41 protein-coding genes, 1 pseudogene and 1 other annotated feature are annotated in these 46,510 nt (G+C 63.5%); of the genes and pseudogenes, 23 read left to right on the top strand and 19 right to left on the bottom strand.

Annotated elements, in window-relative coordinates; genetic code table 11:
* Positions 1–131: 131 nt before the first annotated feature.
* Positions 132–749, top strand: coding sequence for a hypothetical protein (locus tag IM708_RS13930; protein ID WP_209427181.1), 618 nt, complete (start codon positions 132–134; stop codon positions 747–749).
* Positions 750–1,920: 1,171 nt separating this feature from the next.
* Here the strand turns inward: IM708_RS13930 and IM708_RS13925 are convergent.
* Positions 1,921–2,376 (bottom strand): hypothetical protein, encoded by a 456-nt coding sequence (locus tag IM708_RS13925; RefSeq protein WP_209427180.1) that lies wholly within the window; start codon positions 2,374–2,376, stop codon positions 1,921–1,923.
* Positions 2,373–3,761 (bottom strand): transposase, encoded by a 1,389-nt coding sequence (locus tag IM708_RS13920; protein WP_209427183.1) that lies wholly within the window; start codon positions 3,759–3,761, stop codon positions 2,373–2,375. Before IM708_RS13920 ends, IM708_RS13925 begins: the two co-directional genes overlap by 4 nt.
* A 298-nt stretch (positions 3,762–4,059) precedes the next feature.
* Here IM708_RS13920 and IM708_RS13915 point away from each other — a divergent pair, with 298 nt between their 5' ends.
* Positions 4,060–5,001, top strand: coding sequence for a CAP domain-containing protein (locus IM708_RS13915; protein ID WP_209427179.1), 942 nt, complete (start codon positions 4,060–4,062; stop codon positions 4,999–5,001).
* A gap of 585 nt (positions 5,002–5,586) precedes the next feature.
* Here IM708_RS13915 and IM708_RS13910 read toward each other — a convergent pair.
* From IM708_RS13910 to IM708_RS13890, 5 genes are all read right to left on the bottom strand, one after another.
* Entirely contained in the window at positions 5,587–5,904 is a 318-nt protein-coding gene (locus IM708_RS13910; protein ID WP_209427178.1) for a hypothetical protein, read from the bottom strand.
* Positions 5,905–5,913: 9 nt separating this feature from the next.
* Positions 5,914–6,618 (bottom strand): LrgB family protein, encoded by a 705-nt coding sequence (locus tag IM708_RS13905; protein ID WP_209427177.1) that lies wholly within the window; start codon positions 6,616–6,618, stop codon positions 5,914–5,916.
* A 130-nt stretch (positions 6,619–6,748) separates the two neighbouring features.
* Entirely contained in the window at positions 6,749–7,270 is a 522-nt protein-coding gene (locus tag IM708_RS13900) for a hypothetical protein (RefSeq protein ID WP_209427176.1), read from the bottom strand.
* Between the two features lie 607 nt (positions 7,271–7,877).
* Positions 7,878–8,939: an alpha/beta hydrolase gene (locus IM708_RS13895; protein WP_209427175.1), complete on the bottom strand. Its 1,062-nt coding sequence runs from the start codon at positions 8,937–8,939 to the stop codon at positions 7,878–7,880.
* A 958-nt stretch (positions 8,940–9,897) separates the two neighbouring features.
* Entirely contained in the window at positions 9,898–10,380 is a 483-nt protein-coding gene (locus IM708_RS13890; protein ID WP_245243194.1) for a phasin family protein, read from the bottom strand.
* Positions 10,381–10,775: 395 nt separating this feature from the next.
* On the opposite strand from IM708_RS13890, the gene IM708_RS13885 reads away from it, so the two are divergent.
* On the top strand, positions 10,776–11,978 hold the full coding sequence (locus IM708_RS13885) for a crosslink repair DNA glycosylase YcaQ family protein (RefSeq protein ID WP_209427174.1): 1,203 nt from the start codon (positions 10,776–10,778) through the stop codon (positions 11,976–11,978).
* Between the two features lie 247 nt (positions 11,979–12,225).
* Here IM708_RS13885 and IM708_RS21320 read toward each other — a convergent pair whose 3' ends face one another.
* The 7 genes and pseudogenes from IM708_RS21320 to IM708_RS13850 all read right to left on the bottom strand — a co-directional run bounded on the left by IM708_RS21320 (position 12,226) and on the right by IM708_RS13850 (position 19,385).
* Positions 12,226–12,567: an ArsC/Spx/MgsR family protein gene (locus IM708_RS21320; RefSeq protein WP_245243193.1), complete on the bottom strand. Its 342-nt coding sequence runs from the start codon at positions 12,565–12,567 to the stop codon at positions 12,226–12,228.
* A gap of 421 nt (positions 12,568–12,988) precedes the next feature.
* Positions 12,989–13,433 (bottom strand): annotated as a pseudogene (locus IM708_RS13875) (peptidoglycan-binding protein); the annotation flags it as partial.
* A gap of 26 nt (positions 13,434–13,459) precedes the next feature.
* Positions 13,460–14,788 (bottom strand): MmgE/PrpD family protein, encoded by a 1,329-nt coding sequence (locus tag IM708_RS13870; RefSeq protein ID WP_209427172.1) that lies wholly within the window; start codon positions 14,786–14,788, stop codon positions 13,460–13,462.
* A gap of 46 nt (positions 14,789–14,834) precedes the next feature.
* Positions 14,835–15,248, bottom strand: coding sequence for a carboxymuconolactone decarboxylase family protein (locus IM708_RS13865; RefSeq protein ID WP_209427171.1), 414 nt, complete (start codon positions 15,246–15,248; stop codon positions 14,835–14,837).
* 67 nt (positions 15,249–15,315) lie between these two features.
* The gene (locus tag IM708_RS13860; protein WP_280860594.1) at positions 15,316–16,248 is read right to left on the bottom strand and encodes an NAD(P)-dependent oxidoreductase; all 933 of its coding nucleotides are present in this window, start codon (positions 16,246–16,248) and stop codon (positions 15,316–15,318) included.
* A 46-nt stretch (positions 16,249–16,294) separates the two neighbouring features.
* On the bottom strand, positions 16,295–18,277 hold the full coding sequence (locus IM708_RS13855) for a TRAP transporter fused permease subunit (RefSeq protein WP_209427169.1): 1,983 nt from the start codon (positions 18,275–18,277) through the stop codon (positions 16,295–16,297).
* A gap of 70 nt (positions 18,278–18,347) precedes the next feature.
* Complete coding sequence (locus tag IM708_RS13850; RefSeq protein ID WP_209427168.1) at positions 18,348–19,385, bottom strand: TAXI family TRAP transporter solute-binding subunit; 1,038 nt, start codon at positions 19,383–19,385, stop codon at positions 18,348–18,350.
* A 171-nt stretch (positions 19,386–19,556) separates the two neighbouring features.
* On the opposite strand from IM708_RS13850, the gene IM708_RS13845 reads away from it, so the two are divergent.
* The 6 genes from IM708_RS13845 (at position 19,557) to IM708_RS13820 (ending at position 25,115) form a co-directional block, all read left to right on the top strand.
* A complete protein-coding gene (locus IM708_RS13845; RefSeq protein ID WP_209427167.1) occupies positions 19,557–20,462 on the top strand; it encodes an NAD(P)-dependent oxidoreductase in 906 nt (301 codons plus the stop codon).
* A 29-nt stretch (positions 20,463–20,491) separates the two neighbouring features.
* Positions 20,492–21,271 (top strand): SDR family oxidoreductase, encoded by a 780-nt coding sequence (locus IM708_RS13840; protein ID WP_209427166.1) that lies wholly within the window; start codon positions 20,492–20,494, stop codon positions 21,269–21,271.
* 18 nt (positions 21,272–21,289) lie between these two features.
* Entirely contained in the window at positions 21,290–22,093 is an 804-nt protein-coding gene (locus tag IM708_RS13835; protein WP_209427165.1) for an N-acyl homoserine lactonase family protein, read from the top strand.
* A gap of 27 nt (positions 22,094–22,120) precedes the next feature.
* Positions 22,121–23,494: an MmgE/PrpD family protein gene (locus IM708_RS13830; RefSeq protein WP_209427164.1), complete on the top strand. Its 1,374-nt coding sequence runs from the start codon at positions 22,121–22,123 to the stop codon at positions 23,492–23,494.
* Complete coding sequence (locus IM708_RS13825) at positions 23,491–24,267, top strand: SDR family oxidoreductase (protein ID WP_209427163.1); 777 nt, start codon at positions 23,491–23,493, stop codon at positions 24,265–24,267. Before IM708_RS13830 ends, IM708_RS13825 begins: the two co-directional genes overlap by 4 nt.
* A 143-nt stretch (positions 24,268–24,410) precedes the next feature.
* Positions 24,411–25,115: a GntR family transcriptional regulator gene (locus IM708_RS13820; RefSeq protein WP_209427162.1), complete on the top strand. Its 705-nt coding sequence runs from the start codon at positions 24,411–24,413 to the stop codon at positions 25,113–25,115.
* A 311-nt stretch (positions 25,116–25,426) separates the two neighbouring features.
* Here IM708_RS13820 and IM708_RS13815 read toward each other — a convergent pair whose 3' ends face one another.
* The 4 genes from IM708_RS13815 to IM708_RS13800 form a co-directional block, all read right to left on the bottom strand.
* A complete protein-coding gene (locus tag IM708_RS13815) occupies positions 25,427–26,422 on the bottom strand; it encodes a tripartite tricarboxylate transporter substrate binding protein (protein WP_209427161.1) in 996 nt (331 codons plus the stop codon).
* A 12-nt stretch (positions 26,423–26,434) separates the two neighbouring features.
* Complete coding sequence (locus IM708_RS13810; protein WP_209427160.1) at positions 26,435–27,967, bottom strand: tripartite tricarboxylate transporter permease; 1,533 nt, start codon at positions 27,965–27,967, stop codon at positions 26,435–26,437.
* A gap of 9 nt (positions 27,968–27,976) precedes the next feature.
* Entirely contained in the window at positions 27,977–28,423 is a 447-nt protein-coding gene (locus IM708_RS13805) for a tripartite tricarboxylate transporter TctB family protein (protein WP_209427159.1), read from the bottom strand.
* A gap of 489 nt (positions 28,424–28,912) precedes the next feature.
* A complete protein-coding gene (locus tag IM708_RS13800; protein ID WP_209427158.1) occupies positions 28,913–29,314 on the bottom strand; it encodes a YccF domain-containing protein in 402 nt (133 codons plus the stop codon).
* 327 nt (positions 29,315–29,641) lie between these two features.
* Here IM708_RS13800 and IM708_RS13795 point away from each other — a divergent pair, with 327 nt between their 5' ends.
* From IM708_RS13795 to IM708_RS13775, 6 genes are all read left to right on the top strand, one after another.
* A complete protein-coding gene (locus tag IM708_RS13795) occupies positions 29,642–30,160 on the top strand; it encodes a hypothetical protein (RefSeq protein WP_209427157.1) in 519 nt (172 codons plus the stop codon).
* Between the two features lie 16 nt (positions 30,161–30,176).
* Positions 30,177–31,190: a ribosome small subunit-dependent GTPase A gene (rsgA, locus tag IM708_RS13790; RefSeq protein WP_209427156.1), complete on the top strand. Its 1,014-nt coding sequence runs from the start codon at positions 30,177–30,179 to the stop codon at positions 31,188–31,190.
* Positions 31,191–31,432: 242 nt separating this feature from the next.
* Positions 31,433–32,140 (top strand): DMT family transporter, encoded by a 708-nt coding sequence (locus IM708_RS13785; protein WP_348524978.1) that lies wholly within the window; start codon positions 31,433–31,435, stop codon positions 32,138–32,140.
* A gap of 9 nt (positions 32,141–32,149) precedes the next feature.
* The gene (locus tag IM708_RS21315; RefSeq protein WP_348524977.1) at positions 32,150–32,443 is read left to right on the top strand and encodes a DMT family transporter; all 294 of its coding nucleotides are present in this window, start codon (positions 32,150–32,152) and stop codon (positions 32,441–32,443) included.
* Positions 32,444–32,749: 306 nt separating this feature from the next.
* Positions 32,750–33,964 carry an aminoacetone oxidase family FAD-binding enzyme gene (locus tag IM708_RS13780; RefSeq protein ID WP_348524976.1) on the top strand — a complete coding sequence of 405 codons (1,215 nt, stop codon included), beginning with the start codon at positions 32,750–32,752 and terminating at the stop codon, positions 33,962–33,964.
* Positions 33,794–33,851 (bottom strand) — a sequence feature (sul1 is cis-regulatory element that is thought to sense ions involved in sulfur or methionine metabolism; They are found in Alphaproteobacteria). It overlaps the preceding gene by 58 nt.
* A 1,265-nt stretch (positions 33,965–35,229) precedes the next feature.
* Positions 35,230–36,216, top strand: coding sequence for a serine hydrolase (locus IM708_RS13775; protein WP_209427154.1), 987 nt, complete (start codon positions 35,230–35,232; stop codon positions 36,214–36,216).
* Positions 36,217–36,567: 351 nt separating this feature from the next.
* On the opposite strand, the gene IM708_RS13770 is transcribed toward IM708_RS13775, so the two are convergent.
* A complete protein-coding gene (locus tag IM708_RS13770) occupies positions 36,568–37,050 on the bottom strand; it encodes a hypothetical protein (RefSeq protein WP_209427153.1) in 483 nt (160 codons plus the stop codon).
* A gap of 449 nt (positions 37,051–37,499) precedes the next feature.
* Here IM708_RS13770 and IM708_RS13765 point away from each other — a divergent pair, with 449 nt between their 5' ends.
* The 8 genes from IM708_RS13765 to IM708_RS13730 all read left to right on the top strand — a co-directional run bounded on the left by IM708_RS13765 (position 37,500) and on the right by IM708_RS13730 (position 46,307).
* Positions 37,500–38,336, top strand: coding sequence for a DUF4339 domain-containing protein (locus IM708_RS13765; protein WP_209427152.1), 837 nt, complete (start codon positions 37,500–37,502; stop codon positions 38,334–38,336).
* 34 nt (positions 38,337–38,370) lie between these two features.
* The gene (locus IM708_RS13760) at positions 38,371–39,870 is read left to right on the top strand and encodes a YIP1 family protein (protein WP_209427151.1); all 1,500 of its coding nucleotides are present in this window, start codon (positions 38,371–38,373) and stop codon (positions 39,868–39,870) included.
* Complete coding sequence (locus IM708_RS13755; protein WP_209427150.1) at positions 39,871–41,145, top strand: OmpA family protein; 1,275 nt, start codon at positions 39,871–39,873, stop codon at positions 41,143–41,145.
* Positions 41,146–41,156: 11 nt separating this feature from the next.
* Positions 41,157–42,425 carry a hypothetical protein gene (locus IM708_RS13750; protein WP_209427149.1) on the top strand — a complete coding sequence of 423 codons (1,269 nt, stop codon included), beginning with the start codon at positions 41,157–41,159 and terminating at the stop codon, positions 42,423–42,425.
* Positions 42,426–42,428: 3 nt separating this feature from the next.
* Entirely contained in the window at positions 42,429–43,595 is a 1,167-nt protein-coding gene (locus IM708_RS13745; RefSeq protein ID WP_209427148.1) for an OmpA family protein, read from the top strand.
* A gap of 301 nt (positions 43,596–43,896) precedes the next feature.
* Positions 43,897–45,177: a hypothetical protein gene (locus IM708_RS13740; RefSeq protein ID WP_209427147.1), complete on the top strand. Its 1,281-nt coding sequence runs from the start codon at positions 43,897–43,899 to the stop codon at positions 45,175–45,177.
* Between the two features lie 293 nt (positions 45,178–45,470).
* Entirely contained in the window at positions 45,471–45,962 is a 492-nt protein-coding gene (locus IM708_RS13735; RefSeq protein WP_209427146.1) for a thermonuclease family protein, read from the top strand.
* A 3-nt stretch (positions 45,963–45,965) separates the two neighbouring features.
* Entirely contained in the window at positions 45,966–46,307 is a 342-nt protein-coding gene (locus tag IM708_RS13730) for a hypothetical protein (RefSeq protein ID WP_209427145.1), read from the top strand.
* Positions 46,308–46,510: the final 203 nt, after the last annotated feature.

Below are 46,510 nucleotides of genomic sequence, written 5' to 3'. Positions count from 1 at the left end.
GCGCCAAGCCAGCGGACCATAAGGCATGGCTACTCTACGCAAAACGATAATCGGCAGTCGCGAAGAGGTCTTGGGTATTGTTTCAGCCCGCGTTGTCATTTCGCCGCATCTCGCATTGAGGAGCCGCTCCCATGCCGGTCACCCAGCAGAACATGCTCGACGCCATGGACGGCGTCGTCATGGTTCTCGATGCCGCGCTGCGCATCAAGCAGGTCGGCGAGCCGAACTGGGTCCGATTCCGCGACGACAATCCGCCCCAGGACCCGACGGCTTTCGAGAGATCGAAGGGCAGCGTGCTCGATCGTCCGATCACGGATTTCTTCGCCGGCGACGCCGTGCGCGCCACGTTCACGAACCTGTTCAACAGCGTGCTCAGGGGAGCACGCCCGCTCGTTCGGATCGATTACCGCTGCGACGCGCCGACAGTGCGCCGTGAGATGCGCCTGGCTGTCACGCCGATCGCCAGCGACGGGCAGATGCACCACCTTCTCTATCAGTCGATCACCTTCAGGGCGCAGCCACGCCCTGCCGTCGCGCTGTTTGGCGCAGCGGTCACGGAGCGGGACGACGACGCGATCCTGACACTCTGCGCAATCTGTGCCAGGGTCGCCTGGCCGGTCGGCGCGCCGACGGGCGCGCGAGAATGGATCGAGCCCACCGAATACTACCGGCGCGATGGCGGCGACGTCGCGATGATCTCCCATGGATTCTGCGAGGCCTGCTTCGCGCGGCTTAAGGACGAGGACTGAAGGGTCCAGCCCTTTGCCTTTCGTGGTGCAGAAAACCGCTCGCGGGGCTCGGATTGGCAGTGACTGCTACGAGCTCAAACAACCCACGGCGATGATCGAGAATTTCGCGGTTGCAGCATGGGCGGATTCCACACGACCGGCCCTTTGCTGCCGGTCGGGCGGAGGGCAGCGCTGCAATGAGGGGTCTCGATATCGGCCATTCGCGCCTGCCGCGGCGATATGCCCTGAACTGCCATGGCCGCGGATTCGGGATGTGACACCTTGCGGTTGAGAGTTCGGGGCGAGCGATCGCAGGGGCGGAAGGGACACGGACGCCAAAGTTCAAGACGGTGCTAAACCAATCAAGCAATCGCCATTTTGGCAATCAAATGACTATTCTTTCAGGCAAATGGTGTCCGCTCCGGGTTTTGAGGGCCAATGCCGGCGCCCGGGGCCGGACCAGGGGAAAATATGGCGTTGGATGTCGATGAAGTCGGCGCGGATATCAGCGAGCGCTTGCAGGCCCCCGCAGTCGCGCAGACTGGACGATGAGCAGTTGCGCCTCGTATCGTCGCGGCCCGGGCTCGTCATTTCTCAAGTGCAGTTGAACCATTCGCATGCAGTGAAATTCACGTTCTGGTAGTCGCCAGAATAGGCAGTTCGCATGAACTTATCGCGCTCAGCCTTCGGTATCCCGGCCCGCATAGCAGCCTGGCGGCATCGTGCGATGATAGCGGGAGCCGAACCGTCTTCGCCGGTTAGCTGAACTTGAACGTGAGGATATTTCGGGGTCATGTTTTTTCCTTTTGCTGAAGGTGGGTGTGGTGGGCGACTTACCAGTAGATGGTGCGATCTCCTGTGACCAAAAAACCTGGAAAGGACAAAAAGGTAGAGCTCCGACCCACCGTCCCCGAATCTCCGGCGGGCTGAGGAATCGTCATTGGCCCAGAGCGGACGCTAACCGCCGTCGCTCGATTGCGCGCGGACCGTGAGTGGGATGATGACCGCAGCGGTGATCTTTCCCCAGCCCGCGCTGAGAGGGAGGACGGCGGTCACCCTGTGGCGGTGTCGGCCGAGATCCTGCCCAGCTGCGCCGGCGCATCGGGCTTCGGCAGGAGGACTGGGAAGCTGCGGAAGGTCCGGCCGGCCTGACCGCCGAGGCGCGGAAAACCTCGAAACCTTGGGCGACAGGTCAGACTCCCTCGAACGCGAGAGGCTTCCGCGCTTTCTGAGCGAAATGGCGCGTCTTGGCGCCCAATGGTTCCGGCTGCCCGTCCTGCAAGGCGACTGCGGCGCCTTCATGTCGGAGCATAAAGAGTGGCAATCTGTAGTCTTTCAGGCACCAAACTTCCTCCACAACCGCCATTGGCTCTCCTTCGATTCGCAAGTTCAAGCTTTCATTCTGAACTTCATCGAGGAGAGCCTTGACCGTACCAACCAGTAGTCTGAAGTGCGGAGAAGTCTTGCTCTTCGAAGGTACTTCAAACACAAGCGCCTGATCGCGGAGCACCGATCGACAATGCTGCAAACACGAACTGAAGATCGTGCATGAGCAGCGAATGACCGGAATGTCCGAATTCTGTTGAAAAACTCTGCGCTGCGCGGCAGAAACTCCGGTTTGAAAACTGTGGCGCGCGCCTTTGTTCATGGCGCCACCGGCGGTGCTGCGGGTGCGGGGAGGAGCTTGGCGAGTTTGCGGAGGTTCTGGGCGGTGGCGGCGAGGAGAAATTCGTCGTTCGCGCCGCAGGGGCCGCGTAATCGGAGCCGGCCAAGGCCGAGTATTCGCTTCAGGTGGGCGAACAGCATCTCGACCTTCTTCCGGAGCTTCATCGCGATCTCGTAATTTCCGGTCTTCGCGAGGTCTCGGGCGACCTGACGGGCGTCCTCGTGTTCTTCGCGGGTGATGGCGCGGAAGTCGGCGTTGGGGCAGCATTTCGATTTCGACGGGCAGTTCTGGCAGGTCATCTTCAGCGCGCGATACTTGGCGACGCCCTTGCCGGACGGCCCTCGGTTCGGGTCGGAATAGTTGCGGCGGAACTGCTTCAGGTCGTGACCCTCAGGGCAGATGTAACGGTTGTTTTCCGCGTCCCACTCGAAATCTTCCCGGCTCCAGGTTCCGTCGGTGCGTCCGGACTTGTCGATGACCGGGATGAACGGGGCGATCTCGCGGTCGACCACCCAGCCCAGCATGGGCCCCGAACCGTAGGCCGTGTCCGCGATCAGCCAATCGGGGTGCAGGTCGAAGACGTTCCGCACCCGATCCACCATGGTCCGCGCCGCCCCGACTTCTGCCTGCCGGATCGAGCGGGTGCCTTCGACATCGACGATCACGCCGTGATCGGTGTCGATGAGATAGTTGTCGGAATAGGCGAAGAACGCCGGCGCCTTGTGAGCCGCCGTCCACTGGCTGGCCGGATCGGCACGCGAGGTGACCTTGGGCTCGACCTCGCTGGCCGCACCGAAGGCCTCATGATCCAGCACTTCGAGATACTCTCTGACGGCCCGCGACGCCTCGACCGGATCGATGCTCTGCGCGTTCCATTCCTCCCGTGGCGTCGCGTTCTGCTTGCTGGCGTCTGCTGCGATCAGACTGGCATCCACCGCCAGGCGCTGACCGCTCACCAGGCCTTCGGCAATGCATCGGGCGACGACGGTCTCGAACAGGTGGCGCAGCAGTGCGCTCTCGCGGAAACGGCCATGGCGGTTCTTGGAAAAGCTGGAATGGTCCGGGACCGGCGCTGTCAGATCAAGCCGGCAGAACCAGCGATAGGCCAGGTTGAGATGCACCTCCTCGCACAGACGCCGTTCCGACCGAATGCCGAAGCAATACCCCACCAAAAGCATGCGGATCAGCAACTCCGGATCGATCGAGGGGCGCCCCGTGTGACTGTAGAATGGCGCCAGATGCGGACGAACGCCGCTCAGGTCGACGAAGCGATCGATCGAGCGCAGCAGGTGGTCCTGCGGAACGTGGTCTTCCAGCGAGAAGTCGTAGAACAGCGCGCCTTGCACCTGTTGCCTCGCTCCCATCATCGCCGTCACCCCCGCCAAGACAGGAGAATTGAATCAGCGATCACGCCGCAAAACAACCGGAGTTTTTCAACAGAATATCCGCATAGCTGACCAACACGGTTTGCGGACACCCCCTTCAATTTTTGAAACGAGGAACTTCAGGAGGCAAAACAACTTCTCCCAGATGCGGTTGCTCCTCGGCACCCTCCACGGGCCGTTCATCGACAGCAGTTGCTGGAACACGACTCATCGCCACCCGTTGTACAACGAAGCGACCGGTGGACTTCGGTCGGCAACCATGAACTCAGGAGGGACGATCTTGAGAAAGCGATCAGGTATCCCGCATTGCGCTGTGGCGGCCGCCGTGCTCAGCGCGATAGCCGCACCGAGCTTCGCGCAGCAGCAAGGCGATCTTCCGACGCTGAGGAACGAGGCGCTCACGCTGGTCAATACCGTCCGCGCCGAGGCAGGTCTCTCAGGACTTGAACCGAGCGACATTCTGGACCGGGCGGCGCAAGATCACGCGGCCGACATGCTGGCGCGCGACTACCACGACCACGTCTCCCCTGAAGGCGACACCCCGTTCGACCGTTTCATCGTGGCGGGCGGCAGCAGCTGGGCGCTCAGCGGCGAAAATATCGCCACATGTGAAGGCTGCTCGGTCCCGCCGGATGCTGATCGCGTGCGCGCCTTTCATGAAGGCTGGATGCAAAGTCCGGATCATCGCGACAACATCCTTTCGGACGGCTACGACAGCTTCGGGTTCGGGATCGTCGGAGAAGGCAGCGCAGTTTATGCCGTTCAGACATTCTCCGGTCCCGGCTCGGACGCAATCGACGGCGGCGACGCACAGCCTCTGACGCTACAGTCGGCGCGCGAACTGGCGCTCGAGCAGATCAACGACGCGCGCACTGCGGCAAGCCTTGATCCGATTGCCCAAAATGACGCGCTGGACACCGTCGCGGAGCGGGTGCTGGAAAGTCTTGCCGACGATCCAGGGACGCTGCCCGAGGACGTCTTCGGGCTGCTGCCGGAAGGGGCGACCGGGTGGACCAGCCTTGCACTGCAAACTGCAAGCAAAGGCGGATCGGGAGCCCAATTGTCGCGAGAGCATGTCACCGCCATCATCGTCGACTGGTCATCCACGAATGACGCAAGTCAGTCTCTTGGTGGCGAAGCCGCATCGCATTTCGGCTTTGCGGCGGAGGCCGCGGGGGACGGGCGTCTCTCTGCGGTCGCGGTGTTTGCCGGACGTCAATGATCATCGGAGAGGCGACGACCAAAACCAGCTGGAAACTCCAAGGCTCGGCACCTTGGCAAGGCCAGTATCTGTCAATCCCAGAGGAAAAAAATCGGACAGTGAACCGGTGGAATATTACTCCGGCAAGCCGGAGAGGACAGCTACGACAATATGGAAGCCCATCCCCGTCGTCGAACAGATGCAGGGACTATTGTGCATCGCGGTTGGCGCCAGATACGACGCATGGGGCCTCAGGTGGCCGTGAGGTCGGGATTGCACTGCCTTCCGATGGTTCGCCGCCGATCGCCGCAAAAGCATCGAACGCAGATACCGCCCTAACGCCCGCCCGGCCTCGGCGCCGTGGCGCATCTGACACGGACGATCGTCCAGCCTTCAGGAACCACCCGCTCGAGCTCGGGGCCAGCAGCGAGTAGGCAGGCGATGGGCAGGCGTGGCACGAAGTCGCGAACCTTTTCGATGCAGCGGTCTGGAGCGCCGAGTTCGCAAACGAGGGCTATAACCCGGATCATGGCCGAGCCGATCGCGCCGGCCCGCCGCGGCACCACAGTTCAATCGCACGAGTCCGCAAGATCGTCCCGGCGCGGATCATTCTCCTGGCACCGTTCTGGACCTGGCCGTCACCGCACGGAGAATTCCTTGGCGCGTAAAGCGGACGACGAGATAGGCGTCGAATCCGGTGACGAGCAGGTTCCAGATGTAGAGCAGGATCAGCTCCGACCAGACCCCCGTATCTCGATAGAGCGCGACCTTCGGTGCGATTCCGAAAACGTATCCGAAGCAGATGAGCAGGACGAACCCGAGGCTCTTGCCCGCGGCCTGGCGCGTGCGCAGCATTTTCCAGATCGAACAATACCAGCTTATCGAAAAGGCACCGAGCATCAAGGCTTCGAGGATGGCGGACATCTCAATTCCTCAATTGATCGCAAGGAAGATCGTCATCAACGCCGTGGTAGCGAGCGCAGTCAGGATCATCCCCAGGGTGGCGAAGGCCCCGGCGACATCGGAGATCTGGAAGGCGCGTGCGGTGCCGATGACATGTGAGGCAGCCCCGAGTGCGAGACCGATGGCCCGGTGGTCCCGCACCCCAGAAAAGGCCAGGAGGCCGGGTCCGAAGACCGCGCCGAAGATGCCTGTCGAGATCACGATCAGCGCGGTGAGCGCGGCATTCCCACCAAATCCCTCGGACAGCTGGATCGCGACGGCCGTGGTGACAGACTTGGGGCCAAGCGTCGCCAACACCTCGACCGAGGCCTCGACCAGCACCGGCAGGGCGAGCGCGGACGCCAGCGCGACGATCGCGCCCATCACCAGAGCGACGAGTACGGCGCCGCCCGAAGCTCGGATCAGCCCGGCGTTGCGATGGAGCGGCACGGCGAGCAGGATGACGACCAGTCCGAGCGCCGCATGCAACAGGCCGCTTTGCTCGAAGTAGACCTCGTAGCCGAGGCCGGTGACGTGGAGCAGAGCAGCCATTAGCACGGTGGCCACGAGCACCGGATGCAACAACGCTCGGTCGCCAAAGGCCTGGTTGATCCGCATTGCCACGCCATAAGCCGCAACGGTTGCCGCGAGGCCGAACCACGGGTGGTTGAGCGCCGCTTGGACCAGGGCGTTCATGACTGTGATTCTTCGGCGGCGGGACTCGTCGCCCACGCAACCGCCGCGCATCACTGCTCATTCTGATCTGGCCATGATTTGGACTGGATCGTGATGAAGCATCCCGACGTCCGCGCGCAGGCCGTGCAGGTCAGACCACGAATGTACCGGCAGCAGCGCCCGCGGCGCCAACCGAATAGGCTTCGTACAAGGTTCCGTCAAAAGCTGTGAAGCGCTTTGCCGTGCCCTTGATGTCGTTCAGGCGGCCGACAATGTAGTCTGGCGCTCCGAACTGATTGCAGGTAACGTCGCAGATTACCACGTTGGCGCCGTCCTTTGCCACGACGAAATAGTGGTCGCTGCCCTTTCCTGCCGCCGTCTTCCTCACCCGCACGGTACGGGAAGTCAAAGCGGAATTTCGCATGACAAAGAACTTGGTTGCCACGACCGACGCCCAAATACAGAGACCGGTCATCGCGGTGCCGGGCGGAACATTGACGCCCAGCTGCTGACATTTTGCGCGGGTCAGCGTAATCAGATTGCCCCAAACCGCGTTGTCGATACCGTAAGGTCCCGCTCCCTTGGCCGGCAAGTCCGAAGACCGAGTTGTATTGTACAGATCCAAGGCCATCTGCGTGAAAACCGTGTCCGGCTTTTCGGCTACAATGGGCATTAATCGACTTTCCCCGAATGACCCCGTCTCACACCATGTTCGTCCTATTGGGCCAGCAGATCAAGCATCGTTTGCCCGGACAGTGGACGCGGTCGGGGAAACACCCGGACCCTGCCGGATAATGCCATGAAACCGCACCATCCGGGCCTGGCGGGAAAGGCGACGGTGACTTCCGGACCGCATCCAGGCTATGAGGACGCGCAAGGCGTCCTGACGTCGGAGCTTGGCTCGCCGTCCGCGGCGCCAAAGATGCGAAAGAAAGACAGGAGAGAGGCGATGGGTGCCCATCGCAGGAACCGTCCCTCGGAATCCTTGCCGACCAGCACTTCATGCGAACGATCGCTCGAAGGGCCATGCATGGCCAAGTCGATCACGCCGCGCCCCTGGTGGAGGCGATCAAGCTGGCCGACTATATCCTGATAGACAGGCTTCTCAAGTCCGCCAACGCCCCGCGGCTCGAGTTTGACACTGCCGAGACCGCCGGGCTTCGAGCGCTCACGAATGCCGGCGCGAGCGCTATTGCGGCGCTGGACGACGACAAGTTTGCGCGCCTGACCATGCTCCCTGGGCGTCGCCGGGGAAACGCCGCCATCCGCCGCGCCCCGACTCAGTTGTGCCAGGCGCAGAGATCGCGCGGAAGATCCGCAGCCTCATCCTCCGGGACCAAGCGCGTCTCGCCGTCCCGACAGACGACGGTGTGGTCGTCGTATCCTGCCATGTCGGCCATGATCTGGACCCAATGCTCATACTGTACGGTATGGCCGGCGCCTTCGTAGACCCGCGCCTTTCGCACCTCGGGCACGGCCTCCTGCCACTCTTCCATCACGCTGAGGGGCACGGAGGTGTCCTCGTCGCCCCAGTAGAGGTAGACCGGCGCCGAGATCCGCGAGGCGTCGACGACGGCATCCGCATCGCAGCGCTGCGTGAACTCCCGGCTCAACGCGCCGGGATCGCCCCGCTGACCGCCGAGATAGAAGGCCCGCGTGGCATCGGCATAGGCTGCTGACTGCCAGCCCGGCACCACGAGGACCGGCGAGCCTGGCACGCCCCACCAGTCCATCGGGTTATGCGTCCAGCGCTCGTTGGCGTCGTTCCAATCCTCGAGCGAGCGCGTGCAGTCGATCTCGCTTCGGGTAGGCAGCGTCCAGGCAACGGCCGCCGCCGCATGGAGAGAGATCACCCGATCCGGGACCGCGGCGGCCAGGTGGGCGGCGAAGGCGCCGCCGCCGGAGATCGCGAGGATTGAAAATTCCTCCACGCCCAGATCCTCGAGAACCGCCAGTACGTCCTCGGTGTAGCCGGTATAGCCACGGGTGGGATCGAAGGCCGAGGCCCCGAAACCGTTGCGCTCCACCGAGATCATCCTCAGGCCGAGCGTCTCGCGGCTGCTGCGCGCAAACTCGGTCAGCTGAAACGCGGCAAGGCTCGTGCCAAGGCCGCCGATGAAGACGACCGGCCGCCAGTCTTCATCCCCCTCGTCAATGTAGAAAAGCTCGCGTCCGTCGTGCTCGAGCATGTGCACTTCGGCCCCGATATGGTCGAAGCCGCTCTGGAGGACGATGTCCGCAGCATTGGTCTCCGCCAGCCCCGAAGCAGGCCAAAGCGCAATAGCGGCGCAGCCTGCGGTCAGCGCACTCCAGTGACGGCGGGTCCTGCTGCTATTGGCCATGGCGCCAACTCCTCGCTTCGGGGAAGGCCAAAATGCTATAGCGTGTCCCTCAGAGCGTCAACGGCCCGGGATCAACGCCCGCGGCCGGCGCCCGAGAAGCCGGAAGTTCCAGGCCTGCGGAAGCTTGAGCTTTCGGGTTGGGTCGGCATCCACGAAGCAATGACCCCTCCGCCCGGCTGAACGGTCGGGACAGGCCTTGGACTGTCGGCGTCACGATCACACGTGATGGCGTCCTGATCGAGGATGATGTTCGGCGAGAACATGACCGCCGTGATCGACGACGGATACGGCCGGTGGCGCGCGCACCGGGATGCCGTCGAGCGCCACCAGGATCTCCTCTCCAGGCACATCCATTCCATGGAGTATGGCTCCGAGACACGCCAGAGAAACACTACCGCAATCGCCGACGCGGAGCTGGTCGTCGTCCCTTGCGATCACAGACGATTCATGACGGATTGGGCAAGCCTGTCGCGCGCCCTGAAGGCTGCGCAAAAGAGGCTTACGCAATTCCAAGAGCCAAGGGTCGCCACCTCTGCCGCGGCGCCCCCCCCGCCTCCGATGACGTCAGTGGATGACGCCCTGAGGCAACAACCCCGCCAGACGCGCAGGGTCGGGAGGCGAGCTCCCGCCCCAGGACGAAGACCGTCCGCTGGCTTGACGGCCTGCCGGACGAGACCGGCACGGACGACGCGGCCGCGGCGCAGGATCGACCGCTTTGCACGATCGCGGCGAAGAACCAGGCGCATGACCGAGGGCTTGAAGACCCGAGGACGCCGCGCCGAGACCTCGCCGGACCCAACGGGAGAACGTGCCCTGTGCAAACCCGCCGCGTTCCAGGCGCCCAGAAAGCGGGCTCAGACGAAAACGGGCGCACCCGAAGATGCGCCCGTCCTGCGATTCCGGCGGGGAGGCGCCGGGAACTCTTGAGAAACGAGCGGGTATCCCCGCTCGAAACCGCTTACTTCGCGCTGTGCGCAGCGGCTTTCTTGGCCGCGGCGGTCACTTCATCCGTCGCCTTCCTGCTGGCCAAGGCTGCGTCGCTGGTGGCTTTCTGCATCGCGGCAGAGGCTTCAGCCGACATGTCTTTCCCGGCAGCCTGCATCACTTCGACGGTTTCTGCCTGCGCGCGCTTGGCGACCTCGCCATAGGCGGCCATGTGCTCGGAGGCCAGTTCGACCGAGGTGGAGGTGAAGTCGGTCACCGATTTGGCGTATTCCGACGGATCTTCCTTGACGGCCGAGACCTTGCTCATCCCGGCGAGGGCCGACTTGGTCCATTTGCTGGAAATATCAGCCGATTTCTCGGCAGCCTTCAGGTAAACCTTGCTCATCCGCTCGGCCAGCTGGGCATGGGTGCGGAAAGAATCCTGCATCGACTGGATATTGATGGGGAAGCCACCAAAAAAGTCGTTCATCGTCTTGCTCATGTCATTCTTGGCCAAGGGGTATCTCCTTAAATCTGGTCCGGATGTCCCGGATGCGTGCTTGAACTCCATATTGATGCTGCGGTGCAGCATTACAAGCCCTACGCTCGAGATCTGCTCCTTCGATCCGCACATCCACGCCACGACCATTGCCAGCACCGCGTCGCAGCAATGAAGCCTTGGGTCTGATCGCCTACGAGATTGGATTTTCCGACGGCCGCATCACAGTGGACGCGTTCCGTCGGCCCTCGCGGATCGCCAAGGTCGACGGCCGCAGGACCTGGAGCGCCTCCTGCGGCACTGGAGGACGGCATTCACCCCCCAGCGGTCCGCGCATTTCGAGTGCTCATGAGGTTGATGCCCGATCGGCGGTGTGGGTAGATCGGGGTGTGATCGGCCAACGGCACGCACTCATGACCCAACTACCACTCCTCAGGAACACGCAGGCGCGCCGCCTGTTTCTCGATCGGCATCTGTTGCTGCGGCCCGGGTCCGGGCCGGGTACCGGGGCGGATCTGGCGGGCGTCCTGACTGATCTTGGATTCGTGCAGATCGACAGCGTCAATACGCTCGCCCGTTCACACGACCTGATCCTGTGGTCGCGACGCGGGCGGTATCGTCCGCAGGCTCTGGACGACATGGTTGCCCGCCATCGCAGCGGTTTCGAGCACTGGACGCATGACGCCGCGGTCATACCGATGCAATTCTACCCTTTCTGGCGCTTGAAGTTCATTCGCGACGAGGCACGGATGCGGCGGCACTGGCCGAAATGGCGACGCGAAGGCTGGCGCTCGGAGATCGACACCGTCCTGCGGCGAATCGTGGATCACGGCGCAGTCTCGTCGCGCGATGTCGGCGAGGGCGAGGCAAGGACCAGCTCGGGCTGGTGGGACTGGCACCCGTCGAAAACCGCGCTCGAATACCTGTGGCGCTCCGGGCAGCTGGCGATTTGCCATCGCCGGGGGTTCCGCAAGTTCTACGACCTGAGCGAACGGGTCATCCCGTCGCAATACCTGAACGCACACAGGGAAGATGACGAGATCGTCGACTGGGCGATGAGCGCGGCTCTGGATCGCCTGGGCTTCGGCACGGCCGGCGAACTCGCAGCCTTCTTCGCGATCGTCACCCGGGATGAGGCGAAGGACTGGTGCGTCCGCGCCCTCGCCAGCGGGCGCATCCTCGAATTGAATGTCGAAATGGTGGATGGCAGCCTACGGCGGTGCTTTTCGACCCGGGGGCTCCTCGACCTCGTCGCCTCGCTGCCCAGGCCATCAACGCGCGTCCGGGTTCTGTCGCCCTTCGACCCGGCGCTGCGCGACCGGGCCCGGGCCGAGCGCCTTTTCGGCTTTCACTACCGGATCGAGGTCTTCGTTCCGGCGGCGAAGCGGCGATACGGATATTATGTCTTCCCGATCATGCAGGGCGATCGCCTGATTGGACGGGTCGATGCAAGGCGTTCGTCAGCAACGCTGCACGTCAGCGCCTTCTGGCCCGAAGCCAGGACAATAATGGGCGCAGGACGCCGAGCCGCGCTGGAAGCGGAGCTGACCCGGCTGGCGCGATTGGCGGGGGTCGACGAGGTCCGCTATTCCCAAGGCTGGCTGCGGGAAGCATGACCTTAGCGCTCACCCCGCATGACCAACGCCGCAAAAAGCCTGCTCGATCCTGCGGTCGCAGTGAACCAATTTTTACCCCCCCCTTTTTGCCGAATGCCGGCGCCAGGATGAGCGGTGCGCCTTGCAGGCGGCCATGATCATCGATGATCTCGACATGCGGACCAGCTTCGCTCTACGACCAGAAAACGGCGTTACGCTTGCACGACCCGGCCGCGAAGCTCGGCACGATGATCCGCGCGGCCATCTTCTACCCATGGTGTCGGTTGCGAAGCAAGGCTTCCCGAACGCCCTCATCCCAGCCCAGGTAGAGCGTATCTCCATCGCGGATGACCGGGCGGGTCATCACCTTGGGCTGGGCCGCGATCTGGGCCTCCGCCTCCGAGTTCTTCAGCCAATTGTTCAGCCCCCGGAAGTCGCTTGATTTCCTGTCGACCAAGCGGTCCCCGAACTCTGCAAGCAGCTCGGCCAGTTCAGCCTCGCTCAGAGGTTCAGCCCGGATATCGCGAAAGGTGACAGTGATGCCCTCGGCATTCAATGCGGCACGCGCCTTCTGGCAGACCGCGCAAGTGCCTAACCCGTAGATCATCATGCGGCAACCTCTTTGGCGATGATCTTGCAGAATCATCCATCCAGGCCTCGAGCGCAACCAGATCCCGGTACATGCGATGGAAAGCCGCGGCTGTCGCCCAGTAAGCGGCCGGTTGAGAAACCCAGCCAGACCCTCGGTATTGTAGCAATGCCCCCAGTCGCGTAGGGTCTGTCGATTCATCCCGCAGCTCTCTGCCGCCTCGGTCCGGGACTTGCCTTCCAGCACCAATGCCAGCCCCAGCATCCGGCGCAATGCCCGCGCATCCTTCGTCCGCGCCGCTTACCGACGCAGGCCCGACGCCGAAAGCTCCATTCGCGGAATCGCGACTGCCATGATGATCCCCCCTGCCTCGCAAGCAGTGAACCACACGCTGGCAGAAATGGGAATCGCCCGCCGGGGTCAAAGCCTCTCGCCGCTGGTACTACAGCAGTTCATGCCATGGTGTTCCGGTTACGGGCAGGCTCCGGCTGGCCTGATAGGCGCGGATCGCGCATTCGATGTTGCGGCCGATCACCCCGTCCGCACCCTGCATATCAAATCCTCGTGCCGTGAGCCGTTGCTGCAAGGCGATCCAGTCCGCCTTGGTCAGCCCGTGGGCATCGTGCAGGAAACCACCACGCAACGGCCCGGCCCTGCCGATCCGGTCGGCCGCCCGCCCAACTGCCGGTCATGCGCGCGGCTGGAATGTCCCCGTCCTGCATGATCCTCAGCGCCGTGACCAGCTGCTGCTCGATGAAACGGCCGCGCCGCCCGTCTAAGGCCAGTGTGGAGGTGGCCGAGATCACCGGCACGTCCCCCCGCCGTTCGCCGTAGAGGCTTTCCATCCCCCAGATCGCCGTGATAAATTCCGCCCTGACGCCATGTCGGAAGTAGTAGCAGATCCCCATGTTTCTCAGCGCGCGCTCCTGGCCAAGTCCCCAACGTCTTGCTCATCGTCGATGCGCCAGCAACGGGCGAGGAGCGCATGTATGTCTGCACCCGCTATCCCCTGCGTCTGACCGAGGAACTTTTCTGCGAGCTGTGCATCGCTGAGCGGGCACCTCAAATTGCCCAGAGAGCCTTCCAGAAACCGCTCGATCTCTTGGCCGTCATCCAGTCGCACTATGACCTTTACCGCATCTTCCCCAATCGACGGGTCGGGCGTCGCACGCACCTTGCCGCGCATCGACGAGAGCTCCGGATCGGCCACAGCCTCATCAGTGAATTCATCCAGCCCTCCCCGACCACGAACCAATCCGATGGCCGCCGCGTGGTAAATCGAAAACTTGCCCTGCAACCCGCTGTCGGGTCGCTGGTCGCACAGGTCGCGCACCAGCGGCGCGACGCGGCATTCCACGTCGGCGATGCGCGCCGGATCGACACCTTCGGCATGAATGCTGCTGCAAAGCTCGATCGTAGGGTGTATCACGATTCCGCAGGGATAGGGCTTGTAAGTGTTTCCCTCGAAGCGGAAATGGGTGCCCAATCGGTCAAGAAAGCCCGTATGGTCGAATTGTCCGCCGGCGGTGACAGCAGCGAAACCGCGCGGACCCTCGAGTGGTGTCGTTCCCGTGGTGAAGCCTTCTCGCGCAAGGAAAGCTGCCTGCAAGCCACCTCGCGCCGCGTCGCCCGGATGAAAGGCCTTCGCCATCGATCCGAAGTTGTCGCGGATTCCGGACGACTGTGTGGCAGCCAAACCAAGCGCCCAGAGCATCCCTTTCTCGTCGAGACCCAACAAGCGACCTATCGCCACCGCTGCGCCGAAAATGCCGATTGATCCGGTACTGTGCCAGCCAACCTTGTAATGGGCCGGGTACGTTGCATCGCCAATGCGCGTAACCGTATCGAACCCCAGAACGAAGGCATGAATGAAGTCACGCCCCGAGACTGGCCGGACCGAAGCATAGGCAAAGAGCGCTGAGGCCACCGGCGATGTCGGGTGGATGTAGTTGCTGGGAGTAGTGTCGTCGTAGTCGTGCACGTGGCTTGAGATTCCGTTCAGAAACGCGGCGAGCGACATGTCCGTCTCTTCGCGGCGGCCCAGTACCGCAGCATTCTTTGGCCCCGAGAACTGGCCAAGCGCGCGCAACGCGATGTCCATCGCCGGATGGCCAGCGCCGCCCAGGGCACATCCCAGGTAGTTGACGAGGGCCCGCCGCGCCTCGACCAGGGTTGCCTCGTTCAGGTCTTCGGCGCGGCTGCTAACGATCGCACGCGCAAGGGTGCTGCTCAGAGAGTCCATCTTGTTTACCTTGCTGTCTGGAATTTCATCGCTGTGCCTTTGCGCCTCATTCGGCCGCCGCCCTCTCCGCATCGATTTCGCGGAATGTCTCGGTGCAGACCTTCATTGCATCCAGTGACGCCGGCACCCCGCAGTAGATGGCGACCTGGAGGATGATCTCCTGGATGGTCTCGCGGCTCATTCCGTTGTTGAGCGCGCCGCGAACGTGCAGGCGAATCTCATGCGGGCGGTTCAGTGCCGCCAGCATTGCAAGGTTGATTGCGCTGCGCATCTCGCGCGGAAGTCCCGGACGACCCCAGATCTCGCCCCAGCAATATTCCGTGACGAGTCGCTGGACAGGGGTGGTGAAATCGTCGGCCGAAGCCAGCGATTTCTCGACATGGGCAGCGCCCAGGACTTCCTTGCGGATCGCAAGACCCTTGCGGAAGAGTTCGCTTTCTTTCTCGGGATTGATCGACATGGGAACCTCTCTCCTTGCTGTGTTTGGTGCCTCGGGAGTATTGACGCGCCCCCCGGACCCGGACTGGTCAGTCGGCCTTTGCGGGCTTGCGCGGTACGGAGTCCGACGCCAGTTCGGCGCCAGCGAAGTATTCAGACATGCGGGCAATCGCAGTGTGATCGACACCTGGTCCCAGCACCTTCGACGCGGTCGCCCACAATTCGCGGCAAAGCGCCGACAAGGGCGCGGGTGTCCCGGTGCTCTCGGCAACCTTCATCGCGATTCCCACATCCTTGGCCATGAGGGACAGGGAAAAGCCGCCGGCATCGAAATCGCGCGACAAGACGTACTGCTTGAACTTGTTCCTGGTGCTATTGTTCATGCCCGACGAGCTGTTCAGGATGTCGATCATCAGGGCGGGGTCCAGGCCAAACTTCTGGCCGATCAGCAGAGCCTCGATCCCGATCAGGAAGCCTCCCGCCGACACGAGATTGTTCAGCGCCTTGAGCGCCTGGCCGGCCCCCAGAATGCCGACATGCGTTGGGGTGCCCATCGCCGACAAGAGGGACTCGGCCGCCGCGTAATCCTCGGCCTTGCCGCCTGCCATGATGGTAAGCTGCCCGCTGATCGCGCGTGGAACGCCGCCCGACACGGGCGCATCCATGATCCGGACCCCCTTCTCCTCGAGACGTTCGCTCAGGTTGCGGGTAACGCTTGGATCGCCTGAACTCATCTCGATCAGGAGCGTTCCGGACGGCGCGGCCTCGGCGAGACCGCCCGCGCCCAGGATGACCTGCTCGACGACAGCGCTGTTCGGCAGCATCGTGATTATCCGGCCGGCTTGCCGGGCGACTCCCGCCGGATCGGTAGCTGCGCGCGCGCCCACTTCCTCGGCCACCCGCTTGGCCCGGTCGGTATCGGCGTCGCAGAGCACGAGGTCGATACCCGCACGGGCGATGTTGGCAGCCATCGGCGCGCCCATCATTCCGACCCCGACGAGGCCAACCGTATCGGACGTCATCTTGCATTCTCCTTAGATTTCAATTTGATCGGGTGGGGTCGGGCCATCATGCCTCCGACCCCCGGTTTCGTGCCCGCAATGCGATTTCGGCGGCAATGAGCGCGCTCAAGCCGGCAAGCCCGACCAGGCTAATGACCAGCGTAGGGATCAGGGTCAGGACCGCGACCCCGATGTAGAGGGAGGCGTGCCAGACGGGTATCCGCCGAAAGAGCGCGAACCGTTCGAAGCCGATCGCGAGGGCGCCCGTACCCAGCACCGTCGTGGCCAGCAGGAAGAGGCCTTCGGGCGTAACGCCACCGATCATCAAGACGCGGGGTTCATAGATGAAGATGAAGGGCACGACGAATCCCACGATCGACAGGCGCAGCGCGTGCAACGCCGTGCGCATCGGGTTGGCCCCGGCGATGGATGCCGCCGCGAAGACCCCTACCATGACAGGAGGGCTGATCGCGCTCATCACCGCAAAATAGAAGATGAAGAGGTGTGCCACGATCAACTCTATCCCCTGGTCGACCATCAGCGGCGCCACCGTGACTGCAACCAGTACATAGGCCCCGATGGTCACCATACCCATTCCCAGGAACATGCAGGTGATCGCCGTCATCACGATCATCACGTGCAGGTTCCCCCGCGAGATGAGCTCAATCAGATAGGAAAGCCGGTCGCCAAGACCGGTCATCGTGAGCACGCCAATGATGACGCCGGCGATTGCCAGCGAGCCAACCAGTGGAACGCAGGTCCGGGCGCCCTGACGCATCGAATCCATGAAGTTTGCCATCAGCGAGCGCCGGGTCTCGCCGCCGATCAGGCAGACGCCGACAAACGACATGATCGCCATGGTCACTGCATAATCTGCCGAGTAACGCTGCCAGAGCAATGCGACGAGCACGATTATCGGCACGAAGAACGGGAGCACCTCGATCGAGGATCTGCGCAAGTCTGGCAGCTCGCCGGGATCAATGCTGGCGATGTTGTCCTTCAAGGAAGCCAGATGCACCTGCGCGAAGATACAGAAGTAGAACAGGAGGCACGGCACGAGCGTCAACCCCATGATGGCAATCAGCGGGTAGCCCGTGATCTCGCTCATCAGAAAGGCGGTTGCGCCCAGGATCGGCGGAGTGATTTGGCTCCCGAGCGAAGCGGTCGCCTCGACCCCGGCGGCAAAGGAGCTTCGATATCCCACGCGCTTCATCATTGGAATGGTGATCACGCCGGTGGTAACAATATTGGTCACCGCGCTACCAGACATCATGCCCATCAGAGCGCTGGCCAGAATGGCGACCTTTGCCGGCCCGCCGCGGAAGCGGCCCGCCAGCGCAAGTGTGAAATTCATGAATTTCCGGCCGCCGCCGCTCCCGTCGAGGAGTGCGGCGAAGAAGACGAAAAGCCCGATATAGCTGGCACCAATAGCCAGCGGCGTTCCGAACAGCCCATCGGTGGAGAATACCTGGCTCCAGAGCAGCCGGTCGACCGACAGGCCGGCATGGCCGACCAGGTTCGGCAACAGGTAGCCGAACAGCGCGTAGACGATCGCAAGCAGCGCAATGTAGTTCAGCGGACGAACCGCCGTGCGACGTGTCATCTCCATCGCACCGAGCAGGACGGCGATGCTTCCGGCCTTCGCGATCCAGGAGAGCTGGAAGACGAGCGCGTAGTTCAGCCAGACGGTCGCGACCCACACGCAGGCCACCCCGCCCGCGACGAGAACGCCATTCAGGAACCACTCGCCCACCGAGTGCGGATGGAAGACTCGGGACGGCAGAGTCAGTAACGCTACCGCCATGATCATCAGAAGGTAGGTCGGTCGGAACACGAGCGCCGGCGGACCGCCGAAGAAGGCCGCGTACATTGGATAGAGAAAGAGGCCGAGTGCCAGCGCACCGACCAGCGCCCGGCGCCATCGGCCCTGGTCATAATAGGGGTCCGTGAATTCCTCGGCAGAGGCGCGCGCAAGCGCCTCCGGGTCAGGTCCGCGGGGCGGAGGGGCCGGATCTGCTCTGCCCGCGTCTGGTCTGGTCTCAGCGATCATGTGGCGTGCCCGTCTGGAACTGGCTCAACCCGGCCCGGTCGGCGTCGTGGCGCCGGCCGGGCCGCGCAGGTCACTCTTCAGGCAGAAGGTGCTCGTAGTCTTCCCAGCCAGGTACGTTCATTTCCTTGTAGTAGAGCAGCGCACCGGGATGCGGTTCGATCGGCACGCGCTTCATGGCGTCCTGAAGGTTCACCTCCTCGAAGACTGAGGACGAGCGATTGACGATCTCGATGTTCTCCCAGACGGCCCGGGTCATTGCGTAGACCAGATCGTTCGGCAGATCCCCTGACAGGAACATGAACTCCGGCGCCACGAAGACCTGCTGCGGCTCCGGCACCTGCATATTGGGATACTGCTCGAGGAACGGCCAATCGACCGGCCCCGCCCAGGGAACCTGTTCAGCGATCTGCTCCGATGCTTCCGAGCCGGACTGCAAAAGCGTCACGTCGCGTGCCGTCGTCAGTTCCAGTACCGCGCCCGAATAGTCGCGAACGTAAGACATTGCGTCGATCGTGCCGTTCTGAAGCTGCGAGATCGCCTCGGACGTATCCATGTAGCGGATGTTCACCTCATCGAGTGAAACGCCGTTGGCCTCGAACACGATCTGCGAGAGCAGGTAATTCGATGTACCTGCGGGCGCGAGGGCAACGGTTGCGCCATGCAGATCAGAGACCGAGGTGAAACCCGTGGCGCTGCGGGCAAGGATGTTGAGCGGTACCTCGTTGTGCGAGAACCAGAACTTCAGGTTGATCCCTTCGGCCGGAAAAGGTTCGATCCCCTTTGTTGCGTTCTCGATGATCAGCGGCGTTCCGACGCCCCCGTGCATCGTCCTGTTATAGGTATGGATCGCGCTTTCGGCGTCGAAGCCAGGGACGACAGCGCCGGTGGCACGCACGCCCTCGATGTTTTCAGTCAGGATTCGACCGAGTGCGCTCACGAGGATGCGACTGTTGCCGGTCGCAGATCCGCCGCCGAGCACGATCTCGTAGTCCCAGTCGGAACTGCCAAGTTGCTCCTGCGCAGCGGCCGCCCCAACGCCAGTTATGAAGAGCGAAGCCGCCCCCGTCGCGGCGGCGATCTTGAACGCGAGCGTATGTCTTCCTGCCATTTGATCTTCCCTCCCTTTTCCCTGACCGATCGAAGCAGAGCATAGCGACCGTAGTATCAGTATGCAATCCTATCGTCATACAAAATTTCCGATGCGCCGGGAGTGCTGGTTGACAAGGCATGATCGTATGATGCTAATACTACGTTCATCTGGCAAGCGGGCGGTGGACCAATGAGCGTATACGATTTCGCCTTCGTCGGGCTTGGCACCATGGGCCTTCCCATGGCCGGCCGCCTGATCGACGCCGGGTATCGAGTTGTCGGCTATGATCCGCAGCCAGCCCGCCGCGACGCCATGGCGGCGCGAGGCGCTTTGGTCGCTGGTTCGGCGCAGGAGGCTGCGGTGCAGGCGCCCGTTGTCATGCTTTCTCTGCCAACACCCGAGGTTGTGGAAGATGTCATCTGCGGACCTTCCGGACTGGTCCATGTCGAAGGCGCCGCAGTGATCGTGGATCTGTCCACGACCGGCCCTGACGTGGCCCGCGCACTTGCATCGCGCATCGCGCCCCTGGGGCGCACGCTTCTCGATTGTCCGATCAGCGGCGGCGAGGAGGGCGCGAAGGACGGCACGTTGGCGCTGATGCTCGCCGGGCCGACCGCGACCGCCGAGGCGCTCGTTCCCGCGCTAACGCATCTGGGCAAGGTGTTCCTTGTGGGCGACGCGGCGGGCCAGGGTCAGACTATGAAGTTGCTCAACAATCTGATGTCCACCTGCGCGCTCGCTATCACGTCTGAGACGATGGTCCTCGGGGCAAAATGCGGCCTCGATTGCGACATGATGCTCGAGGTGTTCAACGCAGGCTCGGGCCGCAACACTGCCACGGCGTCGAAGTTTCCCAAGCATGTACTGACCCGCAGCTTCGATTTCGGCATGCCGATCAAGCTGTCCTCGAAGGACGCGCGGCTCTGCCTCGAACTGGCCGACCGTACCGGCGTTCCGATGGTCATCGGCAGCGCGGTGCGCCAACTATTGAACATCACCCGAGATCACCTCGGCCCCGACGTTGATCTGACCGAGATCGTTCGCGTGATCGAGGAATGGGGCCATCAGGAAGTCAAGGGCGCGGCGGCACGCTGACGCACCCCATCGTCCCCCAAGGAGAAGGAATGCGAATGGAAGCGCAGGCAAGGGCGGCACTGATCACCGGGGCGAGCCGCGGTCTCGGGCGGGCAATCGCGCTGGCTCTTGCCAGCGACGGATTTGCGGTGGCGCTTGCCGCACGCGACGAGCGGTCGCTTCACTTGGTCGCGGCCGAGGCGAAGAGCGCAGGGGCGCCCGATACGCTGGTCCTCGCCGGCGATCTGCGGGCACCCGAGGAGCCCGTGAAGGCGGTCGAACAGGCGGTTGCGCAGTTCGGTGGATTGGATGCGCTGGTCAACAATGCCGGCGCCACTGCCCGAGGCGACTTTCTTGCGCTGACGGACGAACAGCATCTGGACGGGTTCGCGCTGAAGTATCATGCCATGGTTCGCTTTTGCCGCGCCGCTTGGGAACCGCTGGTGACGCGCAAGGGGGCAATCGTGAACATCTCGGGCATTGGCGCCCACACACCTGAGCCCGGCTTCACCATCGGTGGCCCGGTGAATTCCGCTGTCATCAACTTCTCCAAGGCGATCTCCAAGCGTCTCGACGGGCCCCGGGTGAATGTCGTCAGCCCGGGTCATATCGAAACCGACAGGCTGTCCCGACGGATCGATACCTATGCCGAAGGCCACGGCCTGACACGCGATGCCGCGAAGGAAGCAATGCGCGGCGAACTCGGCATAGCCGCCTATGGTCAGCCCGACGACATCGCGAACATGGTCCGATACCTCTGCTCGCGCGACGCCGCCTATGTCAACGGCGCCTGTTTCGTCGTCGACGGCGGCGCGACACCCGGCATCTGAACACAGGAGGGTTCCCTCATGACCGTCGAACCTTTCGAACTCTTTGCCCTACGCTACGGCCACCATGCGGGGCGCACGGATGCGATGAATTTCATCGGCGGCGACCTGCATGATCAGGGTTCGGATCTGGACTACTTTGTCTGGGTCGCACGGCGCGGCGATCGCGTAGTGCTGATCGACACCGGCTTCTCGGAAGAGGTCGGAGCCCGACGCAATCGGCAGGTGCTGCATCCGCCTGCGGCGCTCTTGCACCGCCTCGGCATTGCACCGGATCGAATCGAGGACGTAGTCCTCACGCATCTGCATTTCGATCACGCCGGCACGCTGGGCGACTATACATCAGCGCGATTTCACCTTCAGGACAGCGAGATGGCGTTCGCGACCGGCCGCTGCATGTGCCACGCCGAATTCGCCCGACCGTTCGAAGTCGAAGACGTGGTGACGATGGTGCGTCACGTTCATGCAGGCCGGGTCGACTTCCACGACGGCGATTCCGAGATCCAGCCGGGACTCAGCCTCCACCGGATCGGTGGACATACGTCGGGGCTCCAGGCGGTGCGGGTCCTTACCAGGCGCGGCTGGGTGGTCATCGCCTCGGACGCGTCTCATCTTTACGCCAACATGCATGGCGGGCGGCCATTCCCGATTGTCGCAAACGCGATAGAGATGCTCGAAGGTTTCCGCCGCATCCACGCCCTGGCCGATGGCCCCGATCACGTGATCCCGGGCCACGACCCACTTGTTATGGCGCTGTACCCAGCCCCCTCCCAGGAATTCGAGGGCATGGTCGCGCGTCTGGACGCGCCGCCCCGACAGATCTGACCACGCCCCTTGAGCAGGAGTAACAAGATGAACCGACCGGCCCAGGATCGAGCAGCCGAAGACCGTTTGGCCACATTCGCTGCCGAACTGGGCCATGCGGATCTGACCGAGGACCTGCTGCATTCAGGGCGGCGCTCGCTCGTCAACATCTTCGCCACCGCCTTCACCGGGTGTGCAGAGGAGGCGATCTCGATCCTGCTCGAGACCGAGGCGCCCTTCGCCGCACCGGGGAACTGCACGCTGATCGGGCGGGGCGAGCGCACCAATCCGGCGCTCGCCGCATGCCTGAACGGCGCCGGCGCCAACATCTTCGACTTCGACGACACGCACGAGGCCACGATCATACACCCGGCGGCACCGGTCTTTCCGGCGCTCTTCGCCCTGGCCGAAGCCAGGTCCGAGACGGGAAAGCCCGTCGCCGGGCGCGACCTTTTACGCGCCTTTATCCTCGGCTGTGAGGTCGAGTGCCGCATAGGGAACGCCATGTCGCCCGAGCATTACGCGCGCGGCTGGCACATCACATCGACCTGCGGGATCTTTGGCGCGGCTGCGGCAACGGGCCACCTGCTCGGTCTCTCGCCGGAACGGATGCGCCACGCGTTCTCGGCAGCAGCAGCGCAATCGGCGGGGTTGGTCGAGACGCTGGGGACGATGGCGAAAAGCGTGAGTGTCGGCAATGCGGCACGGCTTGGCTTCATGTCGGCCCTTCTGGCGGCACAGGGACTGACCGGCCCTGCCCGGCCGCTTTCAGGCACGCGCGGATACCTTCGCGTCTACGCCGACGCGCCGCGCATCGACGCGCTGACCGCCGCTCTCGGCAGCCACTGGGAAGCGGCGAGCAATACCTACAAGCCCTATCCCGTCGGCGTGGTGCTGAACCCGGTGATCGAAGCCGTGCTCGACATGCGGGAAGCGGACGGCCTTCGCCTGCCCGATGTCGCCCGGATCGAACTTACCGGCCATCCGCTTCTGCGCCAGCGCACCGATCGCGCCGACGCCGCGACCGGTCGCGAAACCCAGGTCAGCGCACAGCATGCGGTGGCGATCGCCCTTCTACGTGGAACCGCCGGACTGGCGGAGTTCGGCGATGCCGCGGCCGCCGCGACGCTGGCCGCCGGTCGGCCTGAGATCGAGTTCACGGACAGTGATGCTCACGGCATCGATTCCATAGAGATCACGGTCCATCTGAGCAACGGGCGACGCATCGGGCGCCAGATCGACCACGCCGCTGGGTCGCGCGCGCGCCCGCTTACCGATGGCGCGCTCGAAACGAAACTCTCGACCGCGGCGAAGGCCGCCGGATTCAAGGGCGACATTCAGGGACTCATTGCCGCGCTCTGGAAGATTGACAGTGCACCAGACGCCGCCGTCATCGTCCGCATGGCTGCGGCCGCGCCATGACCCGCACTGCGCTCGTCACCGGATCGGTCGGCGGGCTTGGCCTTGCCATCGCCGAATGCCTGGCCGCGGCGGGCTACAGAGTGGCTCTCAACGGACTCGCGCCGCAAGACGAGGGCGAGAGGATCGCGGGCGAACTCGCCCAACGCCACGATATCCACACCGAGTATTTTGGTGCCGACCTGTCCCGCCGCGACCGGATCGAGGCGCTGGTGTCCACCATAGAGGAGCGGCTCGGCGCAATCGACGTTCTCGTGAACAATGCCGTGGTCCGGCATTTCGCGCCGGTCGACACATTCGACCCCGACAGCTGGCAACGCGCCCTCGACGTCAACCTGACCGCGCCATTCCACTTGGCGCGGCTGCTCATAGCCGGAATGAAGGATCGCGGCTGGGGACGCATCGTCAACATCGCGTCCTATTACGGGTATCGCGGCGCAGAGAACCGCATCGACTATGTGACAACGAAAACGGCGCTACTCGGCATGACGCGCGCCCTTGCCATCGAATGCGCGAAGAGCGGGATCACGGCGAATGCCGTCTGCCCTGGATCGGTGGGAACGGAGGCGATCCTGGGCCGCATCCGCGGCATGGCCGACGAAACCGGCGCCGATTTCGAGAGGTTGGCGGAAAGCTACGCCGCGGAACGGAATCCGATGGGCCGGTTCGTCGCCGCCGAAAGCGTGGGCGCGATGGTCGCTTTTCTGTGCAGCGATGCTGGGCGTGATATCTCGGGCGCCATCATACCGGTAGACGGCGGCTGGCTCGCCCGCTGACGCGATTATGACACCACAGGATGAGGCGGTAGCCTTTGCAGCCGAAGCAGGCTATTGTATTATTATGGTATCGAAAAAGCCATCGAGCGACGTATAGTTTCGCTGCTGTTCCCGATGCCTTGCTTGAAAGGGTATGCTCGCACATGTCACAATCCGATTCCAGTTTTCGCGTCGAGCGCGTCGCTGCTCCTTTGCGTCATTCGGTGACCGAGAGTATTCGCACTGCCATCGCGACTGGTCGCTTCAAGGCCGGCGATCATCTTCCCGAGCGGGAACTTTGCGAGTTAACCGGCGTAAGTCGCACGCTCGTGCGCGAAGCGATGCGCCAGCTCGAATCCGAGGGGGTCGTAACCGTCGAGCCCCATCGCGGGCCATTCGTGGCGCGCATAACGTCCGAGCAGGCGAACGGCATCTATCAGCTTCGCAGCGAACTCGAAAGTTTCGCCTGTAGTCTCTTCATCGAGAATGCAACCGAGGATCAACGCAAAGCATTAGTTACGGCGCTCGCCGGTATCCGAAGTGCCGCACGGCGCAACGCAGATCCGCAGGCGCGTCTGGCCGCGAAGAACAATTTCTATGACTGCCTCGTCCGCGGGACCAACAACGAAGCGCTGGGAAGCTGCCTCTACATGCTCAATGCCCGCATCACTCTTCTGCGTGCAACGTCGTTGAAGGCGCCGGGTCGAATCAAGGACAGCGTCGCCGAACTTACCGCGCTCGTCGAGGCGCTGCTGGCCCGCGATCAGCCGCGGGCGGAAGAACTGGCGCGCGACCACGTTGCCAAGGCCGCCGCCGCAGCGATACCGTTGATTACTGAGGAAAGCGGCAAGAAGGCAGCGAAGCCCTGAGCGGTCGCGATGGAGCCGTCGCTTCCATCCTCCGAGCGTGATTCAGGCCGACGGAGGATCAAGCAGTCTCTTCGACCTCACCAGAGATCGGGTCGCCGGCTGCTGTCAAACGGTTGAGACGCTGCCTCTTGTTGCACGCTCAACCAAGCGAAAATCTGGAATTTCGGCGGTGCTCCCGCCAAACTTCGGGGCACGGCAATGATCGGTTTCTGTTCCCGTAAAGCTGGCGCGCTGCAATGACTGAGCAGCGCGCCAAAGTTTCCTTAGCCCCCACCCTGACTCTTGGGACCGGGTGGAGGGGCGCTTCGCGATCAGTCGTCGGCTGCCTCGCCCAGGCTTTCAAGCATTGCCTCGTAAGTCGCTCGCTCGTTCGCGATGACTTCACGCGCCTCCTCAAGGCCCCTGAAGGTCATGTCCATTGAACGGGCTTCACCCACGTTCTGCGCCCGTTCACCCTTCACCCCGGGCTCAAAGGCGTTTGAGATCGCTTGCAGGACCTCTTCCGGAGTGCCCGCCGGAGCGTGAAGCGAAATGTGGCTTGTCACGCCGAACTCGAAGCCCAGATCCTCCATCGAGACGAGGTCCGGCATGACTGCGAGCCGACCGTGCGAGGCGGCAAATAGCGCCTTTGCATCGCCCGCGTTGACCAGTGGTGCCCAAGAGCCGCCCGAGAAGGAAAGATCCACGTCACCGGCCAAGACCGCCTGCGTTGCACCAGCTCCACCGCTGACGGGCAGCGGCAGAAGTTCGATCCCGCGTTCCCGCGCGATGTACTGCATCAGCAACCGGTCGATGGCCAACTGGCTGGCAAAGGAAAGCGGCCGGTTCTCGGACTTGACCGTCTCGATTGCCTCGTCGAGGGTGTCGAAAGGCTTGTCGTTGTTCGCGAAGACCGCGTTCTGGAATTCTCCGAGAATGGCCACGGTCTCGAAATCCTCGAGACTGTAGGCGGTCGGCTCCACCAGTGGCGCGAGCGTGATCGAGGTCGAATTGGTAGCAAGTAGCGTGTAGCCATCTGGATCTTCGCGCATCACCTGAGCTGCGGCCACACCGCCTCCGGCGCCGCCGACGTTCCGGACCAGCACGTTCTGTCCGAATTGTTCGCTCAGGATGTCGACCATCGCACGGATTGCGGCATCTGTTCCGCCGCCTGCCGGATAGGCAACGACTATGGTGATGTCCTCCTGCGGCCAATCCTGTGCTTGAGCGGGCTGCCCGGCGAGCGCAACAAGCGCTGCCGCAGCGATGGCGCCGCCTGCGACGGCGTTCTTTGCAAGTGTGGCGGTCAGTTCTGCAACTGTTGACATTGTGTCCTCCCTTCAGTCGCGGTCTTGGTCAGCCTTGGAAGGCTGCGTGATCTCCACCGGACGTAAGCCAGCGATGCTGAAGCGCCAGATGGAGAATGCGGTAAGCACGAGGAAAATCAACGCGATCGGGTGTTCGAGAAGCACGGCCGGATTGCGCTGGCTGATGATCAGCGATTGCCGGATCGTCAGCTCCGCCATTGGCCCCAGCACATAGCCGACGACAAAAGTCACGAAGGAGAAATCGAGCTTTTTCATGAAGTAGCCGACGAAGCCAAAGCCGATCATCAGATAGACGCCAAACATCGTGCCGCTTTCCATGTAGGCGCCGATGACGCAAAGAAAGACGATGATTGGGTAGATGACCGTTTGCCTCGTGCGGATGACCATGCGAAGGATGTATTGGCCAAACATGCCGACGATGATCAGTCCCAGCGAGGCCATCAGCATCCCGATATAGATGCCGTAGACGACATCTGCATTCTCGCGAAAAAGAAAAGGCCCGGGCGTCAGGCCGTGCATCAGGAACGCGCCCATCAGCAGTGCCGTCGACAGGCTACCCGGAACACCGATCGCAAAAACAGGGATTAAAGACGCCGGGACCGTGGCGTTGTCGGCGGCCTCCGAGGCGGCCACGCCTTCCGGCGCGCCCTTGCCAAACGCACGGGGGTCGGCCGAACGCTGCCGCGTCCAAGTGTAGGAGAGGAATGAAGCGAGTGTCGCCCCCAGCCCCGGCAGCAACCCCACGAGTGTGCCGATGATCGCTCCACTGAATGTCGCTTTGCCGACGCGTCGGGCCTCGTTCCGGTCCATTCGGTTGGCGTCTGGGTCCTCGGACCCAGGCTCCTGCTGGGGCGTCGTATAATCTCCGCGCCAGCCGTTATCGATCTGCACCAGGATCTCGGAAAGCGCCAGGGTGCCTATCGCAACCGCAAGCAGCGGGATGCCATCATACAAGTTCACGATGCCGAAGGTGAGCCGAGGCAGCCCGGTTTCCACATCGATTCCCGGAGCCGAGAGCAACAACCCGAGCGTTCCGGCAATCAGCGCCTTGAAGAATGAATCGCCGGAGACGGCGGCGATGAAAGTGATGGAGAAAATCAGGATCGACGCAAGTTCGATCGGACCCAGAGTGACGGCGAAACGGGCAAGCGGCTGGGCAAGCGCGATCAGGATCAGTGTCGCGATGACATCGCCGACGACCGACGCGAACAGCGCGATGTTCAGCGCCTTGCGAGCGCGCCCGCTAAGGGTCATTGGATATCCGTCATAGGTCGTGACGACCGAAGATGGCTCGCCCGGCACGTTGATGAGGATTGCCGAGACAGCCGAGCCGGCAGCGCCCCCCTTGTTGATTCCGATGAGGAACGAAAGCGCCATCGCCGGCGACATCGCAAAGGTGAACGGCAGTGCGACCGCGATAGCGGTGGTTCGGTTCATTCCCGGCAGGGCGCCCACGAAATAGCCCAGAAGCACGCCCAGCGTCACATAGAAGAACACCAGCAGCGTGAATGTCTCGGAGGCGGCTATGGCGAAATTCTCAAGCATCGCGACGCGTCACGGCAGCGGCATGATGAGCACATGCCGGGCCAATAGGTAGATGCTTACGACTGGAATCGTCGAGGTGAGCAGGATGACCAAGGCGCTTCGTTCCGCAAGCAACAACATCAACGCCGCGATCAGCAGCGGCGCGCCGACGAAGAGGCCGGCGTAGTGGATCAACACGACACCGGCGACGATAATCGCGACTGCAATGGCAAAGACCATTAGGTTCAGTCGGCTGATCGGCGACGGTCGCGGCCGCCTAACACGCATGCGATAGATTGACTGTACAATCAGACAGAGCGAGAAAATCATCAGACAAACCGACAGCAGCGTCGGAAAAAACGTCGGGGGCAGCCCGAAGGTCACTCCTTGATAGGTGGTGAAGGGGATCAGAACGAACGCCATCAGTGCGCCGAAGGCGAAGAGCCCAATGCCAAAAGCGAGATCGGTCTTGTACATCGCTCGTTGCCGCCCCTCTCAACATCTCGCTGCCGGCTCCTGCGATCCGCGTCACCGGGATGCCGCCTCCTCCTCCGGCGTCGGCACGCCAGCAGCAGATCGTTCGAAAGTACCCGACAAGACGGATATGTCAATATTCAAGTCATACAATAATAATGAGGATCTCCTCAAACCGTGTTGGGGGAGAGATTTGTCCGGGGATGTTTCCAAGTTGCGATTCCGGACTGCGTCGCGAGCGCGGCGTAGCTCGCCGCTCTCTGAGCGCACGAAACGGTGCCCGGAGGGCCAGCGGTTCAAGTGCCTTTGGGAGCATCACTACGCGCCTGACGGAGCGAACTATTTCCTCGCGACAGCCCCGTCTCAAGTGGTTTCCGCGCCCGGGCAGCAGCACTTCCGGCAAGAATGCGCCCTCATTTCGTTCCGGCAGCGACGATGGTCGGGAATGCCGATGCCGTCCGGCGTGCACGGGCGGGACGCGCGGCGCCGGTGCTATCGGCGCGGCACCACGGTGCGTCCCACCGGCCAGAGTGCGAAGCCGGCAAGCTTCAGATGCGCCCAGGCGAAGGGGATGCCGATGATCGTCAAGGCCATCGCGACGGCGCTGACCAGGTGTCCCAGCGCCAGCCACCAGCCGGCGAGCACGAGCCAGATGATGTTGCCAATGAAACCGAGGGGGCCGGTGCCGAGGTCCGAGCGGCCGAACGCGACGTCGCGGCTTTCGGCGCGGCTGCCGAAGGGCATGAGCGTGTAGGCTGCGGTGTTCAGTGCCGAGCGCGCCCAAGGCAAGCCAATGATCGAGATCGCCATGATGACAGCGGCCAGCAGCCAGCCCAGCGCCATCCAGATCCCGCCGAGGACCAGCCAGAGGATGTTGAGAATGAGTGAAAGCATGTCAAGCGAACCCCCGCAGTCGCGATCCGGTTCCCCCGGGCGCGACGGCACCGGCCAGTTATGCGTCCAATTCCTGTCGCCACAGGTCCCCGCCGCTCGAGCGCTCAGCGCGCCGCGCGGCGGCAGCGCGCGCTCCTCAGTCTCAAGGCGGGCGCACAGCCGCGTCAGCCAGGCCGCCCCCTGATCGCTGTGGCTGCGCGGGCCACACGATGAGCCCAAGAGAAATCGCCTCAACAGATCTGAACCCTCTCAGCACAGAAATCATCTGCGCGGGCGCTGCCTCTGGGTACGGCTGTACCCCGCACTGGTACCGATCGGGGATAAGCCATGCCGCGCCTTCCCTCCTGGGCCGATACCGACCGCAACTATCGACGCGACGCCATCATGGGCCTGACCGTCGCCGAAGCCTTTATGGCGATCGCCTTCGCGTTGCCGATGTTGCTGGCGCTCTGGCGCTACGAAACGGACACCGACAGCCAGGTCACGGAGCGCGATCTGCACTCGGCACTGGCGGAGAACAAGGCGCTCGAGCGTGAGCTTGCGAGGATGGAAAACCTGAGAGGGATCAGTCGTCTTTCGCCCGAGGTGCGCGCGATGCTGCTCGAGATGGCCGAAGAAGGGCGCCTTCGACTTACCCGGGTTCTTGAGGAGAATAGACTGGGCCATCGCGAGGGAGCCGATGTTAGCCGCGACGTCGGTCCACATCATGGGCGGTCGCGAGGCGGCCCTCGGCCGGGATCACCTCGCAGGCCCCGGCCTGGCGCCTCCGCGTGGCGCGACGGCGAAGGTCGGCGCGTCGAGAAACGCTTGCACCTGTCAGATACCGCCGTCATGCAGGCAGTATGAAGCGTGCGCGAAGACAATGACCTCCCCTAAGCTGCACGGCCTTGGTTGGTCCCGGTTCTTTGCCGCGCAACTGGACCCCGACGACGCGGGCCTTGTTGCGGTGCGCATTGCAGCCGTCCATCGGTCCCGCCTGATGGCGGAAACGGGAACCGGGCAGATCAGACTTGATCCTCCGGCGCATGCAAGCACGATGGACTTCGCGGTCGGGGACTGGGTGCTGATCGAGCCCGGTGCCGAGTCTGTCCTGCGCAGGCTGGAACGACGCACGCTTTTGCGACGCCGGACCGAAGGCGGCCACCGGCAATTGATCGCGGCGAATGTCGATTCGCTGTTCATCGTCACCTCGTGCAACGAGGATTTCAATCTGGCGCGGCTGGAACGCTATCTGGCACTTGCGAACGAGGCCGGGATCGACGCGGTGATCGTGCTGACCAAGATCGACCAGGCGGACGACGCAGGGTCCTATCTTGTCCAAGCCAAGGCGTTGCAGCGCGACCTGGGCGTTGTCCTACTGAACGCAAAGGCTCCCGAGGCCGTCGACAGGTTGTCGCCTTGGTGCGGGCCGGGCCAAACCGTCGCCATCGTGGGCTCATCCGGTGTCGGCAAGTCGACGCTCGTGAACAACCTGGCCGACAAGGCACCCGCTGAAATGCAGCTGACCAGAAGCATCCGCGAGGGCGACGCCAAGGGCCGCCATACGACCACCTCTCGTTCGCTTCACACCATCGCGGGTGGAGCTTGCCTGATCGACACACCGGGGATGCGAACGCTGCATGTCAGCGATGTCGGGGCCGGTCTGGACGTCCTCTTCGCCGAGATCACCGAGCTGGCCCCGAAATGCCGCTTCAGCGATTGCACCCATGCGCACGAACCGGGTTGCGCCGTTCAGGCAGCCGTCGCGGCGGGCGCGCTGTCGGCTGTGCGCCTGGACCGCTGGCGCAAGCTTCGCGACGAGAACCGTGCCAACACCCCGGTTCAGTCCGGTCCCCGTCGCAACAAGGCCCAGGGCACGCGTCGGGGACGGCGGTGAAAGGGTCGTCAGCGCTTTCGTTCGCCGTCGTCAGCCGCTGACGAGTTCATGTCGAGAGACCGCGCGCTGGGCCGTGACACGGCCCTCTGGCCGCGACAAATGGAATGCCGTTGCCTTGGCATAATCATCAACGTGTTCGTCCCATTGCCGCCATTCAATTGCCATGGAATGTCGCCCGAGACCCGCCATTCCTGCATTCCGCAGCCGTTGTCACTCAATGCGCAACAAGCGGGTCGCGCGACGTGGCCGCCAAGCGCCATCATGAACTCGAGATCCTGCCCGGCAGGGTCATAGGGAGGGAAACGATGGAATTGCTTCGGGCCAAACGATCCATGACCCCGCTCGAATGGGGCCTGCTGCTCGCCCTTGCTGTCGTCTGGGGCGGTTCGTTCTTCTTCAACGCCGTCGCCGTCCGGGAACTGCCGGTCTTCACCGTGGTCGTGTCTCGCGTGGCGCTCGCCGCGCTGATCCTGCTGACGATCCTGCGGTTGCGTGGCGAGCGGATGCCCCGCGACCGGGCAGTCTGGTTGGCCTTTTTCGGGATGGGCCTATTGAACAACGCCATTCCGTTTTCGCTGATCGTCTGGGGGCAGCAGCAAATCGCGTCGGGTCTGGCCGCGATCCTGAACGCGTCCACCCCGCTCTTCACCGTCGTTTTTGCCCATGTCCTCACGAGCGACGAGCGCATGACGCGTGGCAAGTTCGCCGGCGTGCTTATTGGCTTCGCTGGCGTCGTGGTGATGATCGGAAGCGACGCCCTCCGCGATCTCGGCGTTCACGTCGCAGCCCAGTTCGTCTGCCTCGCCGGTGCGGTCTCCTATGCGACGGCCGGGATCTACGGGCGCAGGTTTCGCACGATGGGTATCACTCCGTTGGGCACGGCGACCGGCCAGGTCATCGCTTCGAGCCTGATCCTCCTGCCGCTGGTGATGGTGCTGGACCAGCCGTGAACCCTCCCGGTGCCGAGCCTGAGTGCGATTGGCGCGCTGATCGGGGTGGCTGCGATCTCGACCGCGCTGGCTTATGTGCTCTATTTCCGTATCCTCGCCACTGCGGGCGCGACCAACCTGCTCCTGGTGACCTTCCTGATCCCGGTCAGCGCCATCCTGCTCGGCACGCTGATCCTGGGCGAAGTGCTGCTTCCGCGGCACGTCGCCGGCATGGCACTGATCGGAGCGGGTCTTGGGGCCATCGATGGCCGGCTGACAACGTTAGCGAGGGCCGTGATCGCTCGACGGAGACGGACGGCGTGACCGGCCCCGCCAGACTCAGCCGCGCTCGCCGCACCAGTGCATGCAAGCAACAGCATTGACCGCTATCGACCCGACCTGACCGGTCCTGCTTCTGACGCCGGATCGAAATGAAGCATTGAGACTCAAGTAAGACAAACGCGCTTTACGACGCGCCGTCTCCGGCAACTGCCCGAGCGATGACGCGGGAGGTGGCGACACTCTCGTGATCGATATCGTCGAACTCTGGATCGGCGCTGATCTTGGAGATGATCTGGCGCCGCAAGCGTGCGGAGACTATCAGGTCTCGGGCAATTTAGTGGCGGGATGATGTGGGACGCGATCGTATTGGGCGCGGGGGCGGCAGGCTTGATGTGCGCCATCGAGGCCGCGCGCCGGGGCCGGCGGGTTCTGGTATTGGATCATGCCAGTGCGGCAGGCGAAAAGATTCGGATCTCGGGCGGGGGACGATGCAATTTCACCAACCTTCAGATCACGCCGGACCGCTTCCTTTCCCAAAATCCGCGTTTCGCTCACTCGGCACTCGGCCGATACACCGAGCAGGACTTCATCGACCGGGTCACGCGTGCCGGCATCGGCTGGCACGAGAAGACCTTGGGCCAATTTTTCTGCGACGGGTCGGCGCGGCAGATCGTCGACATGCGGCTCAGGGATCTGCATGCCGCCGGGGGTGAACTCAGACTGGGCGTCCGCCCACGCGCGGTGAGACGCGGGGCCGATGGCGTGTTCCGGATTGAGAACGACGCGGGCGAGATCGCTGCGCGCGCGGTTGTCTTGGCCACTGGCGGCAAATCGATCCCGAAGATGGGGGCCAGCGATTTTGGCTATCGAGTCGCCGAGGCGTTCGGCCTGAGGATCGTGCCGACCCGTCCGGCGCTGGTGCCACTGGTATTCACCGATGCGCAGCTCGAGGCGATCCGCCCGCTGGCTGGGCTTTCGGTCCAGGCGCGGGTGGGAGCCAAGGGGGCGGATGTCGCGTTTCAAGAGGGATTGCTCTTCACCCATCGCGGGCTTTCCGGCCCGTCGATCCTCCAGATTTCCAGCTACTGGACCCCAGACCGCGCGATCCGTGTCGACTTGTCCCCCGGGCGCGACCTCGCCGCCGAGGCTGAGGCGGGAAGGGCAACAGGCTTGGGTGGGCGCGATCTGGTCAATGTCCTGGACCTGCCGCAGGCGCTGGCACGCAGCGTGGTGGCCTCGGGGATCAGCGCAAGCGCGACCAACCAGCCCCGCGACCAGATCACCGCGCATGTTGCCGGTCCACTGCCGGCGGTAGGCATCAAGAGAAATCATTGCAGTCCCATTCCCGCGCGCCGGAATTGGAGCCGGCGGATCGGAAATCACATGTCGCACAATTGTCCGGCGGATCGGCGGCCGGAAGAGCCACCCGGGTGTTGCGCCCGGGTCCAGGTGGGTCTGAGCCGATTACACGCTGCGGCGCAGAAAGCCAAGGGAAGTGCCAGTCAACCACCGACCAGAGGAAACCCAAGTAGAATAAGGAGTCCACAGCAACGTGCCACCTGAGTAGCAGCGTCGCGAAAATTCTGATCGGCAGAAAAAGTGCTGCCTTCGGTCCTCCGCTTCGTCTGCCACGACCAACGCCAGTTCCGGGCCTATTCTGTTGAAAAACTCGAAGAGGCACTCGGTGAAGCGAAAATCGCGGGAAGCTATCCTGCCTCGGCGCGAAGACTCTTTGGTTGAGTGGGCATCTCGAACTTTGCGAAGAACAGCATTCTCACTTCATGAGCAGGGAGAAGCGTTCATCGACTATTTCAACACAATAGGCCGACCACGACGATCCCTTCACGACGATCACACCCGACGGGGAGGCCAGCCTTCAGTTGCGATGCTGAGAAAGGTCGCTCGCCCGGCCGGGTCCGCGATCGGGGAACGCCTCGGCTGCCGTTCGATATGCGAGCTCGAAAAATGCCTCTGGAACCCTACGCGACTCCGCTGCCAATGCCATTCATGCGGTGCCTTGGCAGCCTTGGCGCAATGTCGTGTCTTGGTTCAGGACCGTAGGCAGAGAAATAGGTGATTCCACGCGCCCGACATGTACTGCGGAGCATAAGCCTGGGTTGTGGATGCATACTCGGCACGACGACCTGCCGAACCGCAGATTCGGGTCGCTTCACGGATAACTTCGTTATCAACGACTTGCGAAGCTGACTGGACCTTGACGCTGTCGCCGTTGAATTCCGTGGCCGCTATAGGTGCGCACGCAGCGAGGGATGCAGCAGCCATAGCGCCTACAACCCGCATGATCTTTTTCATTAGCTTATCCTCACGAACCTCGGTTTCATTGCCCGGTTTTGCTCAGACGAGCCAATTTAAGGCCGTTCGAGGTTTGGGTTGGGGGAATGAATTTTCCGTGTAATGCGCCGGCCATCTCGTCACCTTTTGGAAGAAGACGTGCGCAGTTCGCGCCGAACTTTTCTTAATTTGAAGCAACTCTGCCGGCCCTAAGAAGGGAGCCATTCCGAGTTGTAGGACACGGGCGATAGATGCCTGCCGTGAGTTTCCTTCGGTTACCGGGTCGAGAACTTCCGCGACATGACCGGGTCTTTCCGTCCCGCCCGGTCGCGCGGTCGCGCACGGTCTGGAAATTCGACCTCGACCCGCGCCCGCTACCCGATACCTACCCTTTCGCTGGCGACGAGCACGACCTTCCCCAGCATTCGTCTCTCCGGGATGTGACCGGCCGTGAGCGGGGGAACGGCGCGCAGGGCATTTCCCCGGCGCAAGATCCGGGCAAGATGCGGCATTCTTTCCAAGCACAGGTTTTCCCGATGCCCACCCGTCGCGATGTCGCCCTTGGTCTTTGCACCCTGCTCGCCGCGCCCGCCATCCGGCCGGCGCGGGCGGGCAGCGTCGGCGAGGTGCGGACGGCTGCGACCGGCCTGTCGCAGTTGCACGCGATCATGGTGCAGCGCGGCGACGATTTGCTGGTGGCCGAAGCCCCGCGCGGCCCCGGGTTGGCGCAGCTGGCCAATATCAAATCGGTCTCGAAGAGCGTCTTGTCGCTGATGCTGGGCACCGCGATCGAACGCGGCGAGATCGCGGATCTGTCGACCCGCCTTGGTGATATCGCCCCGGCGCTTGTGCCCGCCGACGCGACCGAGGGTGCCGCAGACCTGACAATGCGCGACCTGGTGACGCTGCGCGCCGGTTTAGAGAGCACGTCTGGGCGCAACTATGGCGCTTGGGTCGCATCGCGCAACTGGGTCGCCTATGCGCTGCGCCAGCCACGCGTCGCGCCGGCGGGCGGACGGATGATCTATTCGACCGGCACGACGCATGTTCTGGGCGCGGCGCTGAGCGTGGCAACGGGGGAAAGCTTGCTGTCGCTGGCCCGTAGCCGGCTGGGCCAAGGCCTGCGGATCGAGATCCCGCCCTGGACGCGCGATCCACAAGGCTATTTCTTTGGCGGCAACGAGATGGCGCTGACGCCGCAGGGGATGCTGCGCCTGGCGCTGCTGATCCGCGACAATGGCGTGCATAACGGTCGGCAAGTCGTGAACCGGGATTGGGTGCGGGCCTCGCAGAACCCGGCGACGCGATCGCCGTTTTCGGGGCTGAGCTACGGGCTGGGCTGGTTCCTGAGTTCCTCAGGCTGGACCATCGCGCGGGGCTATGGGGGGCAGGTGATCGCGACGCATCGCGACCGGTCGCTGGCGGTGGCCATCACCTCCGACCCGGTGCTTCCGGCACGATCGCAGGGGCACTTCGGTGACCTGATGCGGCTTCTCGACGGGCCAGTTCTGGCACTGGGATAGGGAGGCAATCACCGAAAAACCGCCTGCACGCTCGCATAGGAGCGGCTTGGCTCGAGCAGGATCGCTACCTTGGAAACCGATCCTGGGCGACCCGGCGATCGAGGCCTATCCGCTCGATCTCCAGTCGTTCTGGTGGATAGAATCGCCGTTGGCGAGCCGCATGACCCTTTGCCGGTCTCAGGCCTTGATACGGTAGGCCTTCCAGCGGAAGGCCACGGTCCTGGCGTCGGTACTAATTGGGCGTGCATGCAAGTTGACGAAGCGATAGGAGTAGCTGCTGATACCGGAGAGCGCCGCGTCGCGGCCGCCAAAGGGCGGTAATCCAACGCATTGGCGGGCGAGGTAGCCCGATCAGAGCAGATATTTCGGGTGCATACTCGGCTCGAAGGTCTCGTGCCGGCCGAGGCAGGTAACGAGCACGGCCTTCACCGGATTCGTAAGTTGGATCTGGAGCGCACCGTGGCCGGGCCGGTAGCCTTGACTGTCCTGTTTCAGCCCTTCCCGTAGCCTTTTACCGTCGACGAGCGTCGTGTAGCCGCGAACGTCGAACCCATTTCGATCAGGCACGGCAAGGAGCCTGTAGACGTAGGCGGTCGGGTTCAGCTGGTTGACCCGAAGCCCGAGGATGCGCTCCATCTCGGCAGGCGTTTTGCCGGCGATTGCGGGAAGGACCGTGATGTAGCCCGTTACGAGTGAGCCGGCTGCTTCGTATGCCTGCACCCGCATGAGATTGTATGCCCCGAACTTAACCATGCGCGCGAAGTTGGCGTCTCGCACCCAAGGCTCGGATTGACGGGCGCGGGTCTCTCTCTCGTCGACAAAGGTGTCCACCATGGTTCCCCTCGCACTGAAAGCAGTGCGTTCACTATATCACAACGAAACCGCCGAAGTGAATCGCGTGGGGTCAGCGTTTGCGGTGCCGTCGTTCATCGCCAGCGCTAAGACGGGAAATGGTTCAGGGGATTTGAAAGGGCGGTGTATCGTGGCGGTGCTGAGGCCTGCCAGAACTTCGGCGAAGCTCGTGCATTCGCTCGCCTCCGGAGCCGGCGCAGCAAGACCCGGCTGGAATTAACCCAACAGGCCCTTCGCCCTTGATAGGGACTTATCCGGAGCGTGCGAGCCTGTTAATGAACAAGCTACGAACCATCGCACGGTTCCGTGGGGCCGTAAAATCCCAAGCGACAATTTGACGAGTGGACGTAGTGACTCACCTTGATTTGCAGGGGAAGGCTGGGAACAGCACGGCCGACGCCTCGACAGACGTCGCCTGCGCGCTGTCATTCATGCAGTGGTTCATCTACACCCAAGGTGATGTAAGCGGCCCCTTCACGCTCCACGAGATGCGCGCGCTCGCTCGTGAGGCGCGGCTCGAGAAAACATCGCAGACCACCCGTCGTGGATCGCCGGAATGGAAGCGCGCATCGGAGGACGTCGTCCTCAAGCCGCTCTTTTCAGGCACCGAAGGGCGACCTCACCCTTCGGGCTCCCCCGCGCCCGAGCGGGTCGCGCCACCGCGCCTGGTCGTGCAACCCAGACCGACAGGGGCAGCGGAGGACATAGATCCTTCACCCGGCACCGGAAAGCCAGCGCACCGCGACAGGTCAAAATCGGTGGTGGCGGAAGTATCCGGGACCGCGAGCGGCTCACCGGAATCGTCGCAGGGCATCGATCCGAAACCCCAAGACAAGGAAATTCCGCATCGCGGCGGGCCAGGCCCTATTGCGCAAGCAAGGCCACCAAATGAAGGCGCATCGTCGCCATCGGCTCTCGCCGCCATCCCTGCAACTGTTGTCCCCGCAGCCACAAGAAAGATCAATGCCTTGCGGCATGACCCGCCCACCGATGCGCATTGGCGGCATCGTGATGAAGATTCCGACCCGCATCCGGTAAGTTCGGGGATTGCCTCCCTGTTTCTGCCAGGGTTCGGTCAGTTTCTGAACGGCGAGTTCCTGAAGGGAATTGCCTTCGGCCTCGCCGCAATTGTGTTTTGGGCTGCGTCATTGGGCTGGGTCATCCATGTTTGGGCCGCAATCCATGCGTCCCGGCGCGCCGACATCATCGCAGACGAGAGACAGAAGATCCGCAAGAATTCCTACCGCCAGGCAGCACGGAACGAATGAGCAGAGCATGATCAACACCGAAGCCATCCGAAAGATGTTTCGCGCCGATGCCGTCACGCCCGGCGCGGCCGTTTTCCCCGATATCGATACGGAACGTCTGGGCAGCGAGTTGCAGCTTGTCGAGAAAGGCCGCGCGCGCGGACGCGAGAACCAGCCGCCCGCCGACGCCTCGAGCCTCGACAGCGGCGAGATCGCCGCGGTGGCGGCGATCGAGAAGTTGCGCCGGGCGGGGCTCGAGAACTACGAGCAGAACAAGCGCATCTACAGCGAGCGGCTTGCGCGTGGCGAAGAGGCGCGGCGCGAGGTCACGACCGGCTCCGACAAGGCGCGGGGCGATTTTCTCGCAACGGCGCACATGGCGCATTCCCGGCTCGTCGATCCCGCGCGACGGGTGACCGATGCCTATGCACACCTGCTGGCGTTCCGCGAGCAAAACAAGCTGGTGCGCCCCTCCGACTCCCCTGCCCTGTTTCCGCTGATCGCACTCATCTTGTTCTTCGCCCTGGCTGAGGCCTTGCTGAATTCCTCGCTTCTCGGTCAGTCGTCGGAGATGGGTTATCTTGGCGGCGCGCTCCTCGCGACGATCATCGCGCTTGCGAATATCGGCTTCTCGGCCTTCCTGGGCGGACAGATCCGCTGGCTGAACCACGCGTCCTTCCTCGGCAAGCTTCGCGGGCTCGCCACACTCCTCGTCTTTGTGACCTTCGCGGCGACCTTCAACCTGGTGGTCGGGCATCTGCGCGATGCGCTCACCGACGCCGCTTCGCTCGAGCTGGCCGCGCGGGACGCCTTCGCCGCGTTTCTCGCGATGCCGCATGGTGTCGAGAGCGCGATGTCCTGGCTGCTCGCCCTCATCGGCCTCGTCGTCTCAATCTTCACCGCCTACAAGGCCTACCACTCCTTCGACCCCTACCCCGGCTATGCCCATGTCGAGGTGACGGTCAGCGACGCGCGGGCGGGCTACAACGACGAGCTCGAAGCCACGATCGAGGCCCTGACGGAGAAGCGAGACGCGGCGATCGACGCGCTCAACGAGGGTCGCGAAACGGTCAACACGAACCTGCGCGAAGCGATCGACGCCGCCCATGGGCACAGCGCGCTTAAGGCGCACCTGCGCGCCTTCCTCGATCAGTGTGACCTCAAGGTCAATGTCCTGCTCACGGCCTATCGGGAGGCCAATCGCGACGCGCGCGAGGAGCCGGCGCCGGCGCATTTCAACACCGCTTACCGTTTTGGCGAGTATGTCGAGCCCGAGTTCAGCGCTGGACGCCTCGACGAGGCCGAGAGGGAACGGGTCGCGATCGGCAAGATCATCGACGAAGCGATCGCCGCGATCGGGGCGGAATACGACCGCGCCATCCGTGCGCTTCTCAAGGTGGATGAACTGGAGGACCTGGCGCAGGATACAGCCGAGGCGCGGCGCGCGCGCGAGGCGGCCCGTGCCCGCGACTCCCGGTCGGCTTCTGCGGAGACGGAGGGTGGTGAGCGCCCGGCCCGGCTTGCAGTGATCTCCGGCAAGGAGGAGAAGAAGTAGATGGCGCGGCGCAAGGCCAAGCGCCGCGCGACGGGTCGCGCCGGACGCAAAGGGGGCATCAGCCGCTCGCTTTTATGGGGCGGCCTGATCGCGGCGAGCGTTGCCGGATTCGGCGTGATGGGCTGGGCCGCGTGGTCGATCAATCAGCGTCCCGGAACCGACGCGGCGACGCTTTGCCCCGATGACGGGCCGGTCGGCGCGGTTGCGATCCTGATCGACGCCTCGGGGCCGCTGAGCCGCGCCCAGGAGGCGCGCCTGCGCCACGAACTCGGCGAGACCATCGCCGCGGCGCCGACCGGAACGATGATCTCGCTCGGCATGGTGAGTGACCGGGAGGCGGAGCGGGGCGCGCGGCTCGCTCGCTGCAAGCCGGTCTCCGCGGCAGAGACGAGCACGGTCACCGGCAACCCGGCCATGGTCGGGCAGCGCTTTGATGAGCTTTTCGCCAACCCGGTCGAACGCGAGCTTTCTGGGCTTCTCGGACTGGGACAGGGCGCGGAATCGGCGCGCATGCGACAGCAGCGCGAGATCGAGGCGAGCCTTGCTGATACCGGTGCCTCCGTCGTCAATACCGGCACCGAGCTCGTCATCACCCTGCCCGAGCAAATCACCTTCGATTCCGGCAGCGCGCAGCTGCGTGCGGGTCCCGACCGGTATCTCGCCACCATCGCCCGAAGCCTTGCCGAGCATCCCGAAACCACGGTGCAGATCGTCGGGCATTCGGACAACGTGGGTAGCCTCGAGCTCAACCAGGCGCTCTCGGAAGCGCGCGCGAACGCCGTGGCAGAAATCCTCGTCAGGGAGGGCGCCGACCGGGGCCGTATCCGCACGCTCGGACGCGCCTATCTCGAGCCGGTCGCCAGCAACGACAGCGATGCCGGCCGCCGGCAGAACCGGCGGGTGGAACTGATCATGGCAAGCCGCGCCCCGATCATGGAATCGCTCCAGGCGCTGGTCGCGGAAACCCCGCTTCTCGTGCAGCAGGCGCCGCGCGGCGGCGACGGGCGTGACCGCCGCATCGTCATCGTCTCCGACATGCTTCAGAACAGCGACGTGGTCAGTTTCTACCGGGGGCAGGAATGGGCGGACTTCCGAGCCTCGCGCGACTTTGCGCGCCTGGGCCAAAATCTCAACGAAGTCGCAGTCGAGATCCTGCGCCTACCCCGCGACGAGCCGGCGATCCGCGACCCCGGCGCGGTCGACGACTTCTGGGCCCGCTACCTGGACTACCAGGGCATCAAGGGGATGCGGCTCCGGACCATCGGCGATTTGTAAGAGGTAACCTGATGACGTCACGCCCACAGCAGATACACGGAACCCGGGTCCGGGACAGTCTCGACAAGGTCTTTCTGGCGGTCGCCTTTCTCGCCGGCGCAGCGGGCATCATCGGGCTGAAGCAACTCGATATCGAGCCTTGGTGGGCGGCGCTCTACTCGGGCGGCGTCCTGCTGCTCTACGCCCTTGCCACCTGGGCCAACCGGAGCCTCGCCCTCGAGCCGGAGGTGATCGGCGACAACAGCTACTACCTCGGGTTCATCTTCACGCTGATCTCGCTCGGCGCGACACTCTACCAGCTCACCGGCACTGGCACGGAAGTCGGCATCCTGCGAGACGTCATCGCGGGTTTCGGCGTAGCGCTCTCCTCGACCATCATCGGCGTGTTCCTGCGGGTCTTCATGATGCAGCTACGTACCGATGTCGTCGCGCGTGACCGCCACGCCCGGCTGGAACTCAATGACGCCAGTCGCGAATTCCGAACCCGCCTTGCGGAAAGCGTGGCGCAGATGAAGGCGTTCTCGTCCGAGGCAGTCCAATTGGCCGCGGAGACCAACACCCGTATCCACGAAGCCAACGAGACCTTTCACCAGGAACATCGGGATCTCATGTCCCGCACGACCGAGGAGTACCGAAAGGCGCTGACGGATCTCATGGCCGCCTCCTCGGCGATCATCACCCGCGACCTGAAGTCGAGCATCGACGAGGTGCTCTACGAGCTTCGTACCGAGGTATCGGAGAGTCTCGATCACCTGCGGGGCGTGACCGAGGCAACAGCCCGGCTCCAGGAGGAAGAGGCCGCGGCCCAGGGTACCCGCCTTGCCGCCGCGGTGGCTGGGGCACGCGAGGGTCACGACACCCTGATGGCTTGGAACGCTCTCCTCCAGAAAGTCTCGCGCAACGCCACGAAGGCCTCGGAAGCTGTCGAGACCGCCGCGGATAGCATTTCCGGCGGCGTCTCGCGTGCCGTCGCCGATGTCGAAGCGGCGGCCCGGCAGGCGGAGGTGATCCTTTCGCTGCGCAAGCTCGGCCCGGCCCTCGAGCGGCCTGTCGTCGCCCTGGAACAGGCGGCTGAACGCATTGAGGCCGTGAGCAGACAGATGGAGGCGAGGGCGCGCATCTTGGACAACTGCGACACGCTCAATGGAAGCGCCAGTGTCGCGGACGAGACACCCGCGTCCGACCACGAAGGCGAGAGCGCCGCCATGTCCCGCAGGGCCGAGTCGTCGGCATTTCATCTTGGCACGCCTGCGCCACGCACCGGAACCGATCGGGGTTAAGCCATGCCGCGCCTTCCCTCCCGGATCGACACCGACCGCAATTATCGCCGTGGCGCCATCATGGGCTTGACCGTTGCGGAAGCCTTCATGCTGATCGCCTTCGCTCTGCTGATGCTGCTGGCGCTCTGGCGACATGAGACCGACACGGACCGACAGGCCATGGAGCGCGATCTGCACTCGGCGCTGGCGGAGAACAAGGCGCTCGAGCGCGAGCTCGCGAGGATGGAAGACCTGAGAGAAATCAGTCGGCTTTCGCCCGAGGCACGCGCGACGCTCCTGGAGATGGCCGACGAAGGCCGGTTACGACTTGCCCGCGTCCTTGATGAGTACGAGCTGGACCACCCCGAGGATGTGCGGGAGATTGCCCGGCGGCTCGAGATGATGGAGGAAGCCGACCTGCGTCGGCTTGTCGAGGCGACAACGGTCTGGCGGGCCGAGGAGCGCGCCCAGCTTCTCGAATTCGTGGCTCTTGCCCCCGACGAACAAAGCATCGCCGACATCGTCGCCATTCTCGAGGACGGATCGACGCCGGCGGATATCCGGCGCGCACTGGCGCTGGCCGCACGCCTCGATCCCCACGACATGGCCGGACTCGAGGCGTTGCGCGAGGATATCCGGGAGCGGCTCGGCCAGCGCATCGCCCGGCAGCAAATTCTCTCCGACGCCACGCGCGCCGCCATCGGGGAACTTGTCGCGGGGCTCGGCGGACAGATCGATGATCGCGGCGTCATCACATTCCCCGACGACATCCTGTTCACGCAAGGCTCGGCGACACCCACGCCTGCCCTGCGCAATTTCCTCGCGCAGGCCTGTCTGCCGTGGTTCGAAGCGATGCAGGAACTCGGCTTCGAGGTGCGGGAGGTCCGGATCGAGGGGCATGCCTCGAGCGACTGGATCGGCGTGTCCCCCGAGGTCGCCTATTTCAACAACCTGAACCTCAGTCAGCAACGCGCCGCGGCAGTCCTGCGGCTGTGCCTGGAGAATATCGGCGCCACCGATACCGGTCGCTGGGCGCGCGAACGCGCCACCGCGGTCGGCTATTCCTCCTCGCGCCCCATAATGGATGCCTCGGGTCAGGAAGATTCCAACCGCTCGCGGCGCGTGGTGTTCAGCGCGAGCGCGGCCACGGAGGACATCTTCGTCGACATCGGATCGGCGGTATCGAACTGACCGCCAAGTGCATCGCACTCGAAAGTGGTCGCGATTGTCCTTAACGGTTTCACCCAACTGGAGCGCAAGCCGAACCGCATATGGCAGGGCGACAATCAGCTTTGACCGGTGGCGCGACTTGGGTATATTTTTTCCGAAACAGAAAGGTTGTCGCCATGGCTACCGAAAACGAGCGGTATTTCGTTGCCGGGGTTCGGCGATTGATTCTGGCTGCTCGCGAAGAGATTTTTCGGTAGCTCAGATGGCTGTAGCCTTGTCCCCCTAACCTCTTCCCACCAGGACGAACAGAGGAGTGAGCCGGATGTTCGATCATCTCGCCATTGACGTGGACTACCTCGCCGATTGGCAGACCGGTCGTCGGCAGCGGCATGCTCTCTACGTCCCCGGATCGACGCTTCTCGCCTGGGTAGACGCCGCGGCGCGCGCGGTGCTGGCGGGCGCAGGCGCGCCGCCAGGTGCCGGTAGTCAGGACGACCCCTTCGTTCTCGGTGGGCATGGCAGCTATGCCGGCGCATGGAAGGCCGCGGCAAACAAACGTAACCAGGATGTCTATTTCTTGATCGCGGGGCGCCAGATCCGGAAGATCAAGAGCGGGAGCGCAGGCGGCTTCGCTGATGGCTGTTACATGTGCGATGTGGGTTATTCGGGCACCGATCCCCAAGCCGGAACTATATGGAACAGGGACGACGGCGCCAGCTACCGGGAGTTCGGCAAGTTCATCCACGAGGGAAACACTGTCTCCGGCATGGAGGGCGTGGTCTGGTCGCAGCGCATCGCGGCATCTCTGCGCAGCGTGCTCAAGGGCACAGCTCCTATGACCGGCGGCGGCCTCCAGTCGCAGGGCACGCGCTGGACGGTCGACATGAACAAGGATGAATCGAAGCGCAGCAAGCCGACAAGACTCTCCGGCCCGCAACCCGCAGCCGCCGCGGACACGGTCTCGGCCCTGCCCTTGCTCTCGGCGGTGATGTTCGTCGCCGAGCCGATCCGCAACGCGCGGGCCTGGATCATGGGCCTGATGATGCTCGACCTGATCGGCGCCGAGTACCAGGCGATGACCAGCCATGCGCACGGCAAGCATTTCACCTTCCAGCGCGCCTTCGTCCACCCCTCGCGCCTGGACGATCCGGCCTGGAGTGGCGAGAGTAACACCGCCATAGACACCGCGCCCGGAAGCTGGGTTACCAAACAGGCGACCAGACGCGGCAAGCTCGACAAGAAGCTCGAGAAAAAAATGGCTCGCCCGGGCAGCGCGGCGGTCGAAGGTCTCTATCCACCATCCCCGAAATGGTCCGGTCGGACGTCGGCCAATATCGACGTCGCCAACGATTACATACAGGCCAAGGAGACCGCGATCGTCTGCCGCTGGCTGGAGCAGGAATTCAACACCTATGTCGGAAGCGTCGTCATGGCGCGCGCGCTGGCCGGCGGCCCAGGCCCGCGCAAGAATGCCATGACCGCGTCCTTCGGCGGTGAAAGCGCCATGAGCGGCTTCGCCACCGACTTGGAGCGGATCGTTAAGGCCGAACTGATCCAACGACGCGCCGAGTCCTTCGACACGCCCGGAACGCTGTTCCGCTGAACCCCAGACCTGCGGCCAAGCCGGAGATGCATCACCTGCGCGAACCCGAGCCCGCGATTGCCCCAACCCAATCTTTGCTTAACCATCTCCCGTTTCTCGCCAATCAACGATGTTGACGCCAACTCTGCTGAACACTGAAATTCCTTTTTTTGCCCGACCCTGCAACCGAACGGCAAAGCATGCCGAACTCCCTCCTTTGCCCCGACAAACTGACTAAGCAGAGCCCTGAACCCGCCCAATTCTGGTCACGATTGCCCTGCACCACGATGCTGATAGTGGTGAGGATGTGCAGAATGAAGCGACTGAAGGGGCCTATCGCAGCGGCAGCACTTGCAGCGACGATGATGGCGTCTGCGCCGGTCTTCGGCCTCGATGCCGGCTACCAAGTTGCAGCTACCATGACTGGGGTCGCTGTAGCCCATGATGGCGATGACATCCGCTTCGGCAGCGTTCAGATACGGCTGCGCGGTATTGCAGCGCCCGAAGATTACCGTGGCAACCGCGAGCCCGGCGGCCCCGAGGCCGCCCAGAACCTGGCTGGGCTGGTGAATGATCGCGAGGTAACCTGCCATCTCGACGGTACGACCGCAGGCCGAAGCCGGCGCCCTGTAGCGATTTGCATGCTCGACGGCAAAGATATCGGAGAGATGCAAGTGCGCGCAGGCCATGCCCGGGACTGCCCGGCCTTTTCCGGGGGGCGCTACGCCGCGGCAGAGCATGAAGCGCGGGCGGCTGGCGACGACCTGAGCCGAATCTATGCGCTGCCCGGCTACTGTCGCCGATGAGAGTTGAGCGCGATGACAAGCGCGTCCGAAGGGCATGCCGCAGATCACGTTGATCGTGCTGTCAGTGACATCTCCGTGGGCGGCAACAGCGCAACCCGAGGCCTTCGTCCGGTCGCTGAGAAACTGCGCAAGCGGTACGACGATCTGCACACCGCCGGCGCCGGTATCCGGCCGCAATGCTTCGAGCGGTTCACGGAGTTCAGCGATTTCCTGATCCTCAACGACGACACCCTCGCGGCCAAGGCGCCCGGCTCTTTCGCCAGAACGACATTCTCCGGGCCGGAAGCGGACTTCCCGTCCGATCATTGGCCCGTCTCGATCGTTCTCGATCTGGGCCGCCTCTGAATTTGGCGGAGAGCCGGCCCGGCAGTCCCGCGGCGCTCCGACTCTGGGCCGGATGCGTCACCGTCAATGCGGCGCTATTTCACCCAGTTCCGCGTTCCGGGCGGGCTTCCAGCGCAGATCGAACCGTCCAAGCGCCTGGTCGGGTTTTACCTGGTCAAGGGCGTCGAAATCGATCGCAGCCCAATCTTCGCGCGGTATCCGAA

Source organism: Pararhodobacter sp. SW119, assembly GCF_017811755.1.
In the GTDB taxonomy this organism is placed as follows: Bacteria; Pseudomonadota; Alphaproteobacteria; order Rhodobacterales; family Rhodobacteraceae; genus Pararhodobacter.
This window is presented reverse-complemented; position numbering and strand designations above follow the sequence as displayed.

What these genes read in the sequence shown, in the direction of transcription:
- IM708_RS13795 (WP_209427157.1), top strand. Translation starts at nt 29,642, where the DNA reads ATGCCGCGCCTTCCCTCCTGGGCCGATACCGACCGCAACTATCGACGC.
- IM708_RS13735 (WP_209427146.1), top strand. Translation starts at nt 45,471, where the DNA reads ATGAAGCGACTGAAGGGGCCTATCGCAGCGGCAGCACTTGCAGCGACG.
- IM708_RS13780 (WP_348524976.1), top strand. Translation starts at nt 32,750, where the DNA reads ATGTGGGACGCGATCGTATTGGGCGCGGGGGCGGCAGGCTTGATGTGC.
- IM708_RS13740 (WP_209427147.1), top strand. Translation starts at nt 43,897, where the DNA reads ATGTTCGATCATCTCGCCATTGACGTGGACTACCTCGCCGATTGGCAG.
- IM708_RS13850 (WP_209427168.1), bottom strand. Translation starts at nt 19,385, where the DNA reads ATGGCAGGAAGACATACGCTCGCGTTCAAGATCGCCGCCGCGACGGGG.
- IM708_RS13870 (WP_209427172.1), bottom strand. Translation starts at nt 14,788, where the DNA reads ATGGACTCTCTGAGCAGCACCCTTGCGCGTGCGATCGTTAGCAGCCGC.
- IM708_RS13855 (WP_209427169.1), bottom strand. Translation starts at nt 18,277, where the DNA reads ATGATCGCTGAGACCAGACCAGACGCGGGCAGAGCAGATCCGGCCCCT.
- IM708_RS13905 (WP_209427177.1), bottom strand. Translation starts at nt 6,618, where the DNA reads ATGAACGCCCTGGTCCAAGCGGCGCTCAACCACCCGTGGTTCGGCCTC.
- IM708_RS13865 (WP_209427171.1), bottom strand. Translation starts at nt 15,248, where the DNA reads ATGTCGATCAATCCCGAGAAAGAAAGCGAACTCTTCCGCAAGGGTCTT.
- IM708_RS13810 (WP_209427160.1), bottom strand. Translation starts at nt 27,967, where the DNA reads ATGCTTGAGAATTTCGCCATAGCCGCCTCCGAGACATTCACGCTGCTG.
- IM708_RS13760 (WP_209427151.1), top strand. Translation starts at nt 38,371, where the DNA reads ATGTTTCGCGCCGATGCCGTCACGCCCGGCGCGGCCGTTTTCCCCGAT.
- IM708_RS13835 (WP_209427165.1), top strand. Translation starts at nt 21,290, where the DNA reads ATGACCGTCGAACCTTTCGAACTCTTTGCCCTACGCTACGGCCACCAT.
- IM708_RS13800 (WP_209427158.1), bottom strand. Translation starts at nt 29,314, where the DNA reads ATGCTTTCACTCATTCTCAACATCCTCTGGCTGGTCCTCGGCGGGATC.
- IM708_RS13900 (WP_209427176.1), bottom strand. Translation starts at nt 7,270, where the DNA reads ATGCCCATTGTAGCCGAAAAGCCGGACACGGTTTTCACGCAGATGGCC.
- rsgA (WP_209427156.1), top strand. Translation starts at nt 30,177, where the DNA reads ATGACCTCCCCTAAGCTGCACGGCCTTGGTTGGTCCCGGTTCTTTGCC.
- IM708_RS13745 (WP_209427148.1), top strand. Translation starts at nt 42,429, where the DNA reads ATGCCGCGCCTTCCCTCCCGGATCGACACCGACCGCAATTATCGCCGT.
- IM708_RS13930 (WP_209427181.1), top strand. Translation starts at nt 132, where the DNA reads ATGCCGGTCACCCAGCAGAACATGCTCGACGCCATGGACGGCGTCGTC.
- IM708_RS13825 (WP_209427163.1), top strand. Translation starts at nt 23,491, where the DNA reads ATGACCCGCACTGCGCTCGTCACCGGATCGGTCGGCGGGCTTGGCCTT.
- IM708_RS13910 (WP_209427178.1), bottom strand. Translation starts at nt 5,904, where the DNA reads ATGTCCGCCATCCTCGAAGCCTTGATGCTCGGTGCCTTTTCGATAAGC.
- IM708_RS13885 (WP_209427174.1), top strand. Translation starts at nt 10,776, where the DNA reads ATGACCCAACTACCACTCCTCAGGAACACGCAGGCGCGCCGCCTGTTT.
- IM708_RS13925 (WP_209427180.1), bottom strand. Translation starts at nt 2,376, where the DNA reads ATGAACAAAGGCGCGCGCCACAGTTTTCAAACCGGAGTTTCTGCCGCG.
- IM708_RS13755 (WP_209427150.1), top strand. Translation starts at nt 39,871, where the DNA reads ATGGCGCGGCGCAAGGCCAAGCGCCGCGCGACGGGTCGCGCCGGACGC.
- IM708_RS13805 (WP_209427159.1), bottom strand. Translation starts at nt 28,423, where the DNA reads ATGTACAAGACCGATCTCGCTTTTGGCATTGGGCTCTTCGCCTTCGGC.
- IM708_RS21320 (WP_245243193.1), bottom strand. Translation starts at nt 12,567, where the DNA reads ATGATGATCTACGGGTTAGGCACTTGCGCGGTCTGCCAGAAGGCGCGT.
- IM708_RS13845 (WP_209427167.1), top strand. Translation starts at nt 19,557, where the DNA reads ATGAGCGTATACGATTTCGCCTTCGTCGGGCTTGGCACCATGGGCCTT.
- IM708_RS13765 (WP_209427152.1), top strand. Translation starts at nt 37,500, where the DNA reads ATGCAGTGGTTCATCTACACCCAAGGTGATGTAAGCGGCCCCTTCACG.
- IM708_RS13920 (WP_209427183.1), bottom strand. Translation starts at nt 3,761, where the DNA reads ATGATGGGAGCGAGGCAACAGGTGCAAGGCGCGCTGTTCTACGACTTC.
- IM708_RS13770 (WP_209427153.1), bottom strand. Translation starts at nt 37,050, where the DNA reads ATGGTGGACACCTTTGTCGACGAGAGAGAGACCCGCGCCCGTCAATCC.
- IM708_RS13895 (WP_209427175.1), bottom strand. Translation starts at nt 8,939, where the DNA reads ATGGCCAATAGCAGCAGGACCCGCCGTCACTGGAGTGCGCTGACCGCA.
- IM708_RS13775 (WP_209427154.1), top strand. Translation starts at nt 35,230, where the DNA reads ATGCCCACCCGTCGCGATGTCGCCCTTGGTCTTTGCACCCTGCTCGCC.
- IM708_RS13820 (WP_209427162.1), top strand. Translation starts at nt 24,411, where the DNA reads ATGTCACAATCCGATTCCAGTTTTCGCGTCGAGCGCGTCGCTGCTCCT.
- IM708_RS13840 (WP_209427166.1), top strand. Translation starts at nt 20,492, where the DNA reads ATGCGAATGGAAGCGCAGGCAAGGGCGGCACTGATCACCGGGGCGAGC.
- IM708_RS13815 (WP_209427161.1), bottom strand. Translation starts at nt 26,422, where the DNA reads ATGTCAACAGTTGCAGAACTGACCGCCACACTTGCAAAGAACGCCGTC.
- IM708_RS13860 (WP_280860594.1), bottom strand. Translation starts at nt 16,248, where the DNA reads ATGACGTCCGATACGGTTGGCCTCGTCGGGGTCGGAATGATGGGCGCG.
- IM708_RS13830 (WP_209427164.1), top strand. Translation starts at nt 22,121, where the DNA reads ATGAACCGACCGGCCCAGGATCGAGCAGCCGAAGACCGTTTGGCCACA.
- IM708_RS13750 (WP_209427149.1), top strand. Translation starts at nt 41,157, where the DNA reads ATGACGTCACGCCCACAGCAGATACACGGAACCCGGGTCCGGGACAGT.